This window comes from Octadecabacter sp. B2R22 (assembly GCF_018861045.1).
Lineage (GTDB): Bacteria > Pseudomonadota > Alphaproteobacteria > Rhodobacterales > Rhodobacteraceae > Octadecabacter.
On record NZ_JAHKQJ010000009.1, the window covers coordinates 1 to 46,766 of the forward strand.

Consider the following 46,766-nt stretch of genomic DNA (forward strand, 5'->3'; position numbering starts at 1 on the left):
GCGTTGGAAGACTGGATGCGCGACAATGCGGCCAGCGACGAAATCGTCGGTGGTGAAGGTGATGATGTGATGGCCGGCGGGTTTGGTTCGGACCTGTTCGTGTTCCGCCAGGCGGATGCTGGCAGCGACGTTGTGCTTGATCTGGAAGCTTGGGATGGCATCGACATCACCGACTTCGAGTTCGGCGACCTTGCAACTGCACAAGCGGCCTTCACGCAAGACGGCACCGATGTGGTCTTTGCATCAGGCGACGTGGAAGTCGTCTTTGAAGGCACCGATCTGGCTGACTTCGATGACGGCATGCTGTTTGTTTAACGCGCTTATTTGGCAGGACACCTGCGTTTAAACGTCCGCCTAAGGGAATTGCGCCCTCGGTTCTTGACATAGGACTGAGGGTCGCGCCTCAACCTTATTTGACATAATCATCATTATAGGACTTTTTGCCGATAATAGGCCCGATTCGCCCCCTATTTCGGCACATAGCCGCCACACCGCCGCTTTTCTGAGCAGGTTGCCTAGAAATTAATTCGTAGTTAACAGGGATTTATGCCAGTCTCTGATCATGCGGTTACAAAACTGGCGCAAGGCAAGCGTGAGCTTTATACCAGAAGTTGTAATGTTATTATCCGCATGTGATGCACGGCAAGTTTGAGTGTTCTTTTGGACCAGTTTTATGAGTTTTAAATTGCCGTACTGAAAGGACTAAGTGGTATGCGACGTCGGACAATCAAGCACAAGCTTCTGAAACTGAACAAGAGATTGTCCCGCACCTTTGAGACAATGCCAAGAAGAATGAAGCTTGGCATCCTGCTGCTCGTGGATATCCTTCTTGTGCCGATTGCCTGTGCGGTGCTGATCTTTGTCGCCGAGGACAGTTTCCGTGAACAGCTGGCTTTGGTTGCTGTTTTGACAGTCGCAGGTGGCGCGGCCTCTCTCATCATGGGATTGCCGCGCATCAAATTGAAGACTTACGAACAAAACGGCATTCAGCGAACCGCTGGATATGGGGCCATTGTCGGCGTGACCGGAGTTATTGGGTCAATATTGCTATACGGCACTGTTGCTGATCCAATTTTCATTTTGAATGTGACGATGGCGATTGTGATCCTGTCGGTGGCTGCGCGGTTTATCATGCGCAATATCCTGATCGCTATCTACATGCGTGGTCATGACAGACAACGGATCCTAATCTATGGGGCCGGCCAAACTGGCGTTCAACTTGCCGCCGCGCTCGACAAAGATGACGCCATCGAACCAGTTGCGTTCATTGACGACAACCCGACCCTTCAGAAAATCCTTGTTGCTGGCCTGCCCGTTCACTCCCCCGTTCGCATTGAGCAGATCATCACGAACTTGAGGGTCGACCGCGTTATTCTGGCAATGCCAGCGCAGAGCCGTCCACGACAAGCGCGCCTGATCAAGTACCTCCAGTCGCTGAATTGCGAGGTCTCTGCCCTGCCTTCATTTGCTTCCCTCTTTGGCGCGACCCCACTTACGGACAAATTGATTCCCACAAACCCAACTGATTTCCTGAATCGCGCAGATCTGGACGAAGACTTGGCGGGCAGTTCAGAAATCTATGCCGACAGCTGCGTTATGATCACCGGTGCAGGTGGGTCGATCGGTTCGGAACTTGCACGTCAGGTCATAACCTGTCGCCCCAAATGCCTCGTTCTATTCGACGTGAGCGAGCATGCGCTCTACCAGCTTGATCGGGAACTGAACGACAACTCTGATGATGAACATTGCCCGATTATCCCGGTTTTGGGATCGGTGACAGACGCGCTCCATGTGCGTCGAACCATTGCTGAGCACGGTGTGAACACGGTCCTACATGCCGCAGCGTATAAACATGTCCCGATGGTTGAAAAGAACCGCCTCGTCGGGCTTTATAACAACGTCATTGGCACCCAGACTGTAGCAAAAGCCGCGGGTGATGCTGGTGTCGACTCCTTTATTCTTGTCTCAACAGACAAAGCCGTTCAGCCCACGAACATCATGGGCGCATCCAAACGGCTGGCAGAACTGCTGGTTCAAGATATTTCGACACGCACGCCCCAAACCCGCTTTTCAATCGTTCGATTTGGGAATGTTCTTGGCTCGTCGGGTTCCGTCATTCCGCTGTTTGACGAACAGATTGGACGCGGCGGCCCTGTGACGTTGACCCACGCCAAAGTCACGCGGTATTTCATGACCATCTCTGAGGCCGCAAGGCTGGTTCTGATGGTCGGTAGCCAGGCCCAGAAAACTGACCAACACGGCGAAATTTTTGTGTTGGACATGGGTGAGCCTGTCTCCATCCGCGCCCTCGCCTGCCAGATGATCGAAGCGGCTGGGTATACGGTGTGCGACGCTGAAAATCCCGATGGTGACATTGAAATTCAGGAATGCGGCCTACGCCCCGGCGAGAAACTGCATGAAGTCTTGACGGTTGAAGGCAAGCCAATCACGGACACCGACCACCCAAAAATCAAACGTGTCCAAGAAGACCGCCTCGCGGAAATTGAAATCGCCTCTGCACTTCGCGCCTTGAACGAAGCCTTCGTTGAAGGGGACGAAGACATCGCGGTAGACATGCTGCGCCGCTGGGTGAAGCGCCCTGCCCTCGAACATGAAAGCTCGTCGTCTGCCCTCGCGTCGTTCTAGGCCCTTACCCTTTTACGTTTCAGCAAGGCGCTAATGGTCGTCGGACGATTCACGGAACTCTATAAGCTCCAAGGCCCGTCCTAGTTCAACTGGTTGTTTATCCCAAGGACAGAGCCAAACAATCCAAAGATCGACTGCACTGCCGTGACGGGGCTTTCTGCGACATAAACCAAGTCACCTGGCTGGATGATGAACTGGTCGGCCGAGAACAAGCCGTCAGCCGTCGTCAGATCGATTGTAAAGACGGTCCGTGGGTGATCGGGTCCAGACCTGTCAGCTGTTACAGCACGCGCAGGATAACGGCGCAAAATCAAGATTCCCTTGGCATCCGCACGCGACTCCGCGACCCCACCGATGATCGTAAGGGCTTCTAGTGCCGTAACAGTGTCTTTCGTGAACGAATGCACCGCCTCAGTCCCTGACGCACCAAGCGAAAGGAAAATACGCTCATCTTCTTCGACAAAGACACGGTCGCGCGCATTCAGGGTCGTATTGAGCCGCGGTGTCCCCAACAAACGATCCGCGGAAACGCCATAAAGGGTGCCGTTGCGCTGCAATCGAACCTGCGGGTTGTTGAACGACGTCACAATCCCGCCGCCATCCGCGAGCAATTCCAAGATTGTGTAATTCGTATGGGGTAAAGTGACCTGCCCTGGGGCGCTCACACCGCTTACCAGCGTGACTTGCCGGTTTGGACCCTCAGTAAGCTCCAATTGGACCTGTGGCGACTGTAGTGCGCCCTCATATTCAGTCTCTATTCGCGCCCGAGCGCGATCAGGGCTCATACCGCTGACTTTGATGTCACCAACAAATGGCAGAAAAATCGTACCCGCCGCAGACACCGTGGTTTGTGGAAACGTTACAGACCGTTGGCCGGGGTTGGTCAAAAGGCCGTTTTCCTCTGTGCCCCAAATCGTAATGTCCAATCGATCGCCCGGCGTGACAATGCGGGTATTGGGCTGATCAGCGGCTTCGATCCAACGCAAGTGTTCGTTGTCGATATCCGGCCAATGCAAGAACGTCGCAAGATTGTCGCGTGTGATTGGTTCAACTGCAAACTCAGGAACCACCTCTTCACCATTTTCTGAATTTGGAACGGCAAGAACCTCTGACTGCAGCCCTGCCCCTCTGGGGATCAGATCGCATCCAGACAGTAAAACAGCTCCACACAGCAGTAGACGGACGTTTAACATTTGTTTCCCCCGGTTGGGCATAAATAGCGCCCTTCGTCTTTAAGACGCAACCCTAACGAGCCTGCGCGTTGTTTGGCGATGGACAGCCACCTGCTAGTCCATAGAAATGAGTCGTATCCCCTTAATCGATCGATCTTGGGCAATTGCGGCCGACAAAAGCCGCGTGTGTAGATGTGTCTCGATATAACTGGCCGAAAAACTGCTGGGCGCCGCAAGCACCAAGTGGTCCCCATCGCGATCCACATAAGCAAGCGCGCTCAACCATGCGGCATAGACCGCTGGGTCCTGTGCCTTCATCTCTGACGCGATTGCAGGCCAAATTGTGCCATCCTGTGCTGGAACAGTGTCTGTTCCAGTATGCAGCGGCACAACGTTGCTTTGAATTTCGTCTGATGGTTCGGGCGCACCCGCCATTCGGGCTGCGAAGTCAGGACCGACCGCATCCCAATGGCCAATCGTATCCCTTAATATATCCGCAAACTGAATTCTGTGTTGCGTAACGCGCCCTCGGGTCGCGGCCTTCTGGACTGAAATCCAGTTAATGCTCCGCATCAGTCCGATTTCGCGTTTTGCAGTTCGCTCGGTCACGCCCCACATCCGCGCCAGTTCTTTGACCCCGACGCTGAAGAACCCCGACTTCCAATTGAACCGCGCCGTAATGACCAGTGAAAGTCGCAGCGCCAGTCGGCCCTGCGTTCCGTTGTTCTGTGCCGCAAGTGCAAGAAGGGCCGTTAGAACATCATACTTGAGAGATGCTGATCCCGGCCCTGCAAATTTGTAATCTGCAGCTAAACCGCCCTGCCCTAACCTTGATTGTCGGTCGTTAGTGATTTCCATGCCCGCCTCGTTTGCTCAATGGTTACTGCTAACCATGCGGAGGCTGCCTTTTGTTTTCACTGAGAGACTCAGTTTAGGCGTTATTCCCGACCGCCCCCTGATTTGCGTTGGAAAAGGGCATCATGTCAAGGATTCGCTCCTTTCTCCCCCAGCCTCTTTCAAACTAACTAAAGAAAAAATGGTATCAAAGGTATAGGGGGACATGTAGGATGACACCCTATTGCCCGTAGATGTCCCCCCAAAGTATTCCAAAGCCAGTCTCGTGTCCCCCTATATCTAGTCGATACTGTCTGGGGTTCTGCCGCATCCGATTCGGTGGGCGGCTGAGGCGCTTGGCTTACCTGTGCTGACCTTATCCGCGGATAAGGTTGATTAGATTACATGAATAACATTCTCGACAAAAAGTGCAAATTGGGCGTAAATGCAGAAAAACCACGAAACAACGTCCGAGGCAAAAATGCTGAATCACCGCGATCTACAAGAAATGCAGTCGAGATCCCTGAAGATGCAGGGTTGGATTCGCCAGCAGACCTTCTCTCCGGAGAACGTTAAAACCCTCCGGCGGTTCTCCTCATGGGAGGTTTCGGAGCTCATCTTGGGGATTAATCAGTCGACCTTTCGCGGCAAGCTTGCGGCGGACCCTTCACTGCCAGCGGGTCTTGTTGAACCCGACGGGCGCCAGCGTTGGTTTACCCTTGATGAGGTGAACATCTTACGTCGTAAGATCCGCCAACGTGGGAAGCCTTTGACCCCTCCCCGTCCTGCTGGTCGCGCAATCAGAACCGCAATCGCAAATTTCAAAGGCGGCGCCGGAAAGTCGACTGTTGCGCAGCACTTTGCACACGCGGCCGCGCTTGATGGGTATCGCGTCTTGTGTGTTGATTTCGACCCTCAAGCCACGCTTAGTCACTCAATGGGTCTGACGGATGTGAGTGAGGAGAACACGGTTTGGGGGATTATGGCCCGTGACCTGATCCGCCAGACCGAAGAGCAAAATGCCATGCCGCAAGGTGCTGCAAGCGGGGCCGCCCTGCCCCAGCGTTCAATCCCTTCGTCAATCACATCTTTGGGCCTGCAAGATTTGCGCGTGTCTGATTTCATTCAGCCGACGAACTGGCCGACGATCGATCTGATCCCGTCCTGTGCGAACGCGGCCTTTGTGGAATTCGCCTCTGCGCAATATCGACACTTGAATCCTGAATGGTCCTTCTTTGCGGCGGTGTCGCGGTTCCTTGATCAGTTGCCGGACGATCAATGGGACCTGATTTTCTTCGATTGCCCGCCGGCGATTGGGTATCAATCCATGAACGCCGTCTTTGCGGCTGACGTTCTTTATATTCCATCAGGCCCTGGGTACTGGGAGTACGACAGCACGACATCATTTATCGGTCAGCTGGCCGAGGCGCTGGAAGATTTGTCGCAAGGGTTTGGGGATACCTTATCCGCGGATAAGGTTAGGTTGCCGAAAGAATTCTACGATGTCCGCTTTTTGCTTACGCGGTTTGAATCCGGCAATGATTTGCACCGTGCGATGCGGGAAGCATTTGGTAAGGTTTTCGGTGAAAAACTTGCAGAGCACCCCGTAGAAATGACGCGCGCTGTTGAGCAATCCGGTCGGTTCCTGAGTTCCATTTACGAAATGGATTATCGGGACATGACTCGGGAAACTTGGCGGCGCGCCCGCGCTAGTTTTGATCGCGCCTATGGGGAGTTCAGAGAAGTGATCCTTCCGCATTGGGAGGCAATGTCCGAAGAAACCTTATCCGCGGATAAGGTCGAACGTGAGGGAGAGAACACATGAGCCGGAAACGTCGTGTATTTGATATCGACCTGCCAGATGATGCAGACGTCGATCCGCAGAGCCCAAAAGAAAACCCGACGCGACGCGGGCCAATGGCCAGCGCAATCTCCGAGAATGCGGATGCGTTGCGTGCGCGCAAACAGGCGGCTGATGCGATCCGCGACGAGAATGATGCCTTGGCCCATGAGTTCGTCGCCAAACGGGAGGCGGGAGGCGTTGTCCTTGATGTGCCTTTGGAAGACGTCCATACCTTCATGCTCGTACGTGACCGGATGCCAGGCGATGATCTGGAACTTGAAAGCCTTGTTACCTCGATCAGGGAGTTGGGTCTTTCCAATCCGATCCGGCTCCTGAAGCGCCCTGACGGGACAGGATATGAGTTGGTGCAGGGGTACCGACGTCTCAGCGCATATAAAGCGCTGCTCGAAGAAACGGGCGATAATCAGTGGGGCGCTGTTCCTGCTCTTGTTCTGTCGGGGGGCGATGACATCGGTGGTCTGTATCGCCGGATGGTCGATGAGAACGTCATCCGTAAGGATCTGTCGTTTGCAGAAATGGCCCGGGCGGCCCAGACCTATGCGGCTGATCCCGCGACGGAAGCGGGGGATCTGGGGGCGGCCGTGGCTGCACTGTTCCAATCTGCGCCTTATTCCAAGCGCAGCTACATTCGCTCCTTTGCGTTTCTTCTGGACCAAATCGGAGAGGCTCTTGCGTACCCGACGGAAATCCCGCGGGCTTTGGGGGTTACGGTGGCACGTGCATTAAAGGACCGCCCCGAGATCAAGGCGCGCATCAGAGATGACCTGAAAGACTGGGATATGCGCGGCGTTCTGGATGAGCTGGACGTCCTGCGCCGCCATTCGGGGCAAGAGGCGATCGACGTTGGCGGTGACCCCGATGAGGTCGCTGCGGTGGCCAAATCCAAACGGGGGGCAGCTGATCCATCCAAGACAAAGACGACGTTCGATATCCGCACCAGCGCGGGTCGGGTGAAGTGTACGGCGGGTGTTGGGCGGCTGGAAATCAAGGTGGATCGAGACTTTTCGACGATTGACCGTGCGCAACTTGAGCGAGCGATTGCCGGTCTTGTGGATGGGTTAGGGTAGGGACCTTATCCGCGGATAAGGTTGGCGAGTGGGTGTTAGGTTGATTTTCTGAGAGGGCGAAAATTTTTATGTTTTATATCAAAGGCTTATACTTATTTTGCATTGCTAGGTGTCCTGAGAGTGGCTTATTTTCTTGGGGCGTGGACTAGCGGAAAACACCTGTCTCTTGTTGGTTCGATGTATTATCAGAAACCGCAGCAAGAGGGCCGCTAGGGTAAGATTGAAGGGAAGTGGATGTTTGTACGTCGGATTTATAGCGTCTTTGAGCGATACGCCGACATCCACGTGGCGATTGATGTGCCTATCGATCGGGAGCGCCCGAGCGGATCGGCGGCTAACGTCACGATCAATTCAGTCTCTATCGCGGCGAATAGACTCTGTTTTTCGGCTGTTGGACCATTTGAAAGCGCTGAGCTTAGCTTGAATAAGGCGGCGGTTCCTGTGCTGGGGGTGCGCCAGACTGACGGCAGTTACATCTACGAAGGAAGTCTGCCGTTTGAATTGGGCGAAGCGAGGTTGCGCTTTGGCGCGGGGAATGAAGAGACGGTTGTTTCGCTTCCTTCCGTTCGTCCCGCCCAACTTGCCCGCGCGAGGGTTTGGCAGGGGTTCAGGTTCTGTGGGCAAATCGTGCGTTCTTTGCCACAAATCTATCGATGGAAAATCAAAGGCGACCTGCGCGAACGTGAGCTCGTGAAAGAGCGTTTCGGTCTCATAATTCGCCCGCCCGCTATGACGCTGGAGCCAGGCCTTTTTGATAAGGTTGAAGCTGCGGTAGGGACCCCACGACAGGCGACTTTGATGATGCCTGTGTTCAATGCTTTCGATTTGCTTCCCAATGCTCTTGATCGCATTGAGCGACATTCTGGTCAGGGCTGGCGTTTGGTTCTCGTGGAGGATTGTTCAACGGACCCGCGCATCATGCCGTTTCTTGAGGAATGGTGTGGGGACGCGAGGCGGGCTGACCGGGTGACATTGGTTAAGCATTCAGAGAACAAAGGGTTCGTTGGCGCGGCGAATACGGGGTTGAAACAGGCACAAACCTGGCCTGATGATCCGGTCGTTTTGGTGAATTCGGATGCGTTTGTGCCGGACGGTTGGCTTGAGCGGTTGTTGGCGCATCTGGATAGTCCCGATGTGGCATCGGTTACGCCCATGTCGAATGACGCCGAGATTTTCACGGTTCCCGTGCTGTGCGCCCGATCCACTCTAACGAGTGGTGCGGTTGATGCATTGGACGCAGTCGCTGCGACATTCGACCCTATTAAGGCCCAAATTGACGTGCCAACCGGTGTTGGGTTCTGCATGGCCATGTCGCCCAAGTACCTTCGGGATGTGCCGTTTTTCGATACGGCCTTTGGGCGTGGCTACGGAGAAGAGAACGACTGGTGTAAGAAAACAGAAGCCTTGGGCGGGCACCATGTGGCTGCCGGAAACGTGTTTGTTGAACACTATGGGGGCATGTCATTTGGATCCGCGGCCAAGCAACGGCTGTTGGAAAAAAACATCGCAAAGCTGGCGGCCAGATATCCCAAATACCAGAAAGAAGTTCACACCTTCATAGGCAACGACCCACTGGCAACGGTGCGGTTGGCGTTGGCGTTAAAGTGGGCGTCATTGCATCAGGAAGACCCTGTTCCGGTCTTTTTGGGGCACGCAGCCGGTGGCGGTGCGGATATCTATCTTGATGGTCGGATCGCGGACTGTATCGCGGCTGGTGGTGCTGCTGTGGTGGTTCGGGTCGGGCTACGCATGAGTTGGCAGATTGAGCTTCATAGCTGTCAGGGGCTGACCATAGGCACGTGCGACGACGTTGAAACGCTGTTGTCGATGGTTGGATTGTTGGCGAAACGGCGTGTGATCTATTCCTGTGGTGTCGGGGACCCCGATCCCATCAGGTTACCAGGCGTTCTATTGCAGATGGCAGCCGGCGGTCAGCATCCGATTGAGGTTTTGATGCATGACTTTTTCTCGATCAGCCCGTCGTTCACCTTAATCGGGTCTGATGGCACGTATCGGGGCGTGCCGAGGGCAGGGGGGCCACTGGAACATGACCCTGCGCATCAGTTCAATGGCAACGGTTTGGCGGATTGGCAGTCTGAATGGGGGCGGCTTTTGCGGGCGGCACAAGACGTGCAAGTCTTTTCAAGTGTGAGCAAAAACTTGTTGATCGACGCCTATCCCGAGATGGCGGATAAGATATCGGTTGTTCCGCACGGGCTGCATTCTCAACCCGGTGCGATTGAACCTGCGAAGGGCGGGCAGGGCGAACTTGTGATTGGCGTGCTCGGCAATATCGGTGAGCATAAGGGCGCGGAAGTCGTCGTTGAGTTATCCAAGGAACTGGATCAAACGGGCGCCGGCCGGATCGTGGTGATCGGGAACATTGCGCCAGGGTATCATTTGGCATCTGGGTCGACAGTACACGGCACGTATGCCGTTGGCGATTTGCCTGCATTGGTGTCGCGTTATGGAATCTCAAATTGGTTCATACCATCCATTTGGCCGGAGACGTTTTCGTTTACGACCCATGAGGCGCTGTCGACGGGCATGCCGGTATTTGCATTCGATCTTGGTGCGCAGGGTGCTGCCGTTGAGGCGGCGGTTAAGGGTGGTGCACGTGGCGGGGTTTTGTCGTTACCTCAGACGGCCAGTTTGGACCAAACGTCGGCTGCAGAGCTTTTGTCTGCACTGGCGGCTTTAGGGACTGGAGAGCCACATGAATGAGCAAGCACAAATGGTTTTACATGTTGGGGCCCCTAAATGCGGCAGCTCTGCTTTGCAGGCTGCTCTAAGCATGACGCCGGACCTGACAGGTAAAGACGGGCGGCAGTATCGTTATACGACTTGGAAAAAGGCCGCGGGCGTGGGCCGTGTTCAATACGGTAGGGGAGTCACGGTGGCAGCCAAATGGTCAGCCTTTGGATACACCAGCTGGCCGAATATTAAGAACACGGAAGTAGATGCCCCAATGTTTGCGGCGTTGAACCGCGCGCGATTGAGCGGCCTTCGCAAAGGGCATGTGCCGATTGCATCCTGTGAGGGCTGGATTGATCGTGTTGATATGTTCGCGCATCACCTGAAAAGCTGGGGAAACCCGCCAGTTGATGTCGTCGCGTATCTTCGCCCTGTGGTGGATTGGTACAACTCGGCGTTTTGGCAATGGGGCGTCTGGAACGTCAAAAGCATGGATGCTTGGATCAATCGCACGAAAACGCACTACACGTTTGGGACGAACCTTGAGGCATGGTCGGCAATCCCGAATGTCAGTGTAAGATATGCTTGGGCGCAACCGGATGTCGTTGCGCGGTTTTCTGACCATCTTGGGGTGGATTTGCCTGCTGCAGAACAAAGCAATGTGTCGTCGTCCCCAGCGTTGATCGGCGTGTTGAGACGTCATCGCCGCTTGCGGCGTTCAGGGCACGATGCGCATACCGAATTCGTTGTGCAGCGGTGGTGTCCGCAGGTCGGGGGGCGACGGCTTTGGGCAATTACGCCGCGCCATGCCGATATTTTGCGACCGATCGCGCAGACCAATCTGGAAGCGCTAAAGCGCGTGGCGTCTGATGCGGCCATGAACCAAGTGTGTGATGACGTACGCTGGCTGGACGACACACGATGGCAGGACGAAATAGATCGGGGGGTTTCTCCGATGAACGATCCGGAACAAATGGCCGCGCTGTTTCAGTCGTTGACGATCGGTCTTGAGCGCATTGCTGAGACTGGGGTGAAGGTGTCGGCTGACATGCCGGATTCTCCAAATATTTCGGCGTCCATTAAGGAGTGGGACAGCGCCATTCTGATGTTGCTTGATGCGTTGCTGAGGGCCGATAAGGACGCGCGTTTTCAAGCCGTTGGTGGATCAGCCGGCAAACTCCTTCGGAGGGTTAATGGCTTGGTTAAGAAACCCTGATCAAAGGTTCAACAGATCTCGGTGGTATCGGCGTAGCAATAGCAGTCCGAAGACCGTTAGGGTCAATGAAACGCCGATGACATATGGGATGCTAATCCAGTCGGGATCGTAGGTGCTATAGAACCCAGACCGCATTAAGCCGGTCACATGGATCAGGGGGTTATACCACAACAGCGGCTGGTATTCGGTCGGCACTATCTCGTAGGTGAAAAAGACACCAGACAGGATGAACAAGGGTGCGTTCAGTACGGCCCAGAACCTTTGGTAGACAGGGAACTGTGTGAACATAAAACAATTCACCGAACCCACGGCAAATGCGAGAGCTGCTGCGAGGGCATAGGCCTGAATGATGATTGCAAAATTCAGGTGCGTGCGCGTTTCAAACAGAAGCGGGATACCTGTGAGAACGATGTACCCGACCAATAATTTGGTCATCGTTTCCAAGGTAAAACGAGCTACGAGTGAATCGAAATAAGTAACAGTGGGGTAGGCCATAAACGGCCGTGAATAGGTTAGCGCTCCTGCGACCTTACCCTGCACTGCGTTATAAAGCAGAAAAGGCAGCATTCCGGTTGCGTAAAACATCGGGAAGCTAATCCCGAGGGCCGGGCTTCGAACGAGCGCAGAGAAGACGATGGACATGACAGTAATGGCTGCAACAGGTTCTAGGACCGCCCAAATGTAGCCACCCGGTGAGCGTCCATAAGACGTCGCCATTTCACGCATAATGAGGGCGAGGACAGCGCGAATGCTTCCGAAGCGGCGCCGTGTTTGGGTTGGCGGCAGGGGAGCACGGGAAGGGGCTGTTGGCATTCTCGGTGTCCAATGTGCTATGGTGAAACGCTTCATATGGGTATAGCGTTCCTGTCAAAAGTTAAAGTTCTTCTTGAAAGGCCCTGCGATGTCCTCAGCCTCTAATTCTGATGCAGCCGCACCTAAACCGTCTGAGACTGTTCAAGGTTCTGCTGCAAAGGCTGCCAATAGCACCGATCAAGAGGGCCCCAGCAAAGCGGACCAGCGTAAAGCCGCGCGTCAAAAGGCGGCGCGGGAAGAACGAGCGGCACAAGCAGCGAAGGCCCCACCAAAAGCGCAAGCGCAACCAAAGGCTCAGCCTAAGCCGCAGCCCAAACCGAAGGCCCAGCAGCAAGCCAAACCAAAGCCAAAACCCCAACCGAAAGCACAGCCGCCAAAGGCAGCAGTGCGACCGCCTGTACGACGGAGCTTTTTCCGGTTGCGTCATTTCATAGTGACGTTGTCATTTCTATTGTTTGTCGTGGCACCGAGTGTCGTGAGCGGGGTCTACTTGTGGACTGTCGCGTTTGATCAATATGCGTCGAGTGTTGGGTTTTCTGTACGTCGGGAAGATTCATCGTCGCCCACGGACGTGTTGGTCGGGCTTACCAATTTCTCTGGTTCGAGTTCTACGGATACGGACATTTTGTTCGAATATCTCAGAAGCCAGAAACTGGTCAGTGAATTGGAAGACGAGATCGATCTGACTGAAATCTGGTCGTTGCCAACTGACGAGGAAACGCTTTGGCGCATTCCGTCGCAGGATCCTGTGTTCGCGCTGACGCCTAACGCCTCGATTGAAGACATTATGGTGTACTGGGGGCGGATGGTTAACGTCTCATATGCTGCTGGAACAGGGCTGATTGAGGTCGAGGTGCGTGCCTTTGAAGCTGATGACGCGACGCTGATCGCGGAGCGGTTGTTTGAGAAAAGTTCTGGCATGATCAACCAGCTGAGTGCGGTCGCGCGAGAGGACAGTATTCGCTACACCGCCCGCGAGCTGGGGGAAGCAGAGGACCGGTTGCGCACCGCGCGTTCGACGTTGACGTTGTTCCGCAACGAGAACCAGATCATTGACCCGGAATTGGATCTACAAAGCCAAACGTCATTGCTGGCGAGTTTGCAGCAACAAAAAGCCGAGTCATTGATTGCATTGGATATGTTGAGCCGGATGGCGTCTGAAGCAGACCCGAGGCTTGTGCAAGAGCGCAGCCGTTTGGAAGTGATTGAAGAACGCATCATTCAAGAACGTCGCAAACTAGGGGGCGCGGGGTCGGCAGATCCGGACGATGACCTAGGAGGGTTTGCCAACCTGATTGGCGAGTACGAGACGCTTGTCGTGGACCGAGAGTTTGCGCAGGAGGCCTATATTTCAGCCAGAGCGGCCCATGACAGTGCTTTGTCCGAAGCCAGCCGCCAAAGCCGGTATTTGGCCGCCTATCTAGAACCAACGCGCGCGCAAAGTGCTGTCTATCCCGAGCGTTTGATTTTGCAGGTCGTGTTCACCTTGTTCCTGTTCCTGCTCTGGAGCCTTGTCGCGCTCGTTTATTATTCCGTCAAAGACCGACGTTAGCGGTGTCTTAGATCAATGATCCGATTTGAGAATGTCACCAAGGAATTCGCCCTGGATGGTCGGCGAAAGGTCATCATGGAAAATGCCAATCTGGTGTTTCCTGAAGGCCAGTCTGTTGCATTGTTGGGCCGCAACGGCGCGGGGAAGTCTACGATCCTGAAGATGATCGCAGGCACCATGCAACCGACGTCTGGAAGGGTGGTGACCACGGGTGCAATTTCTTGGCCGGTGGGTTTTTCGGGGTCATTTCATGGTGAATTGAGTGGCGCACAAAACTGCCGTTTTGTCGGGCGCATTTACGGCGTGGATACAGATGAGCTGATCGATTTTGTCGCTGATTTTGCGGGTCTTGGTGCTCATTTTCATTTGCCACTGCGGACGTATTCATCAGGTATGAAGTCTAGACTGGCTTTCGGTGTTTCGATGGGGGTGGCGTTTGACACCTACCTTGTGGACGAGATCACGGCCGTCGGGGACGCGGCATTCAGAAAAAGAAGTGATGAGCTGTTCAAGGCACGCATGAAAAACGCTGGCGCGGTCGTGGTGAGTCACTCAATGCAACAAATCCGGAACCTTTGTGATTCAGCGGTGGTTCTGGAAAATGGCGAGCTACGGTTCTTCGACGACGTTGAAGACGGCATTGAGTATCACGACGCAAACATGGAACGGGACAGCACCTAGCTGCGTCTTCGTCACACGCGGCCTAACGCAACAGCGAGGTACAGAAGCGCTGTCGTGATGCGGTTTTGGCGACGGATACGTGCCGCGTAGAACGCTTTTAGTCGTGCCGGACCTTTGGGAGCTGTTTCAAGGCGTCTGACGATGTCCCGATTGGCAGGGGTGAGCAGGGGGCTGACTTTGGACAGGGCCCTTAGATTTGTGGCGACCCATGCGCCATAAGTTTTCCCGAAGACTTGGGTTAGGCGTATGAGGCCCGCACGCAGACCATCGTGCGCCCCCATCGCATTCGAGGCGTGTTGCCGATAGTAAATGAGCCGCGCTGTGTCGATGTGGATCGTACCCCCGACACCACTGATCAGCTGATAGAGCCACCAATCATGATAGGGAATGCCTTCAGGGAGCCCAGCCTGACGAACAATCGAGAGCGCCTCTGTGTTCAAGACGAGACTGTGACCGCTTGCGATATTTTGGACCAGCGCGTTTTCAAAGAATGGACCGCGGGTTGGCGGGGTCGAGTGCCCGATCACATTCAGGTCGGTGTCTGTGTGATAGCTTTGATTGCTGAACAAGGCGGGTCCGGCAGTGAAGCTGAGTGTCGTAAGGGACGTTGACAGTTTGTTGGGCAGCCAAACATCATCCTGATCCGACAGTGCGGCTGGTTGATCTTGGGGGAGGTCAGGATGAACCAAAACGGACATGAAATTGGCTGCTGGGCCTTCGCCGGGACCTGCCAAAATCTTGATGGTGCGGTTGTGCCCGTTTTCCTTGGCGAAGGTCTTGAGAATCGTCATTGTGTCGTCGGATGACCCATCATCAGAGATCCACAAATCCCAATCTACGTCTGTTTGAGCCACGTATGAATCGAGTTGCTGTTGAACGTATTTAGCGCCGTTGTAGGTCGCTAAGATAATCGTCACGCGCGGTAAGTCTGCTGTGTTCGTGGGAGTGGTCATACGGGTTCCAAATCGATTGATTTAGCGGCTAACACCGGTGGTCCTCTCAATAAAGCTATTAATTTTTGTGAAATTAAATCCGAAAGGCGCAGTCCTGCCGCGTTCGCGCCGCGCGTTTGGTCACGTCGCCTCGCACACAAGAAGCCTAGGAGTGGTTTAGGTGGAGCAAGGGCGTGGCCGAGTTCGAACATGTTTCGACGCAGACGAACGGAGAGGTTTCGCACACCATCGGGCTGGCTGACGTAACGAGCTTTACGCTTGGCGAAGAGACCTATGTCTATACGGCGAGCGCGATGGGGGGCGGTGTTACAGCCCGAACAACGGGCAGCGACATGACGATTCTGGACCACGAAGACTATGACACTATCCAAGGGCTCGATGCGGGGCGTTCGCTATCTGTCACCGGATTTGATGGTGAGGCGACTTTGATCGCGGTGGGGCGTTATGGCACTGAAATCGAAACATGGGAGATCAATTCAGACGGAACGCTTGGCGGGTTAGAGACGCTCTCATTTGTTGGACACGAAGACGAGGCCATAACGGCATTCGTCGATTATTATAGCGGGGGCAGTCACTACTTTGTCTCGGCGAGCCGCCATAGTGACGGGCTGACGGTCTGGGAACGTGACGCGGGGACCTTGGTCGAAATTGGCAGCACTGACGTTTCATCGTTCCTATCCGCCGGTTCTGTTCACGCCGTCCAAATGGCAGAACCGGATGGGGTATCACATGTGTTGGCGCTGGATCACACCACGGATGATTTACTGGCATTTCGTGTTCTGGATGACGGCACTTTGGGTGTTCCGACGCGGTTGGATGATCGGGATGGCCTGTTCATATCCACCCCCACAGAATTGGACGTGGTCGAGCTGGATGGCCAAACATTTGCCATTGTGGGTGCCGCTGGCAGCAGTTCGATATCGGTGGTGGCGTTAGATGCGACAGGGCAGATGACGGTCATAAGTCAGGTGAACGACACGCGCGATACGTTTTTCGATGGTTTGGTCCATTTGGAAACCCTAGAAGTGAACGGCCGAGTTCTTATTCTGGCGGGCGGCAGCGACAACGGGCTAAGTCTGTTGTCACTGCAAGCCGACGGGCAGTTGTCCCACGTCGCGAGCCTTGACGACGAGATGCGTGAGATGGCGTTGATGGATACGGGCGGCCTAAACATGGTTTGGCGTGACGGCGGGCTGGACATTTTTGTGACGGGGGAAACGCTTGACGACACCGAAGCAGGGCGCGGGATTACGCAGCTGCGGGTTGATGACCTCGACGTTGAATTACCAACACCCCAACTGGGCGATGATGAGGGCATATTCTTTGGCACGGCCAATGCGGATCAGTTTGTCATCGAAGATTCTGGTGTTCGACAGGTTGTGAACGATTTCAACATTGACACCGACCACCTGGATTTCAGTGATTTCGATCAGTTTTTCGACCTTGATCAGCTGACATTCAAATCCAAGAAGAACGGGTTGGAGGTCAAGCTGAACGGCACCACCATTCGGCTAAACAGTGATGACGGTGACCCGATTTTGGAAGAAGATTTTCTTGCCAGTCATGAAGCCGGAATATGGCAGATCGATACGACGGCCCTGCCCACCGAAGCCCTGAATGAGACAGGAACAGAGGAGCAAGATCTTTTAGATGGCCGCGAGGGCGATGATTTCTTATTGGCGGGGGTGGTCGACAGTGCATTTGATGCGGTTTCATCGCAAATATTCCGCCTGTATCAGGCCACGTTGGACCGGACACCGGATGTCACTGGATTGAACAACTGGGCGGATCGTTTGGACAGTGGGGGGTACACACTGGTCGAGGTGACGCATGGTTTCGTGAATTCGCCTGAGTTTCAAAAGACATATGGAGATTTGGACAACGAAGGGTTTGTGAGCCTGCTTTATGAAAACGTGCTGGGTCGCGCCCCAGATGCCACAGGGTTGGCAAACTGGACTGCGCGGTTGGACGATGGCGCAAGTCGCAGTTCAGTCGTCGTGGGATTTTCTGAAAGTGCCGAGTTCAAGGGCACCACAGAAATCGAGTCTTTGAGTTTCAGCAGGGCGGGACTTCAAAGCGGGTTTTTGGACGATGTTTTCCGGCTGTATGGGGCAACGCTTGATCGTGTTCCTGATGAGGGTGGGTTTGGAAATTGGTCGTTACGTTTGGCCGAAGGGACGTCCTATCTGACCGTTGTTGACGGGTTCACCAATTCTGCAGAATTTCAAAACACCTACGGGGCGACGGACAATGGTGGCTTTGTGGAACTGCTTTACAACAACGTTCTCGACCGCGCGCCGGATGAAACTGGCCTTGAAAATTGGACGACACGACTGACCACCGGAGAGATGTCGCGGGCGCAAGTGGTGCAGGGATTTGCCCAAAGTACAGAATTCAAAGAGGCGACCCATGATGCGATGACAGATTGGGTGAAGAGTTTTGGCACCGAAGACATTCTGTCCGGAGGAGGGGGCAGCAATGTCCTGATCGGCGGCATTATGTCTGACACATTTGCGTTCGAGCAATCCACAAATGGCCACAATGTGATCATAAATTTCGAGCCTTGGGATGTTCTAAGTTTCGCCGGATCCGAATGGGATTCAGTTTCTGACATTGCGCAGTTGCTGGTTTCAGATGGGACCAACGTAATTTTTGAAGATGCAGGCTTGGTTATAGAATTCTGCAACACGACACTCGAACAGATCCTCGATTCCGAGTTTTTGTTCTGAACACCGCCAATGCGAAACATGCTTTTTGTCTGATGAGCAGGAGTTGAGATATGGAAAACGCGCCGACTGAGTTTGAACAGCTGATGTTGGAATACATCAATCGCGCCCGCATGAATCCAGACGGGGAATATGACGTCGCGATGGATGCGATTTCATCTAACCCTGATGTTGCGTCCGCGATCAGCTATTTTGGCGTCGATATGGACGTCTATGCGGCGCAGATGGCGGCGTATGATCCTGTTGCGCCTCTCGCTTGGAACGATGCTCTCGCGGCGGCGGCAGATGCCCATTCGCAGCTGTTGATTGATGTAGATGAACAGTCCCATCAGGTCGATGGTGAAGCATCATTGTCCAATCGGATCGAAGATGCCGGTTATGACAATCTGTGGACGGTAAGAGAGAACGTTTACGCGTACACCAAGGACACACTGTATGGTCATGTCGGGTTCATGGTTGATTGGGGGTACGATGCCGTCGATTTTGATGAAAACGGCACCCTCTATAGCAACTGGCAGAGCCTTGGCGACGGCATTCAGGACAGCGCGGGTCATCAAGCGTCAATCATGTCAGGGACGGTTGAAGACATTGGTATTTCCGCGTTGGAGGAAACTGATGCCAGCACCGGTGTCGGCCCGTGGGTGGTTACGCAGGATTTCGCGGCATCCTTCGGCAGTAGCGTCGTATATCTGTTAGGCGTCTTTATTGACGATGCGGATGATGACCAGTTCTACGACATGGGTGAGGGGATAGGGGATGTAACTGTTACCGTAACCGATGACGACACTGGCGATGTCTTTACAACAACGACTTGGGCGGCTGGTGGATACCAAGTGGCCGTCGACGCCGGAAGCTACACCGTTGAATTCTCGGGCGATGATTTAACTGGTGTTGCGACGTATTCGGTCGACGTCGCCGATGAAAATACGAAGCTAGACGGGTTTTTCGAAGATCTTGTGGAGACGGCTTATACGTTTGCCGATGGATTTGAGGCACAGTATTTCTCGTCCGTCTCTGAACAAGTTTTCCGCCTTTATCAGGCTGTCCTTGGGCGTGAGCCAGATAATTCGGGGCATCTGGCATGGACCGAACGTCTTGCTGTCGAAGGCCAAGAACTGTTGGACGTCATTGGTGGGTTCATGGGCTCTAGCGAGTATCAAACACAGTACGGCGGGCTTGAGAACGAAGCCTTTGTTGAGCTTCTTTATTCTAACGTACTTGGCAGGGATGCGGATGACGCCGGGCTAACGCGTTGGGTTGGAGAGCTGGAAGCCGGAACCGAGAGAGCATCGGTCATCCAAGGTTTTTCAGAGAGCACCGAGTTCAAGAGTAGCACCGCTGAAGCGGCCAGTGCGTTCACGAAAGGCAATTCGCCGTCCGAGTGGAGTGATGATGTGTTCCGGTTGTACCAAGCAACATTAGATCGAGCACCTGACGCGACTGGATTTGCGAATTGGTCCGATCGACTTGGGTCGGGGACAGATTATTTAGACGCCGCGAGCGGCTTTGTGAACTCAACGGAGTTCGCGAATACCTATCAGGATTTGTCGGATTCTGAATTCGTAACGCTTTTGTATGCCAACGTTCTTGATCGCGCGCCCGACGAAACCGGTTTGGAAAACTGGTCGCAGCGGATGGCTGACGGGATGACCGAGGTCGAGGTTGTCCAAGGGTTCGCACAGAGTGCCGAGTTTATTCGGTCGACAACCGATAGCCTGAAAGACTGGATTATCGCGCAAGGTGTCGATGATGAACTGGAAGCCGGCAAGGATGGGACGTTGCTTGCGGGTGGTTCTCTTTCGGACAGTTTCATTTTCTCCGAGACTGTAGCGGAAACGACGGTTCTTGATCTTGAGGCATGGGATTTCATCGACCTCACTGATTTTGACTTGGCGAATGTGTCAGACGCCCAAGCCTTGTTCAGTCAGCAAGGTGACGATGTTGTTTTTGATGACGACGCCAATGCGACGGTTACATTCGTGGACACAGATATCTCACTGATCACGGATGATATGATCCTGATCTAGGCAACGCGCGGTGGGTTTCTGATGTCTTAAAGGATGGTTTCTAGGTTTGGTGCAATCACGCCATCAACTCGGGGAACCCATAATATGTCGGATGTTTCGGCCAATCTAGAACTTCCATATTTGGCGCCGTCGCAGGCCCAAAAACACGTCACGCATAATGAAGCTTTGCAGATCATTGACGCAGTGGCGCAGCTGTCCGTCGAAAGCAGAACTTTGATTGAACCGACGGGCACGGTCGAGTCCGGCGCGTGTTATCTTGTGCCCGAACTGGCCAGCGGAGTGTGGCTGGGACAGGATAACAAGATCGCATTGTGGAACGGTACGGGCTGGATTTTTCTGACGGCAAAAGAAGGTTGGCGCGCGTGGGTCATCGCGGAAGCCCTTGAGGTGGTCATGACCTCCGGTGTTTGGATCACAGTCGAAGGCCAAGGCGCCATAGAGACATTGGGGGTCAACACCACAGCTGATGTTGTAAACCGTCTGTCTGTTGCTGCTGACGCAACTTTGTTGTCTCATGATGGGGGCGGGCATCAGTTGAAGGTGAACAAAGCAAGCAGTGGCGATACGGCCAGCTTACTTTATCAAAGCAATTGGTCCGGGCGGGCGGAAATGGGCCTTGCCGGTAACGATGAGTTTTCAATCAAGGTGTCTGATGATGGTTCCACATGGACCGAGGCATTGCGATTTGATGGGGCGGACGGTCTGGCCAGTGGTGCGGCGGTTACACAGGGCCCAACGGACATCACGGACGGGCGGCTAATCCGGAACGGGGACGGTTATGTCAAAAGCACTGTTATTGGCACGGTTTCGCAAACCGGCGGCGTGCCAACAGGTGCGATCGTCGAAACAGGGTCGAATGTGAATGGTGATTATGTGCGCTTTGCCGATGGCAGCCAAATTTGCACGACCACTTTGACACTCGACTACTCGGGGACGGCACGGCTTTCGGGGACATGGACGTATCCCATTTCGTTTGCAGCCGAAGCCAATACCACAGGAATTGTCGATCTGTCTGATCTCAACGTTAATGCGACGCCGGGGCCGGACGAAGTGGGGTCGGTTATGCTGGGTAACAACAGCGCAACCTCGGCTGTGTTTTGGCTGTATCGTCTGAGTGGCATGACCAGCTTTGCCAGTGCGGACACCTGCGAAGTTAGGGTCATGGCACAGGGGCGCTGGTTCTAAATACAACGATTTAGACGTCTTTAGATGGCGGGCCTCCAAGACAGGAGGCCCGCTACCGTTTTTAGCCTTTGGCGCCTTGGCCGCGCGAATAGATGTCTTCGTAGCGGATGATGTCGTCTTCACCCAAATACGCACCTGTTTGCACTTCGATCAGGACCATTGGGACCTTACCGGGATTTTCCATACGGTGAACGGCACCAAGTGGAATGTAGACAGATTGGTTTTCAGTCAGCAGGGTAACCGTATCATCAACTGTGACCTTTGCCGTCCCTGCCACTACGATCCAGTGTTCGGAACGGTGGTGGTGGCTTTGAAGGCTGAGTGACGCGCCAGGGTGAACGTGAATGCGTTTAACCTGAAAGCGGTCGGCGAGTACCAGTGTCTCGAACCAACCCCATGGGCGGTGATCTACAGGGAAGTGCTGAGCCTGCTTCGCACCGCGGTCTTTCAGAACTTTTACAGCTTTTTTGACGTGCTGGCTGTCGGACAGATTTGCGACCATCACCGCATCGCGCATGGCAACGGCGACAGTGTCTTTCATGCCGATTGCGACCAGTTCAATTTCGTCGGTTTCCGATCGCAGCAACGTGTTTTCGCAATCAAATGCCGTTGTGTTTTCGGAGAATGCGTTTCCGTTTTCATCCTTTGGCGATTCCTGCCAAACGGATTCCCAGCTTCCCAGATCGGACCACTGCCCATCGAAACGGACGACGCTCATGTTATTGGCTTTTTCCATGACCGCGTAATCGACGGAGTCTTCGGGGACACTTGCCCATAGATCAGGGTCGATGCGAATGAAGCTTAGGTCGTTTGTACCGGCGTTGATTGCAGCCTCGACGGACGCCAAGATTTCGGGGGCATGTTCGCGGAACGCCGCGATCAGTGTGTTTGCTTTCGCAAGGAATACACCGGCATTCCAAAGGTTGACCTTGTTTTCGAACAGGGCCTGAGCACGCTCTTCATCAGGTTTTTCAATGAACCGCGTCAGCTGGTGGACCTTTGGGTGCGTTTCATCACCCGCTTCGAGCCAGCCATAACCGGTTTCAGCGCGTGTTGGCGCGATACCGAAAGTGACGATCTGGCCCTCTGCCGCTGCGACGCTGCCTTTCTCGACGGCCGTACGGAAAGCCTGCGGGTCTGCGACAGCGTGATCGGATGGCACGAGAAGCAACATCGCATTTGGATCTGTCTTGGCGACTTGCAACGCTGCTGCGATCGCGGCCGGGGCTGTGTTGCGTCCCTCAGGTTCGATCATGATGTCAGTCGCGTTCATTCCGACTTCGTCGAGCTGTTCAGTTACAATAAACCGAAAGTCGTTTCCTGTAATGATGATTGGGTCCGTGAACTCCGGCCCAGCAAAACGTTTGGCCGAAGCTTGGAACAGGCTTTCATGACCAATCATATCAGCGAATTGTTTTGGAAAGCTCTTGCGGGAAAGTGGCCAGAGCCGAGTTCCGGAACCGCCGCACAGTAAAATCGGTGTAATCATTGAGTTAGGCCTTTCAAATTTGACTGCGGTGCAATGAGCGCGTCACATGTATCGTAAAGGATGTTGTCCCAAACGGTATAGCGTTCAAAAATTTCTCGTTGTTTCGGGCTCAGCGAAGAGATCGCGGACTCGTATTTGTCCGAGTTCGGCGACGTATTAGCGCGATCGATATTCGGGGACGCGAGGAACCCTTCTTTGACGAGCGTCGCCAAGAGAAGTTCGATCTTCTCTACGACGCCCAAAATCATATTGGGGGCCGTGATGTTATGCAGCGCCATACGCAAAAGGCTGGCTTCGGTGCCAAAGCTGGTCGCATTGAACTGACCAGACAAACGGCGCATCTGACCGTTGTCTATTTCCAGACGGTGGTTAGGCGTTCGGGTGCTGTAATCAAGGTAGTCACCAAAGCTCATGTCCTGTTCGTTGAGTATCTCAAATGAAGGATGTGTGCGGGTACGTTTGATGAATTGGTAAAAGCTAAAGATCCGCGGCCCGGGGCGACGCAGCGCACATAGATAACGATAGGGCAGGCCATATGCCTCACCCGCGCCCATGCTAAGGTGCCCACGAATATATCGGAGGTTCCGTCTTACAGGGCGGGGTAGGGCCTTTAGTTCATCCAACGTGCCATCGTGCACAATCCGGTTCGGCTGCAGGGATGGTTCCGCAGACAGCGCTTTGGCCAGAGAGGTTCCTGCCGTTTTAGGAAGGTGAAGGTGGATAAGCGCCGGTTTGATCTGCGCGTCTTGTTCTGCAAGCATCGCTGCATACCGACGTCGAAATTCGTCAGATCCCATGAACGCACGTCGCACCGAAGAAAGCGTTTCGTGGTTTTTGGCTTGGTTGGCGATCTCTTTTTCGGACCCGCGACGGTCCAAAATCAGTTGGTAGGCCAGAGCGACTTGGTTTGGATTTAAGGGCATTTAGAACCTACAACTGATGTTTCATGCTGCGAGGTCGTCCAGCTGGATATGTGGCGACGGATCATCATTTGAGAAGCTCTCGTGCATGGGCATATAAGATACGATCATATGCAACGAGCTCTTCCATGTCGTCACGCGATTGAGCGGTTGGTTTTTGTTTGGTGATTTTCCGCATATCGGGGCTGCTGTCCATAAGGTCATCGAGAACCTGATGTTTCTTGACTTTTGAAGGCGGTTCGCAGCCCAACGTCGCGGCAAGGCGTTTCATGTCCGCTGCGTATTGGTCCATGAAGCCAACAAACGCGAATTTTTCCAGATTGCGCAGGGCTTGTTCCAACATCTCGTCGAGCGAGATTTCTTTGGCGGCGCCGGTTTCATGGTACCGCCCGATCTGTGGAACGTCAGAGAAATAGCGCACCATTGTGTTGTTGATTGCCGGACTGTTGCGAATGACCGGGTGTTCAAAATAGCTGTCGACGTCGTGCTCGTTCGCCCAACGGGGCAGAACGAGGTTGTGACGCTCGATAATGCTTGGCGAGTGCGCTCGGTGAAAGTTGTACAGTGATACAAGTCGATCCAGCGGGTCGCGCAGGAACGTGATCATCTTCTTAGGACCAGGAATGAGCGTCGTGGCGTAGTGATCGTAATGACCAGAGAAGACCTTTGCAGACGCGAGGCTAGCGCCAGTGTGACCGTACAAACCATTCAACCGTTCGGAGTGAACATTCGATTGTCCAAACCAGTAAGACAGCATGTTGTGTAAAGTTGTACCGCCGCATTTGGGAATGTGCAGGAATACAACGCGATCCTCTTTTGCCGGCTGAAACTTGGTGATGTTCTTGAATGGCGTCGCAGGCGTAGACTGCTGGACGTTCGCGGTAGGTTGAGCGCCGGCGATATTCTTGTACTGCGCCGAAAATTCGGACGACTTTAGGAAAACCTGACGAAGGCTTGTGATGTCAGGGTGCGTGTTCTTCACTCTCTCCATCTCTTGAGGTGAGGGCGCGCGACCTAGGAAAACATTATAGCTTGTCTGGATGTCACGATCGGAAAGACCAACTTGTTTTGGGTCTTTCTTGGACGCGTCAAGGGATGCGCGCAGTCGGTCAATCGTGGGCAGGCCTTGTAAGAGGATGATCTGTGCATTCGTCGCATCACGACCCATGATGTTTTGGTATGTCTGCTGCACGACGTGGCGAGGAAGTTTGAGGGTACGAAGCCCCGTAATTACATCTTCATTGTTATGGCGGAACGTGTCCGGAACGAGACGGTCCAAAAGAGGTAGCAAAGGAGCGCAAAAGCGTTCTGCGTCAGTTGAAAGCAGAGGGGTGGTTTCGTGCTTTTCTGGCGCAAGAGCGTTGATTACAGGATTCAGCGTTTTGGCCGGTGTCAGCCGCATTGCATTCAGGTTCAGCTTTGGTGTGGATTTGACGTCTGAACCGCCAATCCAACGTTTCCGGAAGTCGAGGAAACTAGAGAAGTATTCACTGACAAAGCGGGCAAAGTTATCAACGGTGTCTTCAAGGCCGTCACGCACAGCCTTTTCGAAAGCGAGAATGGCACCAGGCAAAAATGCCAAATGGACCACAACTTTTTGGCCTTCAATGGGGTCTTCACCGCTCAGCTGTGCTGCTGTTGCGACTTTGATTTTAGTCTCTGTCGCATTCGCCAATTCCGCCAAAAACACCTTGGCCTCATCAGGAATAGACCCTGATTTGATGTCTGTAAGTGGCCAAAAAACGGCGGTCACATGTGTCATAAGAAAACATCTTTCAGGTCGGGGCGTTCCAGATCGTACTAACGAGACTTATAGATCTTCTAGGATTTCTTTCAAACGGCCACCGTACCGTTTGCCGATCGCCTTGCTTGAGAAGTTTTTACTAATGTAATCGTACGCTGCTTCGGCTTTTCCAATACGTTTCTTTGGATCATCGTAGGCTGCACGGAGCTGCGACGCGGCGTGCTCGATGAAAGGTTCGGCCCATTCGGATTTGGGGCGCACAAAAATGTAATCGCCATGGCGCAGTTGCGATATTTCGTAATCGACCAACCAAACCGTTTCGTCCGAGCAGAAATCCATATTTCCGGAATACGCAGTGCAAACGACCGGAACCTTCAGGTTCATGGCTTCGATCATGCCGAAACCCCAGCCTTCGGATTTGTGCAGCGAAATGTAGCAATCCGACCCGCATTTGAGACGCAGCAAGTCATGGTAGCTAAGTGTCTGGTTCAGGACCACAATACGTGGGTCTGATGACATGATTGCATCAACCTGATCCCAAAGCTGAACCTGAACTGGGTCGAAAACGGAATCACGGTTTTGGGTCTTCACGATAAGGCGGGCATTCTTTACGCCCTCAAACGCCTTTTGGAATGACTTCAGAACGCTGACTGGGTTCTTGCGCTGAACAAACGAGAAGCTGTCAAACGCAACCAAGCAAACGTAGTGTTCTTCATCAAACTGGAACAAACGATTCACGAAGTCGCGGCTGTCTTCGCGCGTGATGTCTGTGTTGTCTTCGAAACACATCCCGACGTTGACGACCGGTTTCCCTTTTGCGTCGTCCTTATAGATGTCGACGCCGTACTCGGTTGAGACCCAGATTTCGTCCAACAACTCCATGCCGAGATAGTGGCAATACGCTGGTTTATCGAGTTCCCAAAAGAAGTAGCCGATATTGTAAGAGTTCGAGAAAACATCTGGCTGATAGGCATACGCGAGAGGCGTGCTTTCAGCGTTCAGGTGAATGATATTCACCTTGGCTGGGCCATATTCCTCGATGAGTGTGTCGGAGCTGAATCCAACGGGGGCCGGATTGTCGAGGTCGAAATCGACGCCTCTGATTGAGACACCTGTTTCACGCAAAACAGCGGCAGACAAACGTGTCGCCTGACCAAGGCCAGACGCCTTTGCGAGCGGGCCGATCAGCTGAACATCAACGGTTTCGCGGTCGCCGTTCGGCACTGTAAGGGCGGCCGCTTCGAAGCGGTTGCCGTCCTGATCTCGGGTCATGAACATAAAGCTGTCGAGGTCAAAACCGCGTTTGCGCAGGATTGCAGCATAGCGATTGCGAGACATCGAAGTGAATTCACCGTCGTCGTTCTGCAGGCCACCTAGGAAGCGTTCGAACTCTGACTGACCGTCTTCGCCTTCAACAAGCAGTGAATTGATCGAGGACTTCGGGATATAGCGGAGCAGATCCGGCCGTTCGACGGCTGCCAGCATCATCGCCAGAACAAGGGATTTTCGTCCACTTGCGGTGCCCGGCCGTAAGAAATGCAGGCTCGGTGTGTTTTGGAAATACCGTTCTGAGAAGTAGCTCAGAGGGTAGGAATCAAGCCGGCGGGATGGGTGCACGCCACGTAGGAAATCAGCGTAGCGGTCCGGTATTAAGCAATCCTCGAAGTGCATATGCGGGCAGTCTTGATGGGCCCACCAGAACAACGTGTTTAGAAAGCTGTCACGATCATTGAGGTTCAAGGTGCCCATCAGGTCGGGACGACCTGTGATGCGCCACCAGATGACACGGCTAACGGAGAACGTTTGACCGGCCATAACGATCGGCTCGTTCAAGTAGTCGATGAGGTCCGCACTAAGTGGCACGCGGCGCTTTTCGCCACCGCGATATGCGGTCAGATACCAGAACAAAAACCGATCTTGGCTCTCAAGCCCAGGTTCGACCTTATAGGTTTCATCCATCCGGTATCTGTACCGGACATAATCCAAGTAGGCCGGATGACCACTTGTCGGGATTTCAGGGATGATCGGATCGGTTTTGAACATCAAACCGTGGTTCTTGAACGGCGGTTTGACGATCTTGGGGAGAGGCCCGTCTAGTTCGGGCGTTTCCTCAGCCAGCTTTAGAAACTGCGAAATCTGGCTGTTCAAGGCACGACTGCACCGCTCGGCGTCGGAGAGATCAACGGCCGGATTTGAAGCGTCTACGGCAATGGTCAAAGACCCAATTTCGTAGGATTTATCCCCGTGCGTGCGAACCGAAAGCCTGCCCTTTGTTGTCTTCAAAAGGTCATATGTTGCATCTGTGAGCTTGAAGCCGAAACCGCATTCAACTTCACCGCCCGTTACGCCGCGAACGTCTTCGCGTAAACCATTTGCAAAGCCGACCTCGACGAGGGTGTCGCCCGCATAAAGCGCCACCTGCACGCGTCCTTGCCCGGTGCGTCGGTTGAACACCCAACCGCGCACCATTCCATCGGCGCTTACTCCGTCAACGTAACCCTTGTACGGGCCCATTTTTGCAAGACGGGACGCCGCATTCGCTGCGCGCTTTGATGAATAAAGGGCATTACCAATCAACCCTCGGAAAGACGAAGCAAAAGACATGTGAAACCGCCAATTCTAAGTTTGGTATTCTATGCGAGCGCGTCGTAGTCAGACTTTGCCATCATTTCTGCGAGTTCGTTCACAGTCACCTTAGGCTGCCAGCCCAGCTTTGTTAGGGCTTTCGTCGGGTCACCGATAAGAAGTTCGACTTCGGCAGGGCGGTAGAACTTAGGATTAACCTTCATGACCTGCTTGCCGGACTTCTTATCAGTCGCGGTTTCGTTTTCGCCTTCACCGGACCATTCAATGTCCATACCAAGCGCTGAACCGGCGGCAGTAAAGAAGTCGCGGATCGTGGTCGTGACACCTGTTGCCAAAACATAGTCGTCAGGAACGTCTTGTTGCAGCATGTGCCACATGCCTTCGACGTAGTCGCCCGCAAAACCCCAGTCGCGCTTTGCGTCCATGTTGCCCAACTCGATCGCAGCATCGCCGCCCCGCGCCAAAGCCGCGAGACCCAGCGTGATTTTGCGAGTTACGAATTCTTTGCCGCGCAGCGGGCTTTCGTGGTTGAACAAAATGCCAGAGGAGGCATGCATGTCGAAACTTTCACGGTAATTCATAGTGATGTAGTGGCCGTACACCTTTGCAACGCCGTATGGCGAACGCGGATATAGGCGTGTGGTTTCAGACTGCGGAACCTCTTGCACGAGGCCAAACATTTCAGATGTCGAGGCTTGGTAGAAGCGTGTCTGAGGGCTGAGGGAGCGGAGCGTGTCGAGAATTTTGACAACAGCCATCGCATCGACGTCAGCAGTATAGATCGGGAGTTCCCAAGATGCGCCAACAAAGCTTTGCGCGGCCAAGTTGTAGAACTCATCAATTTCGAGATCGCGGATCACACGGAAAATGTTGTTCTGCTCGGCCAAATCGAACTCATGCAGCTCAACCTGGTTCGTGACACCCAGAAGATCCAAGCGCGTCGTCTCCGGCTGTGAAATGCGACGAACGCCCCCGTGAACCTTGTACCCTTTTTCCAAAAGGAATTTGGCCAAATACGCACCGTCTTGCCCTGTGATGCCGGTAATAAAGGCAGTTTTCATCTTGATCTCGCTCAATTTCACATAAATTCAGGGGACACATATTACGGTCGAGTTGGTAACACAATGGTCATCCCAACAACGCTAAATAGGCGCTGGATCCAAGATATTTCTTAGGTTTTGGGGTCTACTCGGAGCGCATGTTAAAAATCCCAGAGGTTGAACGCCCTGGACGGCTAACTAGGCCACATGTTCCCGGTGGTAACCTGATCCTGAACTTGCTCTGAGTTCTGGCTCAAACGGGTCTCGGGATCGGAGGTTAGCCGCCCCATACCGCGATATCGCAGCATGGGGCGAGAAGTCTCATTAAGACAGCGCGTCGAAATCTGCTTTTGCCATCATTTCAGCAAGCGTTTTAACATCTACGGTGTGCTTCCACCCGAACGCAGCTTTTGCCTTGGATGGGTCGCCAACCAACGCATCGATTTCAACTGGACGGAAGAATTCCTCGCTGACTTTTACGATTACGTTGCCTGATTTACGGTCGACCGCTTCTTCGGTTACGCCGGCCCCGTTCCATTCAAGGTCCAAGCCCAAGGCAGACCCTGCGTAGGACACAAATTCGCGGATTGTTGTGCTGACACCCGTCGCGAGAACATAATCGTCGGCGGTTTCTTGCTGCAGCATTTGCCACATGCCTTCGACGTAATCCCCCGCAAAACCGAAATCGCGTTCTGCATTAAGGTTCCCAAGCAAAAGCGGCGCGCTGTCACCTTTGGCAATCCGCGCAAGTTCACTGGTGATCTTACGGGTCACGAATTCTTTGCCGCGCAGTGGGCTTTCGTGATTGAACAAGATGCCGCTGGACGCATGCATGTCAAAGCTCTCACGATAGTTAACTGTAATGTAGTGCGCGTAAACTTTGGCAACGCCATAAGGCGAACGAGGATAGAAGGCTGTTTCTTCGTTCTGAGGCACGCTTTGGACGCGACCATACATTTCTGATGTGGACGCTTGGTAAAAACGAGCTTCTGGTAAAACCGTACGGAGGGCATCAAGGATGCGCAGAACACCGATACCGTTTACGTCAGCGGAATAGGTAGGTTGATCCCAAGATGCGCCAACAAAGCTTTGAGCGGCGAGGTTGTAAACCTCATCAAAATTGTTGTCGCCAAATGTCTTGAACAGATTTGAACTGTCACCCAGATCGAATTGGTGCATGTGAACATCATCCAACACACCAAGCTTTTCGAGGCAGGCGGTCTCAGGGCTGGCAGGGCGGCGCACACCACCGTGCACCTCGTACCCTTTTTCAAGTAGGAATTTCGACAGATACGCGCCGTCTTGGCCGGTAATCCCCGTGATGAATGCTCTTTTCATGATCTCATATTCCAAATTTGTATTTAGTTTTTGCCAGATCAGGCTCGCTGATATTTCCTAAGGGAGATTTCACAAACCCGACGGCAATTCAATGGCGGGCTTTGGCGTGGTTTTCTTGATACCAATCATATGTCGCCTTCAAGCCATCCCGAAGAGACCAGCTATGTGTAAAGCCGATGTCGCGCAGGCGCGAGACGTCGTAGCTTCGATCCAGCTGACCCTCGGGTTTGTCGTGCTCCCAGTTGATCCCAGTAACACCTGAGACCTCGGACAAGATTTCAACGACCCGCGCGATCGGCAGGGTATTGCCTGTCGCAACGTTGATCCGGCCTTCACCATTATCAACCATGTGAACGAGAGCCGCAGCTGCATCTTCTACATAAAGGAAATCACGGCGCGCCCGGCCGCGGCCCCAAACAGGAACTGCGCTGCCTTCGTTTTTGGCCGCGAGAAATTTGCAGACCAGCGATGGAATAACGTGGCCGTTCTCAACATCAAAACGATCACCTGGGCCATAGAGGTTGGTCAAAATAGCGTAGGCATAGCTCATGCCATATTGGCTTTGGTATGCTTCGAGTTGGCCAAGCATCGCGCGTTTGGACGCTGCATATGCGGCTTCGCCTGCGTGGGGCGGGCCATTGAGATATTGCTCTTCGCGGATATTTTCGACGAGGTGGCCCGGGTATGCCGCAACAGTTGACGCCGCAACAAACCGTTTGGCACCGACGGCGTGGGCAGCTTTGATCACGCTCAGGTTAATGGAAACATTGTCGTCAAAGACTTCGGCGGGGAAGCGCTTGTTGCCCATCAAACCATGGACGCGGGCAGCCGTATGAATGACGGCCTCTGGCTTATGCTTTTCAAAGAAGGCAAGGGTTTGTGCGTAGTCGGTCAAGTCAACTTCTGAGTGCGCAGCCGATACGTAAGGCCGGTTGGCGGCATCCAGTTGCCGGACAATTGATGCGCCCAAAAGTCCAGTGGTGCCAGTGACTAAAATCATCTTCTTACTCCGTAATCTGTTCCTTTCCACTAAGGCGTCTTTTCTAACGTGTGGAGGAGACAGGGTCTTTAATGTCTAACTATTCTACTGTGCCGCCATGGCATTGAACCGGTATCTTTATGGGCTCAAAACTTGTGACTGCCGTCTTTTCGCACCTTGATCTTTTGTTATGCCCTTTTCGCTATGAGGCACGTGGGAGTCAATCCAATTGGCCCCACTAAGTCGCGGATTTGCCTGACCTTTACGTCACCTGAAAGACATCCTTCAGAGCCTCGTATAGGGGGTTTGATCTAGACTTAGAAGGTAGGGTTTCCTATAGTTAATTTTGTCTAGAAAGATGGCTTATGGTGCCATTTGATTTCTTTCGACTACACAGGAGCTACCGTATCATGCCAAACGACAAAACCGTCGAATTTGACAGCCTCGTCCTCAGCAAACTTGCCCGAACACTTTATGGCCGCCAGTCTCAAGGCGCCTTCGACAAGGACGCTTGGGAAGCAGCGCGCCCCGAATTCCGCAAGCAAGCCCGTGCTTTGTTGCGCAGCTTGGACAAGCAGGGCTTGAAATTGGTCAGCGCAGAATAAGACACCTATTAGGTTAGAATTTTTACACCCCTGAATGTTGTCACAGACACGTTCAGGGGTGTTCTTATATTTGGTAATAGATAATGAAAAAGATCGTCCTGCACATCGGGCTGCCAAAGACGGCAACGACATTGATACAGAATACGCTTTGCGCTCATCCTGATAAGTTGGCGGATCTAGACATCGCCTATCTTCAGGCGGGATCGAGAGATTTCGGAGACCGCGGCCACCATTTGCAGGTTCAAGGGTTGCTGGGTGAGCGCGGCAAACGAATTCGCGTCAGCACCACTCAAGATGAGATCGAAGCCATCTGGCCTAAGACCTTTGACGAATTAGAAGCGAGCCCGGCCAATCAAATCATGATCAGCTCAGAGCTGTTTTCATTTGCGGTAATTACTCCTGCGGATATCCAGAAGCTAAAAGAACTTCTGGGAAACTATGAGGTCCGGGTCGTACTGGTGCTTCGAGACGTTGCTGACTTTGTCGACAGCGTCTATTCGCAACGTATCAAGGGTGGGTTTGCTGGATCGCCCGGCGACTTTATCGCGGCCAATTGGGGCAATTTGCATTGGCTTCAAATGTTCAATCGCTGGGCGAAAGTGTTCGGCGAGGACAACATTCGTGCCCTCGATTTTGGCGAACTCAAGAAGGGTAACTTGGTCGATAACTTTGTTCGTGATGCCTTTGATGTCAGTTTCGATGGGACATTGTTTGAAACTGAAACCGCGAATGAGGCCCTCCCTTATTATGCGGCGCAATTGCTGAAAGAAATTAACGCGAGCGATATACCACGGCCAATTGCGACGCGTTTCCGCATTCAAATTCGCGACTTCTTCATAGAACACGGTAGTTCTGGTGATTTTCGCAAGGCGAAATTCCTCGATGAGGACACCAAGACGATGTTGCGCCATTATTGCAAATGGCCGCGCATTTTCAGTCGATCCAACAATGTCTAGTAGCCCAAAATGAAGCAAATCCTACTGCACATTGGCCTGCCAAAGACAGCGACAACCCTCATCCAAGATGAGTTGGCGACTGAGCCTGAAGCACTGCAAAACGCAGGTGTGCACTATGTGCAATCTGGGACGGACGTGTTTGGTGACAAGGGTCATCATATTCTTGTGCAGGCTCTCTTGGGCGAGCGTGGGCGCCACATTCGTCATGACACCACGCAGGATGAACTGGATCAAGCATGGCCAAATGCGATGCGCGAAATGCGCCGCCATGATGCACCAATTCAGGTTCTAAGCTCGGAGTTGTTTTCGTGGGCTTTGACTGACGTCCGCGATCTCCGACGGTTGCAGCGCCGTTTAGACGGGTTCGACGTGCGGGTTGTTTTGGTCTTGCGCGACATCGGGTCTTTTACGGACAGTGCATATGCTCAGCGGGTAAAAGATGGCGCAGGCAGTTCAATCGGTTCGTTTGTCGCCCAGCATTGGGATTTGCTGAATTGGCGGGAGCTCACAAGAAATTGGGCCCGCGTCTTTGGGCGGGGAAATGTCCGTGCGCTTGATTTCAAGACACTTCAGAAGGACGGGCATGTCGTCGATAATTTTCTACGCAAATCTGTGGACCTACAGATCGACACGCCGATATTTGAACCCACATCAACTAATGTCGCACTGCCATTAAACGCGGTGCAAATCATCCGCGAAGTAAACGCCAGCGACATTGGGGAACCCGAGCAGATTGCGTTCCGCCATATGGTTCGGGCATTTTTCGACACACACGCTGGCGCTGTTGATCCGGCCGCGTTTCAAAAGGCCAAGTTCTTGAGCGGCGACGCCCGAAAAGTTCTGGAACGTCATTGCGATTGGCCGCAGATAGACGGTTAACCCCTTTCCGAGCGGTAAGGGGTTAACCTGCGTCTTTGGTTATGAGGACTCGTCGTCTGTCGATGCTGTCCGAATTGCAAAACTGGAAATATTTGCACCCAATCGGCGACTGTCGAGAATATCCGTTTGATCCGCACCAAACACCATTTCAGGCATCTCTTTCAAACTGATCTCAACGGTGAAGTCCTGCGATTCATCTGAGAACACAGATGCTGGTAGACGCGTCACCAACTCCTCGATGCTCGTTTTTAGCTCGTGCGTTTCCAGTTTTTCACCGTTGACGGTAACGATCACCTGATGCGCATCCCCCGAAGAAAGATCCCGTCCAGACATGGCCAAGACGAGTTCGAGGTCTTCGTCGTCCGCCTTGAACTGAATGTCGATCACAGCCCGATCACCGTCGATCCAAGTGAACCTGTCTTCGGCCGATGAGAACCCGTCTGACAAGAACTGCAAGCCATCCTCGTTGGTGACGGTCTTATAAACTGTATCGACTTCAACAAACGTAGCTTGGGACAAACGCATCTTTTCTAGTCCGGCACTGACGACACGGTTCTTACCACGTGCGCGCTTTGCGTGACTTGGGTGAAGTTCCAAATGGCACACGCCAGCAGACCCAGCCATTTCTGGGTCGAGCAGGATATCGTACCGTTCGACCTTATCGGTCAAAACAAACTCGGACGTGGTCGTGTCATTAATTGAGCAGGTCATTGTGATGTCGTCGCCCTGTTCCTCTGAGTCGACAGCGCTCATGTAGAGGGACAGTTTGGTCGAGCTTTTCAAGTCAGGGACAGAGAAGCTGAACTTGGCAGGACCATCCGTCAACCAAACCAAATCAGGCTCGACGTAGCCGCCGGACACCAACAATGGCAGACCAGATCCACCCCGACGCATGTCGTAATCCATGTCCTCGGACAGCTTAGGGATTTCAATATCTTGCGCACGGATGATCCCAATTGAGCTGACAAGAACACTCAGTTCGCGTGGGTCCAGAACCGCACCCTGTTCATCCAAAACCCGTTCGGCGTGATCAGCGGTCAGGCGCAAACGAATGGTGTCGGAATCAAGCGCGCCCAAAGGCAACGTAACCAGAATTTGGGTAGGGCTTGAGTTCAGGGCGTAATACCCGAGAGTCACGCCATTGACCGAAATCGTACAATGCTGCGGACGCTGTGAATTCGTTGCTGGACGACCTGCAAGGCCGATCGAAAGCTTCAGGTTATCTTTGTCCTTTTCGGTGACATCACCGAGCCGGAACCGCAATGTCGCAGAGAGACCATCCACCCAAATTGCGGTATCTTCCGGATAAGAAAAACCGGACCCCAAGTACTTCAGAGCGTCACTCCCTTTACGCAGATCGACGATATCGTCGATGAACATACGAGGGTAATACAGCGATGCTTCGCCGCCAGACTTCGTGGCCTGTGCGCCGATTGGTTCCAGACAGTCGCGAAGCGTGTTCATCTCGGGGTCGAACTTCATCATGTCGCGCAGGAATTGGCGTTGCCGAACAAAGCTGGCCTTCGACGGTCTGTGCGTTTCTAAGTCTGCCGTCACGGCGACATAGCTGGCGATGCCATTTTGCTGCAAACCACCATTCTTCAACGCGCCAATCAGCAAGGCGACAACTTCCAAACCATCGAGCAACGCGAGAAACTCGGGGCGCAACGTGTCCAGCACTGAACGCTTGAACACAAAACGACCCGTGTCCGAAAAATTATCGTCCGTCAAAAGCTGTTCAGTTTTGGTCGAGAACCCAAGACCGGCAACTTTCCGAGTTACGAAACGGTCGCGAACTGTGCCTTCAAAAGATTCTTCAAGCTTGCCGGATGCAGCAACCAGCGCAGTCGGGTTGTCCGACAAACGTCTGGCCAAGCCCGAAAAGTGTTCGCTAAAGAACCGCTCACCAGTGCGTACCAACGCAAACTGGTCGGTCTTGATGTGGGGCAGGGCGGCTGCAAATGCTTGGCCCGTTGTTGCTTCGATTGAGCTCGTTCCAAACACATCCGTCACAACTGTCGCGGAGGCAAATTGTTTGCCAAGCCCTGCCACGAGTTGTTTGCCGGCCCCATCCGCAAAGGCCTGATCACAGACAAACACTAGATGAAGTTTGACTTTAACCTGTTCTGCCAAATCTTTGATCACGTTGGCGGCTTCCACCAAGCGGTGACCGCGATACGGGAAAACAACCGTGATTTCGGATTTTGTTGTTGCCAGATTGTCCTTGGCGAAGGTTTTCGCGCGGCCCTCGTGTTGGTTGATCAATGCTTGAAGCGACTTTTCGAGGCTGAAGAACTCACGCATCCGTTCCTGGCCAACCCGCGCGCGTTCGTTTGCTGCGGCTGGATCCCGACGAATATCTTCGATGATCCCTTTGACCTGAAAGAAAATCTCTTCGTCGCTGAGGGTGTCGTCAATTTCATAAACAACGTCCGAGAAATACTTGTCCACAATCGAGTGCGGGTTCGCGATCATGGCCGCCCCTGCAGCCAATCCTTCAAACAAGCGGTTGGACATCACGCCACTTTCTTGGTGTGGGTGCGATGACATCGCAAGACAGATACCGGACCCAGCCAACGCGCGCACAACGGACGTCCCATCAAACGGGATTTCACCGCGATAAGTGTCGAAACCTTCCCAAGGACGTTTTCCAAGGAACACGCGTGGACCGTAAATATCGATCAGGTCTTCTTCGTCCAATAGGCGCAACAGTTCATGGTGGCGCCCCTTGGTGCTCCCCAAACGTTCCCAGTTGATCCCGATGTAAAACAATCGGGAATCTGCTGTGATGTTTGGCTCGAAGTAAGGCTCAGCAGGGCTATGGAACAAGTACGGGAATGGTTTTGGTGGCTGTGGACGCGCAGACCCCATCAGGGTGCGAACATGTGCATCGGCCATATCGGATGAACAGGACAACGCATCGTTGTGGGTCATCAGTTTTTCAACTGACGCTTCGTATCCGAAATCAAAATAGAAGCTCACAGGTTGCCAGATTGCATAGTAAGAATAAACGTCCGTGAGACGCGGGCTTTCGAAATGCAACGACAGGACAAAATCCACGTCGTCCCGCCCAAGCGGCCTGCTGTCATCAACGGGGCTGTCGTCACTGGCCCAAACTGGATAACCGTTATTGTCGGTCACAATGATCTTTGAACCGATGTTCTCTGCCGCAATACAGAAGCGTTTGATCACTTCGTATTCCGCGTTTTTAATATCGGGCCATGTTAATGGCACTGCGATCGTCGCCTTTGTTGGGTCGCCTGAGATGTTCGTCTTGAAATACGTCTCGAGCTTACTCAGATCGGGACTACCCAGTGTGGCTTTGATCATTTATTTTTCCAGTTTCTAATCAAGTTTAAGAAGACGTGCGCAAGTGAATTAAACGGGCTCGGGCCATTCACAAAACGCGAGGAGCTTTGTCTTAAGTTCCTCTGTTACAAAGTTTGGTCGGGGTAATCCACTTGGTTCCGCTGTAATCTGGGCATGAACCGAATTTCTTAGCTCAGCCTTGAGTTCACCACTGAGGTTAGAGCCGTTGATCTCTTTAAAAAACTCGATGGCGCAGTGAGGGACGCTTTCGTTCGAGGATTCATTTGGAAGACGCGGCTCTTCGTAGTCCCAGCCGAACATCCTGCGGATAAAGTCATCCGCAAGCTGATCGCGCTGAAGATGTTCAAATCGAAAGGTGATGACGTTTTTGGGCCCAAATACAGAACGCCAATGGTTCACAAGGGTCTTCCAGTTTAACAGCGGCCAGATTTGGTCGGAGTAGTCCTCAATCGATCCGTCATATCCATCGCGTACACGTTGGGCGTACACAGAATTCAGGAAATCAACGGGGTCGCGCAGAACCATTACGATCCGGATTTCATAACCAGTAAACGAGTCCCGCAACCGTTCGAGGTCCAAGGTCTCGTGAAGGTCCATCGAAAACAATTCGGAGCTGATGATAATGTAGTCCTCGGGACATTCAGCGATTTCAATGAATGAATCATCCCACGCCTTCTTGACCCGTTCTTCGGTTAGCCCGGGGTAAATGTGGCGACCACGATCACCAAGAAGCCCCATCACCAAGACATGGTGCCCAGAATCGTGAAATTCGTCAGTCCCAGTTTGAAGATAACGGATGTTCATATCCGCCAAAGCGGCAGGCGCCCTCCGCAAGCTATTTTGGAAGGTTGAAGACGCCGTTTTAGGCAGACCTACGTGCAAATACACAATCTTAGACATAATTTTAGGTATGGTATTAGCCGCCCCTTGTAAAGCAACCGACCCAGACAGCGCCTATTCCCTAGCGTTAGGGCGACCGCACCTAAGTCCTTCGTTCATAAGGTGAAATCCGGCCAATATCAGCGCACGCCTTATGCAATTTGCGCGCAATTCGGCTTAAGCCAAACGATCCCCCCATAGAAAATGAACCGTTTGACCATATTTAGGTCATCTTTTTGCCTACCCTAAAATGCCATTACGTCAGGGCAAGCGAGCGCAAACCTAATCAGCAACCAGTTTTCAAGGACCACTTTGAATGGACGACTTTTTCTTTCCGGAACATCAAGCACCCGACAGTTCAGAAGATATTCGAAACGACACCATTCAGACGGCACAACTGATCGCCGAAGGAACATATGATGTTTCCGGTCTGGGTCATGACTGGTACGAAATTCGTGCCCAAGCAGGTTTCCTGAACATCACAATGACGCCGGGTGATGAACCTCTCAACCTTGAGATGGCGTTGCACAACAGCGATGGCGACCGCATCCAACGCGCGCCATCGCCAAGCGGTGAAGAAACCCTCGAACGTCGGATCTCGACAGAGGACACCTATTTCCTACGCGTGTTCGCAGCCCCGCTCGGAGATAACCCCGCCGCCGACACCGAACTGGATTACACCTTATCAATCGATCTACCTGAATATATCGAGGACGATGGAAACGACACGCAGGCGACCGCAACGACGCTCGACGAAGGGCAATCTGGCCCAATCTTGGGAACCGGTATCGATTGGTGGAAGGTTACCAGCCCGTCTGGGTCGATAAATGTCACCATGACGACTGCGGAAAACCTAGATGATCCAGACGATTTCCGCGACGACCTGCGGAACTTGAATATGGAACTGTACGACAGTGACGGTAACCTGTTGCGGTCGAACTTCTCGACCAGCATGGTCGAGGATCTTACCTATCTAGCGCCGACCGCAGGTGATTACTTTATCAAAGTATACACATCGCAATTTGGCGGAAGCACGCCCGCGCCTGACAACATTCTGCTGAGCTACTCTCTCGACATTGACTTGCCAGAAGAAGACAACCGCGTTGATACAAACGGGTCTATCGCGACTGCTGAACTGCTGAGCGCAGGGGAAACCGTTGTCACCGACGGGATTGGGTCTGACTGGTATCAGTTTGAATCCGGGCCGGGGCTCATGGAGTTTTCCATGACAAACACCGATGTGTTTACGCCAGATGGCACCGCGATGAACCTGAACATGCGTCTTTATGATGCTGACGGAACTCCGATCCGGAACGGGTTCCAAGAGTTCGCTGACGAAAGCTTTGAACAGTATTCCAACGAAACCGCGACCTACTTTCTAAACGTTTACTGGGCCCCCTATGTGGACCAAGACCTGCCCAATGGGGTCGTTTTGGATTACACTCTGAATGTTGATCTTCCGATAAACACTTGGTCAAAAGAACTGGAATTTGGCCCTATCCGCAATGCCTCGGCTTCTGTCTATGACATCGACAACGATGGCAAAGATGAAATTTTCGTGGGCGCGGTGAAGTCCCTCGATGATGACGGCAATGAGATTTTGCCCGGTGGCCTGATTGTTCTTGAGGACAACGGTGACGTAAAATGGAGCCAAACATTCCCAGCGATTTCAGGTGCTGACCCAGTTACAGGCCTCTTTTACAACAGTACCTCCGTGACCACTGCACCAGTTTTCTCGGATGTGAACGGCGATGGTAGCATAGATATCATTGTTGGTGTTGGCGCTGACAATCGGAACGAATTTGCGCCTGCAGGCCAGCCCGGTGACATGGGCGGCGTCTATGCGCTGGACAGCGACGGCAACATTCTATGGTCGCACATAAATGAAGATTCATTTGGCCTTCTGAGCGATCCAAATGACCCGGAATCTGCAAGTGGGCCAGACGGTCGCCCTGATGGGACCTATGGCACACCGCGTGTTTTTGACATCGATGCTGACGGCCAACGCGAAGTGATCGTGGCGTCTTGGGATCACTATTTATATGTCCTGAACGGGTCCGACGGATCAGTAGAATACCGCGTTGATCTGCACGACACCGCAGGCGCATCACCAGCGGTTGCAGACCTTGATCTGGACGGTTTGTTCGAGATTATTGCACCCGCAGATATTACAGCGAACGCGAGTGCTGGCATCCCCGAGCAGGGCGGCATTTTGCACGTTTTGAATAACTACGGGCATCAAACCGTGAGCGGCTGGGACACCCAAGTCGGAACATCGACAAATGCTGAGTTCCGAGGCCAATTTGACGAACAATCGTTGTGGTCAAGCCCCACGACAGCCGATCTGGATAACGACGGCAGCCTAGAAATCATTCAGGGCACGGGCAACTATTTCCAAGATGACCGCGGTCAACATGTGAACGTATGGGACGCTGAAGGTAATTTGGTTTACGAACTCGCCACCCAAGGTCGCGTTCTGGCCGGCACTCTCGTTGCTGATCTGGATGGCATCGGCGGATCAGAAATCATTGCAGCAACCCTAGAGGGATACGTCCATGCATGGTCGGCATCTGGCCAAGAATTGTTTTCAACTCAGGTGATGCCTTACAATTTATCAACGGGAGAAGGCGTCGTTGATATTCCAATCGCACGTCAGCCCGTCGCCGTTGATCTGACGGGTGATGGTAACTTGGAAATCCTCGTCAGCATTGGGTCTCAGGTTGTTGTTCTGGATTCACAGGGCAATCAGATCACCAACACGGATTCAGCAGAACGGGCATTTAACAATTATGCAGGATCCCCCGTCGCACATGACATTGATGACGATGGCTATCTGGACTTGATCACGGGCGGCACGAACGCGGCCCAAGATCATGCCGTCGTCTATCGGTGGGAAAACATCGTAGATACGCAGTTCTCAACTGAAACCCGCATTGGCGAATATCAGAACAGCCAGTCCCTGAACGAGATCGAAGACTTTGTTCAACAGCTCTACGTCAACATTCTTGGCCGAGAAGCAGATGCGCGCGGTCAGAACAACTGGACGGATCGGTTGTATACAGGTGTTCTCAGCGGATCTGACGTCGCGCGCGGGCTTATCTTCAGCCAAGAATTCGTAAACCAAAACACGACGAACGATGAATTTGTTTCTGTTCTATACAAGGCAATCTTCGGCCAAGATGTTCCCGATGAACGTGGCTTTGCGCGATGGACTGGGGATTTGGACGACGGATTGAGCAGATTGCAAGTTTTGCAAGGGTTCACCGGTTCTCCGCAATTTTCTAACTTGGCGAGCTCTTATGGTATTCGGGCTGCCGCCAAATTTGGCGCTGTCACAGCAGGTGAAACCCTGATCGGTGACGACACAGACAGTTCGGTTTTGCGGGCCGGCGACGGCGATAACATCCTCGTTGTAGGGGCCGGGGCCGTCGATGACGTTTCCACAAGCCGCGTAGAATTGGCAGGCCAAGTTTACCGCCTGTATGAAGGCACTCTTGGTCGCCAACCAGATTCCACTGGTTTTCAAGGATGGTTTAACGGGCTGTCCAAACTGGTCGAAGGCCTTGGCGGCGGTGTAACATTGCAGCAAGCCGCGAACACCTTTGTAAATTCCCGTGAATTTCAGAATAACTACGGCGACTTGTCTGACGCAGAATTCGTAACACAGCTCTATCAAAACGTTCTGGATAGAGCGCCCGATGATCGTGGCTTGGCCCGATGGACAGGGGATCTTGCTGACGGTCTATCGCGCGCCGAAGTTGTGCTAGGCTTTACCCAAGCGGCAGAATTTCGTGCCAACACGGACCCAGAACTAGATGACTGGATGCAAGACGCAAAGGTCGAATGGAACGATGTCTTGGAAGGCGGCGCTGGTGATGACCAGATGAACGCCGGCACGGGCAGCGATGTCTTCGTATTCCGCAACGGCGAGGGCGGATCCGACATTATCTATGATTTCGAACCATGGGACCGATTGCAGTTGTCCGGCTTTGGGTTTGACACAAAAGAAGATGCTATTTCAAACATGACCCAGAGCGGGGGGTCAGTTGTGTTCGAAAAGTCTGGTCAGAAGATCACCTTCTTGAACACAAGCCTTAGCATGATGGACCGTGTCGGCTATAACTTGTCGTAACCACAAACGACAAAATTAGCGCGCAGCCCGATAATCAAAGATCGGGCTGCGCCAATTTCTAAAGCGTTGTGCGCAGTTTTTCCAAATGCACTCCAAGCAACTCTTGCGCTCGCTGTGCCGTGTCAGCTTCGACGTAACACCGGAATTCAGGGGCGTTACCTGACGGTCTCAGGTGGACAACATCGCCACTCTCAAAGCTCACTCTCAACCCGTCTGTTGTGTCAGAATCGGTTTCCGCGCCGACCTCCGCAAAGAAAGCTGCCCGCGCGGATGGGCTCTCAATCAGCCCTGTCAGAAACGCTTTGGACGCATCCGGAGCGATACCCGTCAACCGATCTGCGGCGGTGAAACGCGCGGGCAAATCAGCGACCAGCGCATCAAGCGTGGTTCCAGACGCCTGCGCGAGCGACAACGGTGCCAAAATCGGCAGAAGGCAATCGCGGGTCATCAACGGCGCCAAGCGGCCTGACGGCGTGACGGCTTCGAAGCCAAGCAAAAACCCGCCATTCGCCTCGTAGCCAACGACCTTTGCCGATGAATCCGCCGCGAGGCAGTCTTCCATCGCTGCAATCACAAATGGTGACCCAATACGCGTGAGATGGATCGTCTCGAAGTCGTCCATTTGCTTGATCATCGTGTTGGATGACACAGGCGTGCACAGGATGTCGGCGCCCAACATTTTCGATGTAATCGCGCCCAAGACATCCCCTGGAACGATATTGCTGTTGCGATCCACGACCATCGGACGATCAGCGTCACCATCGGTTGAGATCAAAACATCAAGGCTATGATCACCGCACCAGCCAGCAAACAAACTGCTGGTTTCTGGATCTACGGCTTCTGTATCGACGGGGATAAATTCATCCGACCGCGCGATCGGCACTGCGGTGCCGCCCAATGCGGTCACAACATCGACCATAACGTCCCGCGCCACAGAGCTGTGCTGGTAAACACCAACCCGCAAACCTGTCAGAGCGGCCGTACCGAAAGCCGACGTATAGCGCGCCACATACGCCGCAATCGCGTCTTGCCCGCCATCGATTTTGGCCGTCGCCTCAACTGCTGGACCTTCAAGCGCGGTCAGATGTAAAAGGATAGACGTTTCGTCTTCTTTCGAAATTTCGCCCTTCGTCGTGTAGAACTTCAGCCCGTTGCGATCCGCAGGAATGTGGCTGCCGGTAATCATGATCGCCGCTTGTCCTGCGGAAAGAGACGCGAGCGCCAGAGCAGGCGTCGGAAGAGGGCCGTCAACGATCGCGGTCTGACCAGCCTGCGAAATTGCCGTGATGACAGCGTCCGCGATGTCCGGCGAAGATGGGCGCAAATCCCAGCCCACTCGGACGGTGCCGTTTGTCTCACACGCCAAAAGGAACGCATTCGTGTAATCACTGACCAGATCCGATGTCAGTTCAGTGACAAGGCCTCGAAGCCCGCTCGTGCCAAATTTAGGAGCCATTATCGCGTGCCTTCCAAAAATAAAGTGATGTGGGTCCGAAGATTTCAGCGGCCCCAAGTTGATCTAGATTTGTCTGTTACAAGAAATCCTAGAAAACTGGAACGGCCCTATCGGCAGAAACTTGTTTTCATCTCGGCACGCTTAATAGGACGCGCTGACCCCCAAGTTGAAAGCGAAAGTGCTGTCCGGCGCGATCTGTACGCCAAAGGCAATTTGACCGTTATGCGAACTGTCCCACCCATAATATGCATCCGTAAAGACAAACCCGGTGGCATGAGTGCTCGTGTCGTGCACGTCCAAAAGCGCCGACGTAATCGCAACGCGCGTACGGGAAACCTCCACTCCGCCGCCGCTGCGCAAACCCCACACGCTCGATCCGCGAAGCGGGCGTTCAAACTGGGTATACAGGCGAGGCGTGAGTGTGACGAAATCAAATCGGACAGAGATTGGTTCGGGCAAAGGATCCGCACCATCTGGCAACTTATAATGCGCCTGACCGACCGACATCACTGCGTCCCACATTATATCCATATCGGAATGAGACCATATCAACTGCGACGCCCGCAAAGACAGCGCATAAGATGCGCCACTGCTTTGACGGGCGCCATCGGTATCTCCAAATATGTCATCAGCGGTTAGGTTAATTCGGAACCCCCCGGAGCTTTTTCCGAAAAAGCTGTTGGCGGTGCTTTCCAATGCATCCGGCAGTGTCAAACTAGGGCCGGACCCTGCCTGCAACCGAACCTCTATCGGGTTTTGTGCTGAGCCAATCGAAGGGCCAATTATAGCTATCAAGAATATTCCTAAGAAAAACGAACGAAAAGGATATTTGCTCATTTGTTTAGGACTTTCAGCCTTGCTCGAATTTCAACCATGGATAATATAAGTATTGGTAGAAATTGATAATAATTGTTTTCAAAGGGTGGATTTATGTTGGACGGTGTTTTTTCGGTACTATTTCTCATAGAAGGTGACGGCGACGGCGCATTTGATGACTTGTACGACGCGGATCTGATCAATGGCTTTAGTTTCGAACATGCTGACGCGCTTTCCGTTTTTGGCGATACGATCGCAGACGCAATCAACGCGGCACCGACAACGCTCTCCAGCACAAGCGTCGTCTGGGGTGACTCACAGAACGCCCTTTCGATTTCTGGGCTCAATCTCAGCGGTATCAGCTCTCTAGAAGAGCTCGCTAACGATCTGGAAGCGGGTATCGCAGAAGGTAACTTTTCCTCGATTGAATTCATCAGTGGTGGGACAACCATCCTAGAAATCGAAGCGACCGGAACCGCGTTTTCTCTGATTTCTGGCGCTCAAAGGATCGACCTGGTCGGCCAAATTCCCAATAGCTTCCAAGGCATGGCTGATCTGCTAGGTGCGGTCGCAGAACTATCACTGACCGATCCTGCTGACTTTAGCCAAGCTGATTTCAATTCTCTTATCAGTGTCTTGGACACCTTCGATTTGTCGTCCGCGACCGTAAGCAACGACGGCGCGCAAGTCGCGCAATTGACGCTTGGATCTTCCAGTGTTGCCTTCAATCTCGCTGGGTTAGAATTTGCGGCCGAAGGCACATTTGATTTTGATAGCCTCGGCAACTTCATCGAGATAATTTCGGATGCCACGAATAGGGGCCAAGATCCTCTCGACCTCGGGGATATCGCAGAATTTGGGCTGACAGAAGTATCCGTCACAGGCGCTGACGGCTCCGAACTGATCACAATTACCGGCAACCCAGAGACAGAAGACGACCTCGTCTTTGAAACACTCGAAGTGGTCGGAACTGATTATGAGGATCACGACGTTTCTTTAGACGCCATTCTCTCTTTTGACGCCGAGCAAATCACGGTCGACCTCGGGGCTGGTAAAGACGAGCTCTCCGTGCGCCCAGACTATGCTTATTATGGCAACGAAACTGACTATCTCAACCCTCCCGATGTCTTCGTCGACGGCGGGGCTTCATTGAATGGTAACTTTGAGAGTAACGAGTTAGATATCATCTCTGAACTTTATGGTATTTACACACTCAATTTCGAAGATGGGACATTTGACGCAACCGTCGACCCTGATGCCATCTACGGGAATTATGTCTACCAGGACGGCCAGTGGGTCTTTGTCAGCCCCGAAGATGATTTCTCAGAAGATAACGCTGTAACCGTCCTAGAATTTGACTTCGTGAACTTCTCGGATGTGGATCTCAATCTTTATGGCGGTGGCCAATTGATGGTGACCGGTGACGCCGAAGAAAACCGCTTCGATCTGAAATCGCTGCCGGACTACTTCGAAATTGACGGAAAAGACGGCGATGATCGGCTTAAGTTCGACAACGGGTATTACGAAGTAACGGTCTCAGAACTCGTCAACGGTGTCGAAGTATCAAGCGTTGAATACTTAAACAACATCACAGCTGAGGATTTCCTCGCCGTGTTTGATATCGAGGTAACCGAAGGGGCCTGGTATGAAGTGTTCGTTGAATCCACGGGCGAAGTCGTCGGGAAATTCCGCAATATCGAGTCATTCCAGTTCTTGGACGACATCGGGGAAGACGTTTTCCTAGGATTGGAAGACTTGGTTAATGACAATGCGTTCGTAGGCGACGACCTCGGCAATTTCTTGGTCGGAGATGATGCGCAGAACGTTCTTGTTGGCGCAGGTGGTAACGACGTACTGCGCGGTAAGTCGGAGTCAGATATCCTGTTTGGCGACGACGGTGATGATTACATTTTCGGTGACGATCTTCCGGTAACGTATTTTGCGGACACGGCGGCGTCTGTGTACCGTTTGTACCAAGCCACGCTTGGGCGCGAACCAGATGCGAATGGGCATCAGAACTGGACAACGCGCGTTGCCACGGATGAACTATCGCTGCTTCAGGCCGCGAATGGGTTTGTGAATTCAACGGAATTCCAGAACACATATGGTGCCTTGGAAAATGCCGACTTCGTCAATCTGCTCTATCAAAACGTGCTGAACCGCGATGCGGATGACACCGGCTTGGCC

The 46,766-nt window shown here is 53.1% G+C and carries 30 protein-coding genes and 1 pseudogene; 16 read left to right on the forward strand and 15 right to left on the reverse strand.

The window, feature by feature from the left end; translation table 11 throughout:
• Window positions 1-315 (forward strand): annotated as a pseudogene (locus KO486_RS12750) (iron-regulated protein frpC); the annotation flags it as partial.
• 396 nt (window positions 316-711) lie between these two features.
• On the forward strand, window positions 712-2,646 hold the full coding sequence (locus tag KO486_RS12755) for a nucleoside-diphosphate sugar epimerase/dehydratase (RefSeq protein ID WP_252734768.1): 1,935 nt from the start codon (window positions 712-714) through the stop codon (window positions 2,644-2,646).
• An 80-nt stretch (window positions 2,647-2,726) separates the two neighbouring features.
• Here KO486_RS12755 and KO486_RS12760 read toward each other — a convergent pair whose 3' ends face one another.
• Both KO486_RS12760 and KO486_RS12765 read right to left on the reverse strand, forming a co-directional pair.
• Window positions 2,727-3,839 carry a polysaccharide biosynthesis/export family protein gene (locus tag KO486_RS12760; protein ID WP_216037671.1) on the reverse strand — a complete coding sequence of 371 codons (1,113 nt, stop codon included), beginning with the start codon at window positions 3,837-3,839 and terminating at the stop codon, window positions 2,727-2,729.
• A 93-nt stretch (window positions 3,840-3,932) separates the two neighbouring features.
• Window positions 3,933-4,676, reverse strand: coding sequence for a DnaA N-terminal domain-containing protein (locus tag KO486_RS12765; RefSeq protein ID WP_216037672.1), 744 nt, complete (start codon window positions 4,674-4,676; stop codon window positions 3,933-3,935).
• Window positions 4,677-5,133: 457 nt separating this feature from the next.
• On the opposite strand from KO486_RS12765, the gene KO486_RS12770 reads away from it, so the two are divergent.
• From KO486_RS12770 to KO486_RS12785, 4 genes are all read left to right on the forward strand, one after another.
• A complete protein-coding gene (locus KO486_RS12770; protein ID WP_216037673.1) occupies window positions 5,134-6,477 on the forward strand; it encodes an AAA family ATPase in 1,344 nt (447 codons plus the stop codon).
• The gene (locus KO486_RS12775) at window positions 6,474-7,583 is read left to right on the forward strand and encodes a ParB/RepB/Spo0J family partition protein (protein WP_216037674.1); all 1,110 of its coding nucleotides are present in this window, start codon (window positions 6,474-6,476) and stop codon (window positions 7,581-7,583) included. Before KO486_RS12770 ends, KO486_RS12775 begins: the two co-directional genes overlap by 4 nt.
• 234 nt (window positions 7,584-7,817) lie before the next feature.
• Window positions 7,818-10,307 (forward strand): glycosyltransferase, encoded by a 2,490-nt coding sequence (locus tag KO486_RS12780; protein WP_216037675.1) that lies wholly within the window; start codon window positions 7,818-7,820, stop codon window positions 10,305-10,307.
• Window positions 10,300-11,493, forward strand: coding sequence for a hypothetical protein (locus tag KO486_RS12785; RefSeq protein ID WP_216037676.1), 1,194 nt, complete (start codon window positions 10,300-10,302; stop codon window positions 11,491-11,493). The genes KO486_RS12780 and KO486_RS12785 overlap by 8 nt, the downstream gene beginning before the upstream one ends.
• On the opposite strand, the gene KO486_RS12790 is transcribed toward KO486_RS12785, so the two are convergent.
• Window positions 11,494-12,306, reverse strand: coding sequence for an ABC transporter permease (locus KO486_RS12790; RefSeq protein ID WP_216037677.1), 813 nt, complete (start codon window positions 12,304-12,306; stop codon window positions 11,494-11,496).
• A gap of 88 nt (window positions 12,307-12,394) precedes the next feature.
• Between KO486_RS12790 and KO486_RS12795 the strand changes: the two genes are divergently transcribed.
• A complete protein-coding gene (locus KO486_RS12795) occupies window positions 12,395-13,858 on the forward strand; it encodes a sugar transporter (protein WP_216037678.1) in 1,464 nt (487 codons plus the stop codon).
• Between the two features lie 15 nt (window positions 13,859-13,873).
• The gene (locus tag KO486_RS12800; RefSeq protein ID WP_216037679.1) at window positions 13,874-14,539 is read left to right on the forward strand and encodes an ABC transporter ATP-binding protein; all 666 of its coding nucleotides are present in this window, start codon (window positions 13,874-13,876) and stop codon (window positions 14,537-14,539) included.
• Window positions 14,540-14,550: 11 nt separating this feature from the next.
• Here the strand turns inward: KO486_RS12800 and KO486_RS12805 are convergent, their stop codons facing one another.
• Entirely contained in the window at window positions 14,551-15,492 is a 942-nt protein-coding gene (locus KO486_RS12805; RefSeq protein WP_216037680.1) for a glycosyltransferase family 2 protein, read from the reverse strand.
• 173 nt (window positions 15,493-15,665) lie between these two features.
• On the opposite strand from KO486_RS12805, the gene KO486_RS16585 reads away from it, so the two are divergent.
• The 3 genes from KO486_RS16585 (at window position 15,666) to KO486_RS12820 (ending at window position 21,430) form a co-directional block, all read left to right on the forward strand.
• The gene (locus KO486_RS16585; RefSeq protein ID WP_216037681.1) at window positions 15,666-18,221 is read left to right on the forward strand and encodes a DUF4214 domain-containing protein; all 2,556 of its coding nucleotides are present in this window, start codon (window positions 15,666-15,668) and stop codon (window positions 18,219-18,221) included.
• Between the two features lie 50 nt (window positions 18,222-18,271).
• Window positions 18,272-20,245, forward strand: coding sequence for a DUF4214 domain-containing protein (locus tag KO486_RS12815; protein ID WP_216037682.1), 1,974 nt, complete (start codon window positions 18,272-18,274; stop codon window positions 20,243-20,245).
• A gap of 84 nt (window positions 20,246-20,329) precedes the next feature.
• Window positions 20,330-21,430, forward strand: coding sequence for a DUF2793 domain-containing protein (locus KO486_RS12820; RefSeq protein ID WP_216037683.1), 1,101 nt, complete (start codon window positions 20,330-20,332; stop codon window positions 21,428-21,430).
• A 61-nt stretch (window positions 21,431-21,491) separates the two neighbouring features.
• On the opposite strand, the gene KO486_RS12825 is transcribed toward KO486_RS12820, so the two are convergent.
• From KO486_RS12825 to KO486_RS12855, 7 genes are all read right to left on the reverse strand, one after another.
• Window positions 21,492-22,919 carry a mannose-1-phosphate guanylyltransferase/mannose-6-phosphate isomerase gene (locus KO486_RS12825; RefSeq protein ID WP_216037684.1) on the reverse strand — a complete coding sequence of 476 codons (1,428 nt, stop codon included), beginning with the start codon at window positions 22,917-22,919 and terminating at the stop codon, window positions 21,492-21,494.
• Complete coding sequence (locus KO486_RS12830; RefSeq protein ID WP_216037685.1) at window positions 22,916-23,842, reverse strand: hypothetical protein; 927 nt, start codon at window positions 23,840-23,842, stop codon at window positions 22,916-22,918. Before KO486_RS12830 ends, KO486_RS12825 begins: the two co-directional genes overlap by 4 nt.
• 64 nt (window positions 23,843-23,906) lie before the next feature.
• Entirely contained in the window at window positions 23,907-25,601 is a 1,695-nt protein-coding gene (locus KO486_RS12835; protein WP_216037686.1) for a sulfotransferase family 2 domain-containing protein, read from the reverse strand.
• Window positions 25,602-25,649: 48 nt separating this feature from the next.
• On the reverse strand, window positions 25,650-28,187 hold the full coding sequence (locus tag KO486_RS12840; protein ID WP_216037687.1) for a glycosyltransferase: 2,538 nt from the start codon (window positions 28,185-28,187) through the stop codon (window positions 25,650-25,652).
• A gap of 29 nt (window positions 28,188-28,216) precedes the next feature.
• Window positions 28,217-29,230 carry a GDP-mannose 4,6-dehydratase gene (gmd, locus tag KO486_RS12845; protein WP_216037688.1) on the reverse strand — a complete coding sequence of 338 codons (1,014 nt, stop codon included), beginning with the start codon at window positions 29,228-29,230 and terminating at the stop codon, window positions 28,217-28,219.
• A gap of 303 nt (window positions 29,231-29,533) precedes the next feature.
• Window positions 29,534-30,547: a GDP-mannose 4,6-dehydratase gene (gene gmd / locus KO486_RS12850; RefSeq protein ID WP_252734770.1), complete on the reverse strand. Its 1,014-nt coding sequence runs from the start codon at window positions 30,545-30,547 to the stop codon at window positions 29,534-29,536.
• 88 nt (window positions 30,548-30,635) lie between these two features.
• On the reverse strand, window positions 30,636-31,547 hold the full coding sequence (locus KO486_RS12855; RefSeq protein ID WP_216037689.1) for an NAD-dependent epimerase/dehydratase family protein: 912 nt from the start codon (window positions 31,545-31,547) through the stop codon (window positions 30,636-30,638).
• Window positions 31,548-31,936: 389 nt separating this feature from the next.
• Between KO486_RS12855 and KO486_RS12860 the strand changes: the two genes are divergently transcribed.
• The 3 genes from KO486_RS12860 (at window position 31,937) to KO486_RS12870 (ending at window position 33,966) form a co-directional block, all read left to right on the forward strand.
• The gene (locus KO486_RS12860) at window positions 31,937-32,131 is read left to right on the forward strand and encodes a hypothetical protein (protein ID WP_216037690.1); all 195 of its coding nucleotides are present in this window, start codon (window positions 31,937-31,939) and stop codon (window positions 32,129-32,131) included.
• 83 nt (window positions 32,132-32,214) lie between these two features.
• Window positions 32,215-33,087, forward strand: a complete 873-nt coding sequence (locus KO486_RS12865) for a hypothetical protein (protein WP_216037691.1) — start codon at window positions 32,215-32,217, stop codon at window positions 33,085-33,087.
• 9 nt (window positions 33,088-33,096) lie between these two features.
• Window positions 33,097-33,966: a hypothetical protein gene (locus tag KO486_RS12870; RefSeq protein WP_216037692.1), complete on the forward strand. Its 870-nt coding sequence runs from the start codon at window positions 33,097-33,099 to the stop codon at window positions 33,964-33,966.
• Window positions 33,967-34,005: 39 nt separating this feature from the next.
• Here the strand turns inward: KO486_RS12870 and KO486_RS12875 are convergent, their stop codons facing one another.
• Both KO486_RS12875 and KO486_RS12880 read right to left on the reverse strand, forming a co-directional pair.
• Window positions 34,006-37,296: a glycosyltransferase gene (locus KO486_RS12875; RefSeq protein WP_216037693.1), complete on the reverse strand. Its 3,291-nt coding sequence runs from the start codon at window positions 37,294-37,296 to the stop codon at window positions 34,006-34,008.
• A 48-nt stretch (window positions 37,297-37,344) separates the two neighbouring features.
• The gene (locus KO486_RS12880; protein ID WP_216037694.1) at window positions 37,345-38,100 is read right to left on the reverse strand and encodes a sulfotransferase domain-containing protein; all 756 of its coding nucleotides are present in this window, start codon (window positions 38,098-38,100) and stop codon (window positions 37,345-37,347) included.
• 391 nt (window positions 38,101-38,491) lie between these two features.
• On the opposite strand from KO486_RS12880, the gene KO486_RS12885 reads away from it, so the two are divergent.
• Window positions 38,492-42,307, forward strand: a complete 3,816-nt coding sequence (locus tag KO486_RS12885) for a DUF4214 domain-containing protein (RefSeq protein WP_216037695.1) — start codon at window positions 38,492-38,494, stop codon at window positions 42,305-42,307.
• Window positions 42,308-42,365: 58 nt separating this feature from the next.
• On the opposite strand, the gene KO486_RS12890 is transcribed toward KO486_RS12885, so the two are convergent.
• Window positions 42,366-43,763, reverse strand: coding sequence for a phosphomannomutase (locus KO486_RS12890; protein WP_216037696.1), 1,398 nt, complete (start codon window positions 43,761-43,763; stop codon window positions 42,366-42,368).
• 141 nt (window positions 43,764-43,904) lie between these two features.
• Window positions 43,905-44,558, reverse strand: a complete 654-nt coding sequence (locus KO486_RS12895; RefSeq protein ID WP_216037697.1) for a hypothetical protein — start codon at window positions 44,556-44,558, stop codon at window positions 43,905-43,907.
• Between the two features lie 135 nt (window positions 44,559-44,693).
• Between KO486_RS12895 and KO486_RS12900 the strand changes: the two genes are divergently transcribed.
• Window positions 44,694-46,766: DUF4214 domain-containing protein (locus KO486_RS12900; RefSeq protein ID WP_216037698.1), on the forward strand; the 2,073-nt coding region annotated here is incomplete at its 3' end.

Coding starts and splice junctions, on each gene's coding strand:
- KO486_RS12880 (WP_216037694.1), bottom strand. CDS start 38,100: ATGAACATCCGTTATCTTCAAACTGGGACTGACGAATTTCACGATTCT.
- gmd (WP_216037688.1), bottom strand. CDS start 29,230: ATGAAAACTGCCTTTATTACCGGCATCACAGGGCAAGACGGTGCGTAT.
- KO486_RS12800 (WP_216037679.1), top strand. CDS start 13,874: ATGATCCGATTTGAGAATGTCACCAAGGAATTCGCCCTGGATGGTCGG.
- KO486_RS12780 (WP_216037675.1), top strand. CDS start 7,818: ATGTTTGTACGTCGGATTTATAGCGTCTTTGAGCGATACGCCGACATC.
- KO486_RS12870 (WP_216037692.1), top strand. CDS start 33,097: ATGAAGCAAATCCTACTGCACATTGGCCTGCCAAAGACAGCGACAACC.
- KO486_RS12825 (WP_216037684.1), bottom strand. CDS start 22,919: ATGATTACACCGATTTTACTGTGCGGCGGTTCCGGAACTCGGCTCTGG.
- KO486_RS12790 (WP_216037677.1), bottom strand. CDS start 12,306: ATGCCAACAGCCCCTTCCCGTGCTCCCCTGCCGCCAACCCAAACACGG.
- KO486_RS12775 (WP_216037674.1), top strand. CDS start 6,474: ATGAGCCGGAAACGTCGTGTATTTGATATCGACCTGCCAGATGATGCA.
- KO486_RS12885 (WP_216037695.1), top strand. CDS start 38,492: ATGGACGACTTTTTCTTTCCGGAACATCAAGCACCCGACAGTTCAGAA.
- KO486_RS12805 (WP_216037680.1), bottom strand. CDS start 15,492: ATGACCACTCCCACGAACACAGCAGACTTACCGCGCGTGACGATTATC.
- KO486_RS12765 (WP_216037672.1), bottom strand. CDS start 4,676: ATGGAAATCACTAACGACCGACAATCAAGGTTAGGGCAGGGCGGTTTA.
- KO486_RS12860 (WP_216037690.1), top strand. CDS start 31,937: ATGCCAAACGACAAAACCGTCGAATTTGACAGCCTCGTCCTCAGCAAA.
- KO486_RS12840 (WP_216037687.1), bottom strand. CDS start 28,187: ATGTCTTTTGCTTCGTCTTTCCGAGGGTTGATTGGTAATGCCCTTTAT.
- KO486_RS12865 (WP_216037691.1), top strand. CDS start 32,215: ATGAAAAAGATCGTCCTGCACATCGGGCTGCCAAAGACGGCAACGACA.
- gmd (WP_252734770.1), bottom strand. CDS start 30,547: ATGAAAAGAGCATTCATCACGGGGATTACCGGCCAAGACGGCGCGTAT.
- KO486_RS12855 (WP_216037689.1), bottom strand. CDS start 31,547: ATGATTTTAGTCACTGGCACCACTGGACTTTTGGGCGCATCAATTGTC.
- KO486_RS12795 (WP_216037678.1), top strand. CDS start 12,395: ATGTCCTCAGCCTCTAATTCTGATGCAGCCGCACCTAAACCGTCTGAG.
- KO486_RS12770 (WP_216037673.1), top strand. CDS start 5,134: ATGCTGAATCACCGCGATCTACAAGAAATGCAGTCGAGATCCCTGAAG.
- KO486_RS12835 (WP_216037686.1), bottom strand. CDS start 25,601: ATGACACATGTGACCGCCGTTTTTTGGCCACTTACAGACATCAAATCA.
- KO486_RS12755 (WP_252734768.1), top strand. CDS start 712: ATGCGACGTCGGACAATCAAGCACAAGCTTCTGAAACTGAACAAGAGA.
- KO486_RS12815 (WP_216037682.1), top strand. CDS start 18,272: ATGGAAAACGCGCCGACTGAGTTTGAACAGCTGATGTTGGAATACATC.
- KO486_RS12830 (WP_216037685.1), bottom strand. CDS start 23,842: ATGCCCTTAAATCCAAACCAAGTCGCTCTGGCCTACCAACTGATTTTG.
- KO486_RS12760 (WP_216037671.1), bottom strand. CDS start 3,839: ATGTTAAACGTCCGTCTACTGCTGTGTGGAGCTGTTTTACTGTCTGGA.
- KO486_RS12890 (WP_216037696.1), bottom strand. CDS start 43,763: ATGGCTCCTAAATTTGGCACGAGCGGGCTTCGAGGCCTTGTCACTGAA.
- KO486_RS12875 (WP_216037693.1), bottom strand. CDS start 37,296: ATGATCAAAGCCACACTGGGTAGTCCCGATCTGAGTAAGCTCGAGACG.
- KO486_RS12820 (WP_216037683.1), top strand. CDS start 20,330: ATGTCGGATGTTTCGGCCAATCTAGAACTTCCATATTTGGCGCCGTCG.
- KO486_RS12785 (WP_216037676.1), top strand. CDS start 10,300: ATGAATGAGCAAGCACAAATGGTTTTACATGTTGGGGCCCCTAAATGC.